49 protein-coding genes are annotated in these 51,043 nt (G+C 68.7%); 39 read left to right on the top strand and 10 right to left on the bottom strand.

Annotated features, from left to right (window positions below; all coding sequences use genetic code 11):
• The 24 genes from M0R80_11510 to M0R80_11395 all read left to right on the top strand — a co-directional run.
• Positions 1-1,442: hypothetical protein (locus M0R80_11510; GenBank protein MCK9460258.1), on the top strand; the 1,442-nt coding region annotated here is incomplete at its 5' end.
• Positions 1,443-1,514: 72 nt separating this feature from the next.
• Positions 1,515-2,693 (top strand): efflux RND transporter periplasmic adaptor subunit, encoded by a 1,179-nt coding sequence (locus tag M0R80_11505; GenBank protein ID MCK9460257.1) that lies wholly within the window; start codon positions 1,515-1,517, stop codon positions 2,691-2,693.
• A complete protein-coding gene (locus tag M0R80_11500; protein ID MCK9460256.1) occupies positions 2,690-5,728 on the top strand; it encodes an efflux RND transporter permease subunit in 3,039 nt (1,012 codons plus the stop codon). Before M0R80_11505 ends, M0R80_11500 begins: the two co-directional genes overlap by 4 nt.
• Before the next feature lie 7 nt (positions 5,729-5,735).
• A complete protein-coding gene (locus M0R80_11495; GenBank protein ID MCK9460255.1) occupies positions 5,736-6,110 on the top strand; it encodes a MotA/TolQ/ExbB proton channel family protein in 375 nt (124 codons plus the stop codon).
• Positions 6,107-6,631, top strand: a complete 525-nt coding sequence (locus tag M0R80_11490; protein MCK9460254.1) for a hypothetical protein — start codon at positions 6,107-6,109, stop codon at positions 6,629-6,631. The genes M0R80_11495 and M0R80_11490 overlap by 4 nt, the downstream gene beginning before the upstream one ends.
• Before the next feature lie 122 nt (positions 6,632-6,753).
• A complete protein-coding gene (locus tag M0R80_11485; protein MCK9460253.1) occupies positions 6,754-6,912 on the top strand; it encodes a hypothetical protein in 159 nt (52 codons plus the stop codon).
• Between the two features lie 179 nt (positions 6,913-7,091).
• The gene (gene nhaA / locus M0R80_11480) at positions 7,092-8,333 is read left to right on the top strand and encodes a Na+/H+ antiporter NhaA (GenBank protein MCK9460252.1); all 1,242 of its coding nucleotides are present in this window, start codon (positions 7,092-7,094) and stop codon (positions 8,331-8,333) included.
• Positions 8,330-9,496, top strand: coding sequence for a cation:proton antiporter (locus M0R80_11475; protein ID MCK9460251.1), 1,167 nt, complete (start codon positions 8,330-8,332; stop codon positions 9,494-9,496). The genes nhaA and M0R80_11475 overlap by 4 nt, the downstream gene beginning before the upstream one ends.
• 73 nt (positions 9,497-9,569) lie before the next feature.
• Entirely contained in the window at positions 9,570-11,828 is a 2,259-nt protein-coding gene (locus tag M0R80_11470; protein MCK9460250.1) for a serine protein kinase PrkA, read from the top strand.
• 18 nt (positions 11,829-11,846) lie between these two features.
• Positions 11,847-12,671: a hypothetical protein gene (locus M0R80_11465; protein ID MCK9460249.1), complete on the top strand. Its 825-nt coding sequence runs from the start codon at positions 11,847-11,849 to the stop codon at positions 12,669-12,671.
• Between the two features lie 128 nt (positions 12,672-12,799).
• Positions 12,800-13,894: a hypothetical protein gene (locus M0R80_11460; protein MCK9460248.1), complete on the top strand. Its 1,095-nt coding sequence runs from the start codon at positions 12,800-12,802 to the stop codon at positions 13,892-13,894.
• 150 nt (positions 13,895-14,044) lie between these two features.
• The gene (locus M0R80_11455) at positions 14,045-14,668 is read left to right on the top strand and encodes a DUF47 family protein (protein MCK9460247.1); all 624 of its coding nucleotides are present in this window, start codon (positions 14,045-14,047) and stop codon (positions 14,666-14,668) included.
• On the top strand, positions 14,661-15,686 hold the full coding sequence (locus M0R80_11450) for an inorganic phosphate transporter (protein MCK9460246.1): 1,026 nt from the start codon (positions 14,661-14,663) through the stop codon (positions 15,684-15,686). Before M0R80_11455 ends, M0R80_11450 begins: the two co-directional genes overlap by 8 nt.
• Positions 15,687-15,793: 107 nt before the next feature.
• Positions 15,794-15,952: a hypothetical protein gene (locus M0R80_11445; protein ID MCK9460245.1), complete on the top strand. Its 159-nt coding sequence runs from the start codon at positions 15,794-15,796 to the stop codon at positions 15,950-15,952.
• A gap of 14 nt (positions 15,953-15,966) precedes the next feature.
• Entirely contained in the window at positions 15,967-16,668 is a 702-nt protein-coding gene (locus M0R80_11440) for a response regulator transcription factor (GenBank protein ID MCK9460244.1), read from the top strand.
• The gene (locus M0R80_11435) at positions 16,669-18,423 is read left to right on the top strand and encodes an ATP-binding protein (protein ID MCK9460243.1); all 1,755 of its coding nucleotides are present in this window, start codon (positions 16,669-16,671) and stop codon (positions 18,421-18,423) included. It begins immediately after the preceding gene.
• Positions 18,424-18,531: 108 nt separating this feature from the next.
• Positions 18,532-19,773, top strand: coding sequence for an OprO/OprP family phosphate-selective porin (locus M0R80_11430; protein ID MCK9460242.1), 1,242 nt, complete (start codon positions 18,532-18,534; stop codon positions 19,771-19,773).
• Positions 19,774-20,021: 248 nt separating this feature from the next.
• Positions 20,022-20,990, top strand: coding sequence for a phosphate ABC transporter substrate-binding protein PstS (gene pstS / locus M0R80_11425; GenBank protein ID MCK9460241.1), 969 nt, complete (start codon positions 20,022-20,024; stop codon positions 20,988-20,990).
• A complete protein-coding gene (pstC, locus tag M0R80_11420; protein MCK9460240.1) occupies positions 20,981-21,913 on the top strand; it encodes a phosphate ABC transporter permease subunit PstC in 933 nt (310 codons plus the stop codon). The genes pstS and pstC overlap by 10 nt, the downstream gene beginning before the upstream one ends.
• The gene (gene pstA / locus M0R80_11415; protein ID MCK9460239.1) at positions 21,910-22,755 is read left to right on the top strand and encodes a phosphate ABC transporter permease PstA; all 846 of its coding nucleotides are present in this window, start codon (positions 21,910-21,912) and stop codon (positions 22,753-22,755) included. Before pstC ends, pstA begins: the two co-directional genes overlap by 4 nt.
• Positions 22,752-23,615 carry a phosphate ABC transporter ATP-binding protein PstB gene (gene pstB / locus M0R80_11410; GenBank protein MCK9460238.1) on the top strand — a complete coding sequence of 288 codons (864 nt, stop codon included), beginning with the start codon at positions 22,752-22,754 and terminating at the stop codon, positions 23,613-23,615. The genes pstA and pstB overlap by 4 nt, the downstream gene beginning before the upstream one ends.
• A 15-nt stretch (positions 23,616-23,630) precedes the next feature.
• Complete coding sequence (gene phoU, locus M0R80_11405; GenBank protein ID MCK9460237.1) at positions 23,631-24,284, top strand: phosphate signaling complex protein PhoU; 654 nt, start codon at positions 23,631-23,633, stop codon at positions 24,282-24,284.
• Between the two features lie 77 nt (positions 24,285-24,361).
• Positions 24,362-24,976: a DUF47 family protein gene (locus tag M0R80_11400; protein ID MCK9460236.1), complete on the top strand. Its 615-nt coding sequence runs from the start codon at positions 24,362-24,364 to the stop codon at positions 24,974-24,976.
• Positions 24,969-26,000: an inorganic phosphate transporter gene (locus tag M0R80_11395; GenBank protein ID MCK9460235.1), complete on the top strand. Its 1,032-nt coding sequence runs from the start codon at positions 24,969-24,971 to the stop codon at positions 25,998-26,000. The genes M0R80_11400 and M0R80_11395 overlap by 8 nt, the downstream gene beginning before the upstream one ends.
• Here M0R80_11395 and M0R80_11390 read toward each other — a convergent pair.
• The 9 genes from M0R80_11390 to M0R80_11350 all read right to left on the bottom strand — a co-directional run bounded on the left by M0R80_11390 (position 25,993) and on the right by M0R80_11350 (position 34,444).
• Complete coding sequence (locus M0R80_11390) at positions 25,993-26,541, bottom strand: DsrE/DsrF/DrsH-like family protein (GenBank protein ID MCK9460234.1); 549 nt, start codon at positions 26,539-26,541, stop codon at positions 25,993-25,995. The two genes, M0R80_11395 and M0R80_11390, sit on opposite strands and share 8 nt — an antisense overlap.
• The gene (locus M0R80_11385) at positions 26,538-27,659 is read right to left on the bottom strand and encodes a 4Fe-4S dicluster domain-containing protein (GenBank protein MCK9460233.1); all 1,122 of its coding nucleotides are present in this window, start codon (positions 27,657-27,659) and stop codon (positions 26,538-26,540) included. Before M0R80_11385 ends, M0R80_11390 begins: the two co-directional genes overlap by 4 nt.
• 8 nt (positions 27,660-27,667) lie before the next feature.
• Complete coding sequence (locus tag M0R80_11380) at positions 27,668-27,943, bottom strand: transcriptional regulator (GenBank protein ID MCK9460232.1); 276 nt, start codon at positions 27,941-27,943, stop codon at positions 27,668-27,670.
• Positions 27,940-29,673 (bottom strand): CoB--CoM heterodisulfide reductase iron-sulfur subunit A family protein, encoded by a 1,734-nt coding sequence (locus M0R80_11375; protein MCK9460231.1) that lies wholly within the window; start codon positions 29,671-29,673, stop codon positions 27,940-27,942. The genes M0R80_11380 and M0R80_11375 overlap by 4 nt, the downstream gene beginning before the upstream one ends.
• On the bottom strand, positions 29,670-30,953 hold the full coding sequence (locus M0R80_11370; GenBank protein MCK9460230.1) for a CoB--CoM heterodisulfide reductase iron-sulfur subunit A family protein: 1,284 nt from the start codon (positions 30,951-30,953) through the stop codon (positions 29,670-29,672). Before M0R80_11370 ends, M0R80_11375 begins: the two co-directional genes overlap by 4 nt.
• Complete coding sequence (locus M0R80_11365) at positions 30,950-31,345, bottom strand: hydrogenase iron-sulfur subunit (GenBank protein MCK9460229.1); 396 nt, start codon at positions 31,343-31,345, stop codon at positions 30,950-30,952. Before M0R80_11365 ends, M0R80_11370 begins: the two co-directional genes overlap by 4 nt.
• A complete protein-coding gene (locus M0R80_11360) occupies positions 31,345-31,593 on the bottom strand; it encodes a sulfurtransferase TusA family protein (GenBank protein ID MCK9460228.1) in 249 nt (82 codons plus the stop codon). The genes M0R80_11365 and M0R80_11360 overlap by 1 nt, the downstream gene beginning before the upstream one ends.
• Positions 31,594-31,974: 381 nt before the next feature.
• Positions 31,975-33,753: an ATP-binding protein gene (locus tag M0R80_11355; GenBank protein ID MCK9460227.1), complete on the bottom strand. Its 1,779-nt coding sequence runs from the start codon at positions 33,751-33,753 to the stop codon at positions 31,975-31,977.
• 4 nt (positions 33,754-33,757) lie between these two features.
• On the bottom strand, positions 33,758-34,444 hold the full coding sequence (locus M0R80_11350) for a response regulator transcription factor (protein ID MCK9460226.1): 687 nt from the start codon (positions 34,442-34,444) through the stop codon (positions 33,758-33,760).
• An 85-nt stretch (positions 34,445-34,529) separates the two neighbouring features.
• Between M0R80_11350 and M0R80_11345 the strand changes: the two genes are divergently transcribed.
• The 14 genes from M0R80_11345 (at position 34,530) to M0R80_11280 (ending at position 49,185) form a co-directional block, all read left to right on the top strand.
• Positions 34,530-35,621, top strand: a complete 1,092-nt coding sequence (locus M0R80_11345; GenBank protein MCK9460225.1) for a hypothetical protein — start codon at positions 34,530-34,532, stop codon at positions 35,619-35,621.
• Between the two features lie 168 nt (positions 35,622-35,789).
• Entirely contained in the window at positions 35,790-35,981 is a 192-nt protein-coding gene (locus M0R80_11340; GenBank protein MCK9460224.1) for a hypothetical protein, read from the top strand.
• Positions 35,982-36,209: 228 nt separating this feature from the next.
• Positions 36,210-36,974: a hypothetical protein gene (locus M0R80_11335; GenBank protein MCK9460223.1), complete on the top strand. Its 765-nt coding sequence runs from the start codon at positions 36,210-36,212 to the stop codon at positions 36,972-36,974.
• 18 nt (positions 36,975-36,992) lie between these two features.
• Entirely contained in the window at positions 36,993-38,756 is a 1,764-nt protein-coding gene (locus M0R80_11330) for a phosphate ABC transporter substrate-binding/OmpA family protein (GenBank protein MCK9460222.1), read from the top strand.
• Positions 38,753-39,592 carry an ABC transporter permease gene (locus M0R80_11325; GenBank protein ID MCK9460221.1) on the top strand — a complete coding sequence of 280 codons (840 nt, stop codon included), beginning with the start codon at positions 38,753-38,755 and terminating at the stop codon, positions 39,590-39,592. The genes M0R80_11330 and M0R80_11325 overlap by 4 nt, the downstream gene beginning before the upstream one ends.
• Before the next feature lie 19 nt (positions 39,593-39,611).
• Positions 39,612-40,424, top strand: coding sequence for an ABC transporter ATP-binding protein (locus M0R80_11320; protein MCK9460220.1), 813 nt, complete (start codon positions 39,612-39,614; stop codon positions 40,422-40,424).
• Positions 40,425-40,427: 3 nt separating this feature from the next.
• Positions 40,428-41,318, top strand: a complete 891-nt coding sequence (locus M0R80_11315) for a hypothetical protein (protein ID MCK9460219.1) — start codon at positions 40,428-40,430, stop codon at positions 41,316-41,318.
• Positions 41,315-43,054, top strand: coding sequence for an AAA family ATPase (locus M0R80_11310; protein MCK9460218.1), 1,740 nt, complete (start codon positions 41,315-41,317; stop codon positions 43,052-43,054). Before M0R80_11315 ends, M0R80_11310 begins: the two co-directional genes overlap by 4 nt.
• 33 nt (positions 43,055-43,087) lie before the next feature.
• The gene (locus M0R80_11305) at positions 43,088-44,089 is read left to right on the top strand and encodes a hypothetical protein (GenBank protein MCK9460217.1); all 1,002 of its coding nucleotides are present in this window, start codon (positions 43,088-43,090) and stop codon (positions 44,087-44,089) included.
• Between the two features lie 165 nt (positions 44,090-44,254).
• Positions 44,255-45,616: a serine/threonine protein kinase gene (locus M0R80_11300; protein ID MCK9460216.1), complete on the top strand. Its 1,362-nt coding sequence runs from the start codon at positions 44,255-44,257 to the stop codon at positions 45,614-45,616.
• Between the two features lie 245 nt (positions 45,617-45,861).
• Positions 45,862-46,704 carry a hypothetical protein gene (locus M0R80_11295; GenBank protein ID MCK9460215.1) on the top strand — a complete coding sequence of 281 codons (843 nt, stop codon included), beginning with the start codon at positions 45,862-45,864 and terminating at the stop codon, positions 46,702-46,704.
• A gap of 123 nt (positions 46,705-46,827) precedes the next feature.
• Positions 46,828-48,267 (top strand): MFS transporter, encoded by a 1,440-nt coding sequence (locus M0R80_11290; protein MCK9460214.1) that lies wholly within the window; start codon positions 46,828-46,830, stop codon positions 48,265-48,267.
• Between the two features lie 58 nt (positions 48,268-48,325).
• Positions 48,326-48,655: a hypothetical protein gene (locus M0R80_11285; GenBank protein ID MCK9460213.1), complete on the top strand. Its 330-nt coding sequence runs from the start codon at positions 48,326-48,328 to the stop codon at positions 48,653-48,655.
• A complete protein-coding gene (locus M0R80_11280) occupies positions 48,652-49,185 on the top strand; it encodes a hypothetical protein (GenBank protein ID MCK9460212.1) in 534 nt (177 codons plus the stop codon). The genes M0R80_11285 and M0R80_11280 overlap by 4 nt, the downstream gene beginning before the upstream one ends.
• A gap of 338 nt (positions 49,186-49,523) precedes the next feature.
• Here M0R80_11280 and M0R80_11275 read toward each other — a convergent pair whose 3' ends face one another.
• Complete coding sequence (locus M0R80_11275) at positions 49,524-50,771, bottom strand: hybrid sensor histidine kinase/response regulator (GenBank protein MCK9460211.1); 1,248 nt, start codon at positions 50,769-50,771, stop codon at positions 49,524-49,526.
• A 77-nt stretch (positions 50,772-50,848) separates the two neighbouring features.
• On the opposite strand from M0R80_11275, the gene M0R80_11270 reads away from it, so the two are divergent.
• Positions 50,849-51,043 (top strand): hypothetical protein (locus M0R80_11270; GenBank protein ID MCK9460210.1); only part of this gene is annotated, 195 nt, incomplete at its 3' end.

Raw genomic sequence — 51,043 nt, 5'->3', positions numbered from 1 at the left:
CGGACCCGGACACGGACGCGGACACGGACACGGACACCGACACCGACACGGACACGGACACCGACACGGACACGGACACCGACACGGATGCCGACGGCGACTTCGTCTGCGCGAACATCCTCGTCCTTGACGAGGCCTGCGGCTCCGGCAACCCGTGGACCGCGCCGTACGCGTCGGCGCTCGACTCCCTCGGCGTCACCACCTACACGACGGTCGCCAGCGAGTACGACATGGTCGCGCAGCTCGCCGCCGACCCGTACGGCTGGGATCTCGTCATCTACAACCGCTACAGCGACTCCGGCGACCCCGAGCACTTCCGGATCATCGAGGAGTACGTCGCCAAGGGCGGGCGCGTCATCTATTCCGACTGGGCGTTCGGTTTCAGCACCAACTTCTACTCGTCGCTCGGCGTCACCCTCGGTGCCAACTACAACACCGGCGTGGCCCTCTACCCCTGGGCGACCGCGCACCCGATCCTGAGCACGCCGAACGACATCACGGCGACATCGATCGCGACCGCCTATGATCCGTGCGACAGCGACGGCGCCTACCTGACCGCGACCAGCGGGACGGCGGTGCTCGGCTACACGGCGTCGGCGACGGTCGGCCAGGCGGCCGTCGTCGTGGGCGACAACGAGCGCACCGTCTTCCAGGGCGAGGTGCCGTTCATGTTCAACGAGGCGGATCTGAAGCCGCTGCTCGCGAACGAGATCGATTACGTCTGCCGCCAGCCGCGCGAGCTCTGCACCGGCGGGCTGGACGAGGACGGCGATCTCTACATCGACTGCAACGACCCCGGGTGCGCGGGCTCGCCGGCCTGTGCGTCCGTGCTGATCTTCACCAATAAATGCGGCTCCGGCAACCCGTGGACCGTTCCCTACCAGACCGCTGCGGAGAACCTCGGGTACACGGTCACCGTGTTCGACGGCGACGTCGACACAGTCGACGAATTCATAGCTGCGCTCGGGACAGGCACCTGGGATCTCGTGATGTACGAGGAGTACTCGAGCGGGACCTCCACCGCGGAGCTCGACGCCCTGAACACCTACGTGAGCGGCGGCGGGAAGCTGATCTTCGCGCCGTATTCTGCGAGCATGTCGCACGCACTGGTCGCGGCGATGGGCGTCACGGCCGGCACCTACTACGACGCCGCACAGTCGATCTACGCCTGGGACACGACGCACCCGATGACGTTCGCGCCGAACGCGATCGCGGCGTCGATCGCCACGGACTACGACGACTGCATCACCGACGGCCACGAGCTGACCGCCGCCTCCGACGCGACCTCGGTCTTCGGGTACGAGGCGTCCTACACCGCCGGGCAGTCCGCGGTCATCGTCAACGGGGCGCAGACCACGATCTTCATGGGCGAGGTCCCGTGGATGTTCAGCGAGGAGGATCTCGTCGACCTCCTCGAGAATCAGATCGCCTACCTGCTCTAGCATCTCGAGCTGCTCTTTCGGTCTGTTCTTGCAGTCTAGCCAAAGGGCGTTGTTGGCCTTAAACTGCGCGCCATGAGTCGGACATCGATTAATACCGGGCTCGTTTCAGTGTTCCTGTTCTCCCTCTGCGGGTGCTCCGGCGCCTCCGGCGACGCCGACGGCGGCCCGGAGATCGCGCCCGTCCGGGTCGCGACCGTCGAGACCGGCGCCCTGGTCCGGCGGCTCGGCTTCATCGGCGACATCGAGGGGCAGACCGAGATCAACGTGTTCTCGTTCGTGCCGGAACGCCTGCTCTCCGTCAGCGCGAAGGAGGGTGATCGCGTCAAGGCCGGACAGACCCTCGCGGTCGTCCGCGCCTCGTCGCTCGGCGAGGGGGTCAAGCAGGCCGCGGCGGGCCTGGACGCGGTCCGCGCCCAGCTCGCGTCGCTTAAGGATCAGCAGGCGCGGCTCAAGAGGCTCGAGGGATCGGGCGCGGTCACGAGCTCGCAGATCCTCGCGGTCGACGCCCAGGTCGCGGCGGCCGAGGCCCAGGGGCGGCAGTTCGAGGCGATGCTCGGGCAGGCGCGGCAGAGGCGCGGGGACGCGGTGATCACGGCACCGGTGGCCGGCGTGATCGGCAGGGTGTTCGTGGAGGTCGGGGACATCGCGGCGCCGCAGATCCCGATCTGCACGATCGTCGATTTGGATCACGTGAAAATCGTCGTCCGCGTGCCGGAGCCGGATCTGCCGCTCCTCGCCCTCGGGCAGGCGGTCGAGGTGGAGATCGCGGCCAGGCCGGGCGAGCCGGTGCACGGCGCCGTGACCCGCGTCGGCCCGGTGCTGGATCGGTTGAGCCGGACCGCGTCGCTGGAAATCGATATCGAGAACCCGGATCACGCGCTCAAGCCCGGGATGCTCGCCCGTGTCCGCGTCGAGGTGGAGCGCCGCGACGGGGTCGTGTGGGTGCCAAAGGACGCGCTGACCGTGACGAACGAGCGCGAGGGCGACAAGAGCCTGTACCGCGCCGTGGTCGTCGAGGGCGGCAAGGCGGTCGAGCGGCTCGCGCTGCTCGGGCTCGAGGAGGAGGGCCGCGTCGAGGTGCTCAAGGGGCTCGAGGTCGGCGAGGCGCTCATCGTCTCCGGGCAGCACCTCGTCGTCGACGGCGACCCGGTCCGCGTGCTCACGGATCAGGGGGCGGGGCCCGGAGCGGTCCCGGCGCCCGCGGTCGCCCCTCGCCCCGCTCCTTCGTCTTCGCGGGACGGCGGCGCATGAGCCTGCAATCGCTGGCCGTCAGGAGGCGCGTCACCTTCCTGATGCTGTTCATCCTGGTGCTCGGCTTCGGGCTGTTCTCCCTGGTCCGGCTCAAGCTCGATCTGTGGCCGGACATCACGTTCCCGTACGTCGTCGTCATCACGCAGTACAACGGCGCTTCCCCGGAGGACATCGAGCAGCTCGTCACGCGGCCGGTCGAGGAGGCGTGCGCCGCGGTCGAGGGTGTCAAGAACGTCTTCTCCGAGTCCAAGCACAGCGCGTCGGTCGTGTTCATCGAGTTCAACTGGGGCACGGACATCGATCAGGCGGAGATCGACATCCGCAAGAACCTCGATCTGTACAAGTCGTTGATCCCGACGGATGTCGAGGAGCCGCTCACGTTCGCGTTCGACCCGTCCATGGAGCCGGTGCTCATGTACCTCGTCACCGGCCCGTACGATCAGGCGAAGCTGCAGGACCTGAGCAAGCACGACATCGAGCCGCTGCTCGAGCGGATCGAGGGCGTGGCGTCCGCCGACACCGAGGGCGGGCTCTCGCGCGAGATCCAGGTGCGGATCATGCCGGACCGGCTCGCGGCGGCCGGCGTCTCCACCATGCAGATCATCGGCGCGCTGCGGCGCGAGAACATGCAGGTGCCGGCAGGATGGCTCACGAGCGGCCGGCGCGAGCTCTCGATCCAGGCGCACGGAGCCTTCACGTCGGTGGACGAGATCCGCGAGGTCGTGGTCGGCGCCGCGGGCGGGGTGCCCTTGCTGCTCAAGGACGTGGCCGAGGTCGTGGACACGGTGCACGAGCAGACGCGCGTCATCAAGGTGGACGGGCGGGACGCCGTGATGCTCATGCTGCGCAAGCAGTCGGACGCCAACACGGTGCAGACCGTGAGCTCCGTGAACCGGGCGATGCCCGAGATCATGAAGACCATGCCCAAGGGCGTGCAGCTCCAGGAGCTGTTCAGCCAGGCCGAGATCGTCAACCAGTCGCTCGGCAACCTGAGCCAGACCGCGATGCTCGCGGTGCTCATAACGATGATCGTGCTGTTCGTGTTCCTGCGCTCGTTCGCGGCATCGCTCATCGTCGGCGTGGCGATCCCGGCGTCGGTCGTGGTCAGCTTCGCTGTGATGGATCAGGCCGGGCTCACGCTGAACATCCTCTCGATGACCGGGCTCGCGCTCGCGGTGGGCATGCTCGTGGACAACTCCATCGTCGTGCTCGAGGCGATCTACCGCCACCTCGGCATGGGCAAGAAGCCGGCGCGTGCCGCGATCGAGGGCACGACCGAGGTCGGCACCGCCGTCACCGCGTCCACGCTCACGTCGATCGTCGTGTTCGCGCCCGTGCTGTTCGTGCCCGGCCTCTCGGGCGCCATGTTCCGCGACATGGCGGCCACGATCTGCATCTCGCTCACCGCGTCGCTGATCGTCGCGCTCACGATCATCCCGCTCGGCGTCTCCATGTTCGTGCGCAAGGTCCCGAGCGTCGAGAAGGGGCTGCTGCTCCGGGTGTACACCGGGATCCAGAGCGTCACGCTGCGCTGGCGCAAGCTCACCGTGCTCGCGGCCGTGGCGCTGTTCGCGCTCGGGATCTACTTCGTCGTGAGCGCCGGCTGGGAGATGTTCCCGAAGAACGATCACGCCATGGTCGTCATGGAGATCAAGGGGCAGGTCGGCGCGTCGCTCGGCGCCATGGACGAGGTGCGCAAGCAGGCCGAGGAGGCAGCGCGCCGCGTGGTGCCGGAGGCGACTTTGACGATGGCGCAGTTCGGCACGGGCGAGGGGTTCATGGCGCTGTTCTCCGAGGGCAGCCACTCCGGCATCCTCCGGGTCAAGCTGCCGCGGCGATCCGCGCGCGAGCGCGGGCAGCAGGAGATCGAGGAGGCGCTGCGCGAGGAGCTGAAGAAGATCCCGGGCATCGAGGCCAAGGCGATGGAGATGGGCTTCTCGGGCGAGTCGGACATCACCATCGAGATCTTCGGGCACGACATGAAGGTCGCCCGCCGCGTCGGCCTGGACGTCAAGAAGCTCGTACAGAAGATCGACGACGCGCGCGACGTGACGTTCAGCATGGAGGAGGCGAAGCCCGAGCTCCACGTGAACTACGACCGGATCCGGCTGGCGCGGCTCGGGCTCACGACCTCGGACGTCTCGGGATCGCTCTCGGCCTTCTACCAGGGCACGATCGCGTCCGTGTACCGGGAGGGCGGGAACGACTACAACATCCTCGTCCGCTCGCCGCGCGCGTTCCGCGACGATCCGGCCAACCTGGAGAGCATGGTCCAGACGTCTCCGCTCGCGGGGAGCTTCCCTTTGCGCAGCGTGGCGCGCGTCACCGAGGAGTCGGGGCCGGTCAAGATCTCGCGCAAGGATCAGCAGCGCTACGTCACGGTGAGCGCGACCTCGATAGGCGGCGATCTCGCCGGGTTCACGAAGAAGATCGAGAAGGCGCTCAAGGGGTACGCCTGGCCCGAGGGGTTCCAGTACCACGTGGGCGGCACGGCCGAGGACATGCAGGAGTCGTTCATGTACCTCGGGATCGCGCTCATCGCCGCGCTCTTCCTCGTCTACATGGTGATGGCCGGGCAGTTCGAGTCGTTCCTCACGCCGTTCATCATCTTCATCACCGTGCCGTTCGCGGTGATCGGCGTCGGCGGCGCCCTCGTCGCCACGGGCATCCCGCTCTCGGTCACCGGGCTGATAGGCGGGGTGATCCTCGTGGGCATCGTGGTGAACAACTCGATCGTGCTCGTGGACTACGCGAACCAGCTCGTCGAGAAGGGCATGGACCGCATCGAGGCGATCCGCGAGGCGGGGAAGGTGCGGCTGCGCCCGATCCTGATGACCGCGCTCACGACGTCCTTCGGCATGACGCCGATGGCGCTCGAGCTCGGCGAGGGCTCGGAGTCGTGGAGCCCGCTCGCCCGCGTGGTGATAGGCGGGCTGATCTCGTGCGTGTTCGTCACGCTGCTCGTGGTGCCGAACTTCTACATCTGGCTCACGAAGTGGCGGAAGTCGATCTCGCAGAAGGTGGATCTGAGCTAGGCGCGACATGTCGCTCGCCACGATCGCGCTCTCCATCGCGCAGCACGTTCGGCTGCGGCGCGACAGGATGCTCGTCGGCCTATGGGTCGCGACGTGCGTCATCCCGCTGCTCGGGCTGGTCGGGACGATCGCCGGCTTCACGACGGCGTTCGACTCGGTTTCGTCGTCGTCGGCCGATCAGCGCGCCGCGATGCTCGCCGAGGGGATCTCCGAGGCGATGAACGCCACGGCGCTCGGCCTCGCGCTGTTCGCGCTGTTCCTCGCGTCGACCATCGTCGCCACGGTGCGGACTCGGCGGGCCTCACCTCCGGGCCCGCTCCTGCAGGCAGGCGGCGAGGGGAGCGGCCGATCCGGGCAAGAAATGAGGAGCGCTTCGTCATGAAGACCCGCACCTCGTTCAAGCTGCTGGCGCCTCTCGGCCGCTGGGTCGCGGGCCAGCTCGCGCTGCCGCACGGCTGGTTCGGGCGGGTCGTGATGACACGGCTCCTGAGCGGGCGATCTCCTGCTCTCGGCCGCCCGATGAAACGGCGCGTTCTCCGTGACAACCCGGCCTGCCGTGGATATGGTGAGGTCATGCGCGTGCGGGTGCTGCTGCCGTTCATCCTCTCTCTGACGTTCGTCGTCCCGGCGCTCTCGTGTCCGGGTACTGGCCGCATTGCTCCCGCCGAGCCTGGATTCCCGGGACAGACGATCACCGCGGATTTTGGCCCGCCTCCTCTGGCGCCGGCACGGAGCGACAGCGGAAGCTCGACGGCGTCGGCGGCGTCGACATGGGCAGCCCCGGGCTCCGCAATCGAGCTGCTCCCGCTGCCGGTCGAGGCGGCCCCCTTCGTCGCGGCGGACGACGTTCCGCGCAAAGGGTTCCCGCGAGGCGTCGATCGCCCTCCGAAGAGCTCCTCCTAGCCGAATGATGGTCGTGCGGCCGGGCGAATGCTCGCCCGGCGCGAATCGGCGGTGAACCCCGCGGCCGGCGCCCGAAAGCGCCGCCGACGGATTCTCGGCGCGCGGCGCCGAAGGAGCGGAAGATGGGAGACGACGACAGGAAAATCGGGCAGAAGAGTGCGGAGACCGAAGAGGCGAAGAAGAAGGAAGCCTGGATCCACAGGAACGGACCGGTCGTTGCCGTGGTGGTCGGGGTCGTCCTGATAGCGCTCATGGGCGCGGCGATGAAGATGTGCGGGTGACCGCGGCCGGACCTCGTCGCGCGCGAGCACCATGAGGATCCCGAGCGCCACGCGAGCATCTGGCACCATTACTGACGAGGGCCGGCAGCCTTCGCGGAGGTCAGCGGGAATTGCGCCGTAGGAAGAAGGACGAGCACGACAGGCGGGGGCCGCCCGAGTCCTGGGAGCCGCTCCTGCGCATGGCGAGGATCGCGACGCTTCCGCTCGAGCGGTTCCTCAGGATCGAGGCGGCGAGCGGCATCGTCCTGATCGCGGCGGCGGCGCTCGCCTTCGCGTGGGCGAACTCGCCCTGGGCGGAGCTCTACGAGACCCTCTGGTCCTACCCGCTCGGCCTTAAGGTCGGCGGCACCGCCTACGAGCGCCCGCTCGTCTGGGTCGTCAACGACGGGCTGATGACCGTGTTCTTCTTCGTCGCCGGGATGGAGATCCGGCGCGAGCTGCACGACGGGGAGCTGTCCTCGAGGCGCAAGGCCATGCTCCCTCTCCTGGCGGCGCTCGGGGGGATGGTCGCGCCGGCGCTCGTGTACCTCTCCATCGCCGGCGGCCCGGAGGTCCGCTCCGGGTGGGGCGTTCCCATGGCCACGGACATCGCGTTCGCGATAGGCGTGCTCGCCCTCCTCGGCAAGCGGGTCCCGCCCGCGCTGCGGGTGCTGCTCCTGACGCTCGCGGTGGTGGACGATCTCGGCGCGATCGTCGTCATCGCGTTCTTCTATTCGTCCGGTGTGGCGGTGTCCGGGGTGCTGATCGCCGCGGCCGGCGTCGGCGGGATCTTCCTGCTGCGCTGGATCGGCGCGCGGCGCAGCGTGGCGTACGTCGCGCCGGCGCTCGTCGTCTGGGGCGGGTTCTACGCGGCCGGGATCCATCCGACGATCGCGGGGGTCGTCGTCGGCCTGCTGACGCCGGTCCGCGCCTGGGGCGACGGGAACGAGGTGATCTCGCCGGCGGAGCGGCTGATCGCGCGGCTCCACCCCTGGGTCGCCTTCGGCGTCATGCCGATCTTCGCGCTCGCGAACGCCGGGGTCGCCCTGGGCGGAGCCTCGTTCGACGCCTCCGCGACGGCGGTCGCGGTCGGGACCGGGGTCGGGCTCGTGATCGGCAAGCCGCTCGGAATCCTCCTCGTCTCCGGGCTGGCGATCCGCCTGGGCGTGGCCGCACTGCCGCGCGGGCTCTGCTTCCGGCACCTCGTCGCCCTGGGCTTCGTGGCGGGCATCGGGTTCACGATGGCGCTGTTCGTCGCGCAGCTCGCCTTTGTGGGCTCGCCCCTGCTCGGGGCGGCCAAGGTCGGCGTGCTCGGGGCCAGCGCGGCGGCGGCGGTCATCGGCCTCGCCCTCGGTCGAATCCTCTTGCCGAAGCAGGAGATCCACGAGGATATCGACACGGCCGACGAGGCCGAGGGCGCGGCCTCGGGAAGGCGCTCATGAAACTCGGCAACGAGCTGCAGTACCTCATCCTCATCGTCGGCCTGTTCCTCGTCCCCCGCATCCTGCAACGCTTCCGGATCCCGAGCGCCATCACCTGCGTCGCGCTCGGGGCCGGGTTGGGGATGGGGTTCCACCTGTTCGCGACCGACGAGACGGTGCCGATCCTCTCGACGCTCGGGATCGTGTCGCTGTTCCTGTTCGCCGGCTTGGAGGTCGATCTCGGGGAGCTCAGGCGCAACGCGCGGGTCGTCGTCGGGAACCTGGCGATCCATGCCGCCGTGCTCGGCGCCGGTGCGGTCGTCTTCTCGTTCGTCTTCGCGCTCGAGTGGCGCGCCGCGCTCCTCTTCTCGCTCGCCGTGTTCACGTCGTCCACGGGCTTCATCCTGGACTCGCTCGGCGGGTTCGGGCTCGACGCCGGCCAGCGGTACTGGGTGAAGACCAAGGCGATCTCGACGGAGATCGTCTCGCTCGTCCTGCTGTTCTTCGCGGTGCAGTCCGGCGAGGTCCTGTCGTTCGGGGTGTCGACCGCCGTGCTCGCGGCGATGGTGCTGCTCCTGCCCCTGATCTTCAAGGTGTTCGTCGCGAAGGTGCTCCCGTTCGCCCCGAAGTCCGAGTTCGCCTTCCTCCTCATCATGGCGATCGTGTGCGCCTACGTGACGCGCGAGCTCGGCGTGTACTACCTCGTCGGCGCCTTCGTGGTGGGCATCACGGCGGTGCGGCTGCGCCAGAAGCTGCCGGCGGTCGCCTCCGAGCGGCTGATAGTCGGCGTCGAGCTGTTCGCCTCGTTCTTCATCCCGTTCTACTTCTTCAAGGCCGGGCTCCACTTCGAGAAGGAGCAGTTCGGTCCCGGGTCGATCGGCATCGGGGTCGCGCTGGCCGCCGTCACCGTGCCCTTGCGAATCGGCATCGTCGCGGTGTTCCGCCGCTTCGCCCTGTCGGAGCCGCTCCGCCAGGGCGCGAAGGTGGGCCTGTCCCTCGTGCCGACCCTCGTGTTCACCATCGTCATCGGGGGGATCCTGAAGGAGGAGCACGGCCTCTCGAACCGGATGTACGGCGCACTGATCGTCTTCGCCCTGCTGAACACGATCCTGCCGGGGCTGCTCCTCGGGAAGGCGGCCCCGGAGTTCGACGCCCCGCACGTCCCGCGGGAGGGCGAGCCTTAAGGCGGAAAGGGCGGGGATCGACTCACCCCCGGACGTGATATGCTTCCCCGGCTGTCGAAAGGGAGGCGGGGCGATGGACTTGAAGAACGGGCAGGCGGGCGGCGTGCTGGATCTCTTCGCGCGGGCCTCCGAGAGCGTCCGGGACGAGTACCTCGCGCGGCGGCGGGCGATGTCCTTCACCGAGTACCTCGGCATCTTCGCGCAGAAGCCGCGGCTCGCGCTTAGGGACGCGGCGCGCTACGTGCTCGACGCGATCGACTACTTCGGCGCGGTCCAGACGACCCACCCGTGGGGTGACGTGACGCGCTACAGGATCTTCGACCAGGAGTTCGAGGGCGGCGGGCCGCGCCTCGTCGGCCAGGAGAAGGTCCAGGTCGCGGTGCGCTCCGCGCTCGAGTCGCAGGTCCGCGACGGCGGCATCAACCGCCTCGTCCTCGTGCACGGTCCGAACGGCTCGGCCAAGTCGACGCTCGTCGCCTGCCTGTTCAACGGCGCCGAGCACTACTCGCGCCTCCCCGAGGGCGAGCTGTACAGGTTCCGCTGGATCTTCCCGTCCCGCCGGTCCGGCGCGAGCTCGATAGGCTTCGGGGGGCGGCTGAAGCGGGACTCGCTCGGCACGTTCGCCCACCTCGAGGACGACGAGATCGACGCCACGCTCGAGTGCGAGGTGCACGATCACCCGCTGCTCCTCCTGCCGCGGGGCGAGCGGGTCGCGCTGATGGAGCGCGCCCTCGAGGACGCGGGGATCCGCGGCTACCAGATCCCGAGCTACTTCTACCAGGCGTCGCTCTGCCACAGGTGCCGGCAGGTCGCGGACGCGCTCATGCGCACCCACCAGGGAGACCTCGCGAAGGTGCTCGCCCATGTGCAGGTCGAGCCGTGGGCCCTTTCCCGACGGTACCGCCGCGGGCTCGTGCAGGTCGGGCCGCAGCTCTCGGTGGACGCCGGGCAGCGCCAGGTGACGGCGGATCGCAACCTCGGGTCGCTGCCCATCGAGCTGCAGAACATGACCCTCTTCGAGACGTTCGGGCCGATCATCGACGCGGCGGGCGGCATCCTGTCGTTCGAGGACATGCTCAAGCGGCCGCTCGACGCGTACAAGTACCTGCTCACGAGCATCGAGACCGGCGAGCTGATGATCGGCCAGATGATCCTGAAGATGAACATGGTGCTCATCGGCACGACGAATGACGTCATGCTCGAGGCGTTCCGCGAGCACCACGAGTACCAGTCGTTCCGCGAGCGGCTTACGCTCGTCCCGGCGCCGTACATGAAGCGCCGCTCCGACGAGGCGGCGATCTACGAGCTGAACCTGAAGCCGCACTTCACGAGGCACGTCGCTCCGCACGCCATCGACGTCGCCGCCCACTTCGCGGCGCTCACGCGGCTGCACAAGCCGGATCCGGCCGCCTACCCGGACAGCCTCAAGATCGTGATGTCCCGCCTCACCGCGGCCGAGAAGTGCGAGCTGTACGATCAGGCCCTCGTGCCGGACGGGCTGGAGGACGACGTCGCGGCCGAGCTCGTGGACTCCATCGGGAGGATCAGCTCGGAGGACGCGTCGTCGTGGCAGTACGAGGGACGGTACGGCGCGTCGCCGCGCGTCATCCGGCACGTGCTCCTCACGGCGTCCATGTCCGAGGAGCCCGAGTGCGTCTCGCCCTTCGCGGTGCTCGAGGAGCTGCGCCAGCTCTGCGGCCGGGCCCGCGAGTACAACTTCCTCGAGCGCGGCAAGGAGGACGGCGGCTACCACGACCACCTGGGCTTCGTCGAGGTGGCCGAGCGGCGGCTCCTCGATCAGCTCGAGCTGGAGATCCAAGGCGCGAGCGGCCTCGTCGAGGAGCGCCGCCACGAGGAGCTGCTCGACAGGTACGTGACCCACGTCCGCCACTTCGTGAACCGGGAGAAGATCCACAACCCGGCGACCAACGCCGACGAGGACGCGGACGAGAACCTGATGCGCACCGTCGAGGAGGCGCTCGGCGTGGCGGCGTCGGAGAGGGACGACTACCGCCGGGGGGTCATGTCGCGCATCGCGGCGTGGGCGATCGAGCACCCCGGCCAGAAGCTGCTCCTCGCGGCCGTGCTGCCGGGCCAGCTCAGGAAGCTCAGGGAGTCGTACTTCGAGAAGCACCGGCAGAAGGTCGTGGCCGCCGCGCGGCACGCCCTCAAGGTCCTCGACGAGGGCAGGGCGGGGAGCGGCTTCGACGCGGAGGACACGGCGGCCGGGGAGCGGCTCGTGGCGGAGATGATCGCGCGGTACGGCTACTGCAAATCGTGCGCCAAGGACGGGATCGCGCGGCTCCTCGCGAGCCGGTTCGGGGGCGCCTGAGCGCGCCATGGAGGGAAGATGACGACCGACACCCAGCACGAGCGCGCAGACGAGCAGCCCGCCATCGAGCGGCTGGTCGCCGTGGCGGACGCGGTCTTCACCCGCGCCACCGCGCTCGACGGGATCAAGCTCGGCAAGAAGGACGACGAGGCGGCGAAGACGATCGCCGAGACGCGCGACGACGCGTTCCTCGGCTGCATCCAGCTTTGGCGCGTGATCCTGCAGATGCTCCCCACGTCGGAGCTCGACTCGGCGCGGCGCAAGGAGCTCGCCTGCGACGCGTACAAGGTGAAGAGCCGCTGCCACCACCGGCGCGGCAACCTCCTGGCCGCGAAGATCAACATCGCCAAGGCGATCGACGCCGGCTACTACGACGGGTTCATCAGCCTCGGCGCGATCTGTCTGGACCTCAAGGAGTGGGAGGCGGCGGAGGCTGCGTTCCGCTCTGCGCTCGCGAAGGGCGTCCAGGAGATGCGCGCGCACGCCGGGCTGGGCGAGATGTACTTCAGCATGGGCACGGAGAAGCTGAAGGCGGATCCCGGGCACACCGCGTTCTTCGTCAAGGCCGAGGAGGAGTTCATCGCGGCGGGCAGGGAGCGGTTCGCCGAGGGGTTCGAGCGCGCCATGGACCTGTTCGAGACGATCGGATGGAAGGACCGGGCGCTCGCGTTCGGCCACAAGGCGCGGTCGTTCTACGAGGAGCACCGCGTCTCCTACGGCGGGAGGCTCCGCGCGCTCGACGCGAAGCTCCGCAGGCTCACAGGGGAGGAGCGCCGCGATCGCATCGTCGTGGGCGTGGGCCGCAAGCTCGGCGAGGTGCTCGGGGGGAAGAAGGGAAAGTAGTCCCTCGCCTCCTCTGATGATTAATCGCCGATGCATAGCGCGGGCGGCGCAGCGCGCAGCGCATTGCCCGTAAAAGGGTTGCGGCGGCTCCGGCTCCGAGGCAGACTCCACCGCATTCGGGGGGGAGCATGAGCTCAGGGAACGGCACCAGCTCCAGCGACGTGAACCTGTACGCGCGGCTGACCAACAAGGGTGAGACGAGTCGCCGGACTCCTCTGCCCGGCTCGGCGCGCGGCGCGCGTTCTTCGTCCCGAAACCTCATGCAGCTGGATGAACCGAGCGTCGACGGCGCCGAGCCCGGCGGTGTTCGGGCCGCGCCGTTCACCGAGGTCCTGTCCGAGATCGAGAACGCCCGCACCGCCGTCGCCGTCGCGTTCAAGAAGGTGATGCTCGGGACCAAGGCCATCCTGCAGCCCGAGCTGGCCGAGCTGGGCATCGGCCCGCCGGAGATCGACAACGTCCTCGCAACAGCAAAGGCGGTCGAGTCGAAGGTGCGCGGCACCTCGGGTAACGCCACTTTCTACATGCGCGACCTGCCGCCGGCCGACGCGCCGGTCCGGTTCGAGGGCGAGGCCCGGCTGGTGTCGTACGATTCCATGGGCGTACGGTACCTGCTGCCGGGGAAGAGCACCGGGGGCGTCGGCCTCGGCGTCGCGATCTCCTGCGAGGACCATCGGGCGATCCGGCTCGGCGAGTCCGGGCGGATGTCGTTCCCGTCGAGGATGTCGCTCGGCGTCACGCCGTTCATCGCGATGCCGCCCGCCGGGATGCTCGCGGCGGCGCGCGCGAACGAGCAGCGGTACCACGACAAGGGCGGCCACGGGTTCAACCTCCCCACCTTCGTGCGGGCCTACGCCGATTTCCTCGCCTTCGCAGTCCAGACCGTTCCGGCCGCGCTCGGAGCGCTGCTGCTCTGCGAGACGCACCCGCGCGCGGCGGAGGAGCTCTTGCTCGAGCACGACAAGCTGACCGGGAGGATCTCGTCGGCGGCCAACTACTTCGTCGGGTACGAGTCGACGGGCACCCGGCCGAACGCCGCGCAGAGGAGGAGCCTCCGGGACTCCGCCATCTCGCAGGCGTGCGGGTTGGGCATGATCGAGGCCGTCTTCGATTGGAGGAAGCAGTGCTGCAAGAGCCCGGTGCTCGCGGAGTTCGCGGAGAGCTACCGCGATCTGCGCGTCGAGAAGATCGCCGACGTGCGTGCGCGACGAGCGCCATGGTGAATCTTCACCCTGGCCGAAAACCCCGATAGTCACACGGCCGGCACGGCCAAGTTTCTGGAAAATAGTCACTCAAAATTCACTCAAAATTCACGTGGTCGTCACACAAAAGACACACTAGGATGGGCTGTCCGTCACCCGAGGAGGCCGACCATGTTCCGCATGACCCAGAGGGAGATGACGTTCTTCGACGTGTTCGAGGCGGCGTCGGAGATCGCCTACCAGTCGGCCGTGATCCTGCAGGACCTCGTGCTCCACTACGAGGATCAGGACGCCAAGATCAAGGCGCTCGAGGGCAAGGAGCACGAGGGCGACCTGCAGGTGCACGTGATGATGGACCGGCTCAACAAGTCCTTCATCACTCCCATCGACCGCGAGGATCTCTTCGCGATCTCCAAGGATCTGGACAACATCACGGACGCCATCGAGTCGACCGCGCACATGTTCACGATGTTCGACGTGCGGACGATTCGCGAGGAGGCGAAGCAGTTCGTGAAGCTGATCGTCGCGGCCACGGCCGAGGTGCACGCCGTGACCAAGGAGATGAAGAACTTCAAGAAGAGCAAGGCGCTCAAGCCCAAGGTGATCGAGGTCAACAGGCTCGAGAACGAGGGCGATCAGCTGCACCGCCGCGCCGTGCACGCCCTGTTCACGCAGGAGAAGGACGCGCTCGAGGTCATGAAGTGGCGGGACGTGTACGAGAACCTGGAGAGCGCCCTCGACGCGTGCGAGCACGTGGCGAACATCATCCTCGGCGTGGTGATGAAGCATGCCTGACGCCTCGACCCTCGCCCTGCTGGGGGCCGTGGTCGTGTTCGCGCTGGCGTTCGACTTCATCAACGGCTTCCACGACACGGCGATCTCGATCGCCACGACGGTGTCGACGCGCGTGATGACGCCGCGCCAGGCGATCGTCATGGCCGCCGTCCTGAACTTCACGGGCGCGCTCATCAGCCACAACGTGGCCAAGACGATCTCGAGCGGGCTCGTCCACACGGCGATGATCCCGGAGTACGTGGTCATCGCGACGCTCGTCGCGGCGATCGCGTGGAACCTCATCACCTGGTACTTCGGCATCCCGTCGAGCTCCTCGCACGCGCTCATCGGCGGCCTGATCGGCGCGTCCATCGCGTTTACCGCGGGGTTTGACGTCGTGCAGTGGGACGGGGTCGTGGAGAAGGTGCTCATCCCGCTCGTCACCTCGCCCGTCGTCGGCTTCCTGCTCGGGTTCCTCGTCATGAAGATCCTGTACCTCGCGCTCAAACGGGCGTCGCCGCAGTTCGTGAATAGGTGGTTCTCCAAGCTGCAGATCGTATCGGCCGCGTTCATGGCGTTCTTCCACGGGACCAACGACGCGCAGAAGTCGATGGGGATCATCACCTTTGCGATGATCGGCGCGGGGCTCCTGCCCTCGAGCGCGCCGGTGCCGGTGTGGGTCATGCTGCTGTGCGCCCTGGCGATGGCGCTCGGGACGGCCTGCGGCGGGTGGCGGATCATCAAGACCATGGGCGTGAGCATGATCAAGCTCCAGCCGATCCACGGCTTCGCGGCGCAGACCACCGCGGCGGCGACCATCGCCGCGGCCTCGTTCATCGGCGCGCCGGTGAGCACGACGCACATCACCTCCACGGCGATCATGGGCGTCGGCGCCGCCAAGCGCTTCAAGGCCGTGCGCTGGATGGTCGCGACGAACATCGTCTGGGCGTGGGTCATCACGATCCCGGTCACGGCGCTCATGGGCGCGCTCGTCGTCCTCGCGATCAAGGGCGTCGCCGCGCTGCTCGGCATCGGCTGAGCACGGGCCGGGACCGCCGACCGCCAGGGAACCTGTCACACAATCGTCACACGGCGGTCACCCGCCGAACACGGCGCGATCGCACCTTCATGACAGGAGGTGCCGACATGATGCCCAATCGCCTGGTCCTCGTCGTTTCGGCGCTGGCGACGGCCGCGTTCGTCGCCGTCGTCGCGCTCGGGCTCGCGACCGGCCCTCGACCGGAGGCTGCGGCGCTTACGAGCGTCATCGAGGGGTTCGCGCGGGAGACGATCCCGCGCGATTGAGATATAAGGAAGTCATGCGCGCCAAGGTGCTCGTGGTGGAAGACGAAGCCGACCTCGTCGGCGTGCTCCAGTACAACCTCAAGAAGGAGGGGTACGCGGTGCTGGCGGCCGGGACCGGGGCCGAGGGAGTCCGCCTGGCGTCCGAGGACTCGCCCCCGGATCTCGTCATCCTCGACATCATGCTCCCCGACATCTCCGGCATCGACGTCTGCCGGCAGCTCCGGGCCGACGAGCGCACGCGGGGCGTGCCGGTGCTCATGCTCACGGCCAAGGGCGAGGAGAGCGATCGGATCCGCGGGTTCGAGGTCGGCGCGGACGACTACGTCACGAAGCCGTTCAGCGTCCGAGAGCTCATGCTGCGCGTCAAGGCGCTCCTGCGCCGCGGCGCGGTTGGGGAGCAGATGCCGAGCGACGGCGTCTTCGGCGCGCTGCGCGTGGACAGGGCCGCGCACCGCGCGTGGGTGGACAAGGCGGAGGTGACCCTGACCGCCCTCGAGTTCCGGCTGCTCACGGCGTTCCTCGATCGCAAGGGCAGGGTGCAGACGCGCGACGCGCTGCTCGCCGACGTCTGGGACATCCACGCCGACGTCACGACCCGAACCGTGGACACGCACGTCAAGCGGCTGCGCGAGAAGCTCGGGGCCGCGGGCGACTACGTGGAGACCGTGCGCGGCGTGGGGTACAGGTTCAAGTCTTCTCCGGGCGAGGAGCCCTAGGTGCGGCTCGGCCTGCGCGGCAAGCTGTTCCTCCTTCTCGTCGGGGCCATCCTCCTCGTCGTCGCAGCCGGGGCGCTCATCCTGCCAGCCGGGCTCTCGCGCAGCCTGAAGGAGCGGATCGCGCAGGAGCTCGACGACGAGGCGTCGATCGCGGCGCTCCACCTCGAGTCGCAGCTGAAGACGGCGGATGTAGGGGGTGCGGATCCGATCGCGGACGCCCTCGGCCGCGCCACCGGGAACCGCGTGACCATCGTCCTCGCGGACGGCCGCGTGATCGGGGACTCCGAGCTCGACGCGAGGGCGATCGAGGCGGTCGAGAGCCACGCCGATCGGCCGGAGATCGCGCGGGCGCTCGCGGACGGAAAGGGATCGGCCGAGCGCTACTCGACGACCCTCGAGCACGACCTCATGTACTTCGCGGCCCGGTTCCGCGGGGCGGAGATCGCAGGAGCCGTGCGCGTCGCCAAGCCGCTCGTCGAGGTGCGGGACGCGACCCGGGCGTTGTACGGGCTGCTCGCCCTCGCGGGGCTCATCGGCCTCGCGATCGCGATCGTCGCGGCCGCCGCCTCGTCACACGCCTTCTCCCGCGCGCTCCGCTCGCTCGTCGACTACGCCGAGCACGTGCAGGACGGCGCGGCCCGCTCCGATGTGGCGGGGCGGCGCGACGAGCTGGGAGGCCTCGCGGCGTCGGTCCAGCGGCTGGCGACGCAGCTCGAGCAGCGCGTCACCGAGCTCGCGAGCGAGCGGCGGCGGTTCGAGGAAATCCTCGAGGGCATGAGCGAGGCGCTCATCGCGCTCGACAAGTACCGGCGCGTGACGTTGATTAACCGCGCGGCAGTGATGCTGATAGGCGGGACCGAGCAGCCGCTCGGCCGGACGATCCTCGAGCTCGTCCGCGTGCCGGAGCTCAACGCGCTCCTGAACGACGTCGCCCCCGGCGGCCAGGCCGCGAGCGAGTTCGACCTGGGGCCGGTCGCGCCGCGCCGGGTGCTCGCCAGCGCCAGGCGCCGGGAGGCCGGCGACTACGTGATCGTGCTGCTCGATGTCACGGAGCTGCGGCGCCTCGAGCGCGTGCGCCGGGACTTCGTCTCCAACGTCTCCCACGAGCTGCGCACGCCGGTGAGCATCATCAAGGCCAACGCCGAGACGCTGCTCGACGGGGCGCTCGACGACGCGGAGGCGTCGCGGCGCTTCCTCGCCTCGATCGCGACCCACGCGGACCGGCTCGCGAGCCTGATCTCCGATCTGCTGGACATCTCGCGCATCGAGGAGGGGAAGTACGAGCTCCGCCCGGAGCCCGTGCCGGTCGACCAGGCGCTACGCCGGGCGATGTCGGCGCTCGAGACCCCGGCCGCGGAGAAGCGGATCGCGATCCGCGTCGACCCGGCGGGTGATCTGCGGGTCCTGTGCGATTCGCGGGCGCTCGACCAAGTATTGTTCAACCTCGTCGACAACGCGGTCAAGTACACCCAGCCCGACGGTCACGTCGCGCTGCGGGGCTCGGCGCGGGACGGGCGCATCGTCCTCGAGGTCGCCGATGACGGGCCCGGCGTCGCGCCGAAGCACCGCGAGCGCCTGTTCGAGCGGTTCTACCGGGTGGACACCGGCCGCTCGCGCGAGATGGGCGGCACCGGGCTCGGGCTCGCGATCGTGAAGCACCTCGCCGGCGCGATGGGCGGGGCGGTCGGCATGCGCCCGGCCGACGGCCGCGGCTCGGTGTTCTGGATCTCGCTGCCCGCGTCGACCGCGGAGTAGCTGTCACCAACTCGTTGCCCTCCGCCCACCCGGGCGACACACCCGCTCGATAGAAATGTGCCTGCAACCACACGGTGACGCGGTGCGTGACCGAGAAGGAGAAGGCACATGAAATCGCATCTGCAGAGAATCATGGGAGCGGCACCAGCCGTCGCGTGCATGCTGGCGCTCGTCGGGGCGGCCGGTGTGGCGAGATCGCAGGAGGCGGCGGAGCCGCTCGTCGGCTACGACAAGGGGTTCTTCCTCCGGGACGAGAAGGGGCTTTTCCGGCTCGTGATAGGCGCCCGCGTCCAGGGGCGCCTCGCGTTCGAGCGCGTCGAGTCGCACCAGACGGACGACGCCGGCGAGGACGTCGCCGCGACCTCGAACGAGGACTCGTACCAGTTCAGCATCCCGCAGGCGCGGCTCAAGCTCTCGGGACACGTCTTCTCGGAGCGCGTCGCCTACAACGTCCAGCCCGACTTCGGAAACAAGGGCTACCCGGCGCTCATCTCGGCGTACGGCGACTTCGGGCTCGTCCCGGACGTCCTGCACTTGAGGGTCGGGCAGTGGGAGCGGCCGTTCTCGCGCCAGCAGATCACCTCGAGCGGCAGCTTCCACCTCGTGGATCGGGCGATCACGGACAAGGCGTTCGGCGCCGGCCGCGATCTGGGTATCGCGTTCCACAACAACTACGAGAAGTCGCCCAAGCTCGAGTGGGCGCTCGGCGTGTTCAACGGCGCCGGGGACAAGCCGTGGTTCGACGGCGGGTTCGAGGGCACGGGCGCGGCCGACGAGGACGGAAACATCACCGTCGAAGGCGACGTCTCGACGAAGGCGAAGCCGACGAACGTGCCGGACCGGCTCCGCCCGGCGCTCGTGGCGCGCATCGGGTTCAACACCGGCAAGATCAAGGGCTACAGCGAGGCGGATCTCGAGGGCGGACCCTTCCGGCTCGGCATGGCCGCCAGCGTGCAGGCCGACTTCGACGCCGCCGACGAGCAGACCGCCGCCACGCGTGGCGAGCTCGACTTCATCATGAAGGTACGCGGCTTCTCGCTCGACGGCGCGCTGTACGTCGCGTCCGCGCAGGACGGCGACGGCTTCGCCGACCAGAGGTACGCGGCGTGGGGCCTCCACGCGCAGGCGGGCTACGTCATCGCCGGGCGCGTCGAGCCGGTGATCCGCTACGCCCTCGTGGACCTCGAGGGCGACGACAACAACACCCAGGAGATCCTCGGCGGCCTCGCGATCTACTTCTTCAAGCACAACCTGAAGTGGCAGACCGAGGCCGGCTCGGTGCTCCGGCAGGATCCGGCGGGCGATCTCGACGACGTCGTCCTGCGCACGCAGCTCGGGCTGGCGTTCTAACCGCCTTGTCGCGATCCCGTCACACGGATGTCACATACCGCCTCTACGCTTGAGGCATGAGAAATGAAGGAGAACACTCAATGAACAGGAAGACTACGTCGACTCTCGCGGCCGCGATGATCGCCTCGCTCGCCCTCGCCGCGTGCAGCGAGCAGACCCCGCCGAAGGCGAAGCTCGAAGGGCCGAAGTCCGACGCCGACAGGGCCGCGGAGACGGCGACCGCCGCGGCGGAGGCCAGGAAGGGCGTCATGCTGAACGGCGCGGGCGCGACGTTCCCGTACCCGATCTACGCGAAGTGGGCGGACGCGTACAACAAGGTCACCGGCCTCAAGCTCAACTACCAGTCGATCGGCTCGGGCGGCGGCATCTCCCAGATCAAGGCCAAGACCGTGGACTTCGGCGCCTCGGACGCGCCGCTCACCGCGGACGAGCTCGACGAGGCGGGTCTCGTGCAGTTCCCGCTCGTGATGGGCGGGGTGGTGCCGGTCGTCAGCATCGACGGCGTTGCCGCGGGCCAGCTCAAGCTCGACCCGGCAGCCCTGGCGGACGTGTTCCTCGGCAAGATCCAGAAGTGGAACGACAAGAAGATCCAGGAGCTCAACCCGGACGTGAAGCTCCCGGACACCGAGATCTCGGTGGTGCACCGGGCGGACGGGTCGGGCACGACGTGGATCTTCACCAACTACCTCGACAAGGTGTCGCCCGAGTGGCACGAGAAGGTCGGCACCGGCAAGGCGGTGGAGTGGCCGATCGGCATCGGCGGCAAGGGCAACGAGGGCGTCGCCGCGTACGTCCAACGCGTGAACGGCTCCATCGGCTACGTCGAGTTCGCCTACGCGCTGCAGAACGCCATGGCCCACGTCCAGCTCAAGAACAAGGACGGGCACTTCGTCGCGCCGACGATCGAGTCGTTCCAGGCCGCGGCCGAGAGCGCGGGCTGGAAGAGCGCACCGGGCTTCTACATGGTGCTCACCGAACAGCCGGGCGCGGGCAGCTGGCCCATCACCGGCGCCTCCTTCATCCTGGTCCACAAGGAGCAGGCGGACCCGGCGCTCGCCAAGCAGATGCTCGAGTTCTTCGACTGGTGCTTCGTCCACGGCGCGCCCATGGCCAAGGAGCTCCAGTACGTCCCGATGCCCGACGCGGTCGCCGAGCTCGTTCGCGGGATGTGGCGCACCCAGATCGCGTCGCCGGCCGGCGCGCCCGTATGGCAGTAGCCTCCTCATCGCGGCGGGGCGACAGGATCTACCGCGGCGTCGCGGCAGCGGCCGGGATCGGGGTCGCCCTCATCGCCTTGGGCGTCGGCGTCTCGCTCGTCGCCAGCTCGTGGCCATCCATCCGCGAGTTCGGGCTCTCGTTCCTGGTCACCGACCGCTGGAGCCCGGTGACCGAGCAGTTCGGCGCCCTGAGCAGCGTCTACGGCACGCTCGTCTCGACCGTCATCGCGCTCGTGCTCGCCGTGCCCCTGAGCCTCGTCATCGCGCTCTTCCTCGTCGAGCTCGCGCCGCCGTGGCTCGCGAGGCCGGTCGGCGCGGCGATCGAGCTGCTCGCGGCGGTGCCGAGCATCATCTACGGCATGTGGGGGCTGTTCGTGTTCGCGCCGTTCATGGCCGAGCACGTGCAGCCGGCGCTCAAGGGCGCGCTCGGCTTCCTGCCGCTCTTCGAGGGGCCGCCCATGGGGATCGGCATGCTCACCGCCGGGATCATCCTCGCGCTCATGGTGCTGCCGTTCGTCACCGCGGTGATGCGCGACGTGTTCACCATGGTGCCGCCGGTCGTCAAGGAAGCGTCGTACGGCATGGGGTCGACGACGTGGGAGACGACGCGCAAGGTGACGGTGCGCTACGGCTTCTCGGGCCTTATCGGCGCCGTTTTCCTCGGCCTCGGCCGCGCGGTGGGCGAGACGATGGCGGTCACGTTCGTCATCGGCAACAGCCACGACATCTCGGTGTCGCTCAACGCCGCGGGCAACAGCATCGCCTCCACGCTCGCCAACGAGTTCACCGAGGCGTCGGAGCCGATGTACCTGTCCGCGCTCGTCGAGCTCGGCCTGGTGCTGTTCCTCATCACCGTGATCATCCAGGTGGGTGCCCAGATCTGGATCGGGCGGACCGTGAAGCGCGCGGGAGGCGGCCTGTGAAGCGGCGCCCCAACACGTTCCGCAAGCTCCAGGACCTCTTCGTCAAGGTGCTGTCCTCGGCCGCCGCGCTGCTCGGCATCTTCTTCCTCGGCTGGATCCTGTTCGAGGTGGGCAAGCGCGGCCTCGGCGCGTTCGACGCCGCCTTCTTCACGTCGCTGCCGGCGCCGCCCGGGGCCGAGGGCGGGGGGCTCGCGAACGCGATCCTCGGGACCCTGATCATCACGGCGATCGCGACCGTGATCGGCGTGCCGCTCGGCATCATGGCCGGCGTCTACCTCGCCGAGGTGGCGCGCGGGACGAAGCGCGCCGCGGCCGTCCGGTTCGTCGTGAACGCGATGATGGGGCTCCCGTCGATCATCGTCGGCCTCTTCGTCTACACGCTGCTCGTGCTCCCGTTCGGTCGGTTCTCCGGCTTCGCGGGCGCCGTGGCGCTCGCGATCATCATGCTGCCGGTGGTGGCGCGCACGGCGGACGACATGCTGTCGCTCGTCCCGAGCTCGCTGCGCGAGGCGGCGCTCGCGCTGGGAGCACCACGGTGGCGCGTGACGTTCGCCATCGTTTTCCGGGCGGCCAAGGCCGGCCTCGTCACCGGCGTGCTGCTCGCGATCGCCCGGGTGAGCGGCGAGACCGCGCCGCTCCTGTTCACCGCGCTCAACAGCGTCTACTGGCCCTCGTCGCTCATGGAGCCGATGGGCAACCTGACGGTGACGATCTTCAATTATGCGATGTCCCCTTACGAGGACTGGCAGCGCGCCGCGTGGGGCGCCTCGCTGCTCATCATGGCCGCGGTGCTCGGCACGACGCTGCTCGCGCGCTTCGTTTTCAAGGAGAAGAAGAGATGACGGTCGCACTCGCCGAGATCATGACCCCCGCTCCGGCGCCGCTCGTCGCCGTGCGCGCCCCGATCGTCACCGCGCGGGACCAGGACACGATCGCCCTCGTCGACGTGAAGGCGAAGATCCGCACGCGGTCCCTGAGCTTCTTCTACGGCGGCCAGCAGGCGCTCTACGAGAACGACCTCGCGATCGCCGAGGGCAAGGTGACCGCGATCATCGGCCCCTCTGGGTGCGGCAAGTCGACGCACATCCGCGTGTACAATCGGATCTTCGAGCTGTACCGCGACCAGCGCGCGAACGGGGCCGTGCTCCTCGACGGGGTCGACGTCCTCGACCCCAAGGTCGACGTCATCGAGCTGCGGCGGCGGGTCGGGATGATCTTCCAGAAGCCCACGCCGTTCCCGATGACCGTCTTCGAGAACGTCGCGTACGGCCTGAGGCTCCACTACAGCCCGGCGAGGTCCGAGCTCGAGGGCCGGGTCGAGGACGCCCTCAAGCGGGCCGCGCTCTGGGAGGAGGTCAAGGACGCCCTCGGCAAGCCCGGGGTCGCGCTGTCCGGCGGGCAGCAGCAGCGCCTGTGCATCGCGCGGGCGATCGCGGTCGAGCCCGAGGTGCTCCTGATGGACGAGCCGACCTCCGCGATCGATCCCGTGGCCACGGCGCGCATCGAGGAGCTGGTGGAGTCGTTCAAGGGCCGCTACACGGTCGTCATCGTGACGCACAACATGCAGCAGGCGGCGCGCATCTCCGACTACACGGCGTTCTTCTACAAGGGGCGGATCGTCGAGACCGACACGACGCGGCGGCTGTTCACGAACCCGAGGAACAAGCAGACCGAGGACTACATCACCGGCCGGTTCGGCTGAGAGGAGGTGCGCGACATGATGCGGGACTCGTTGCTCGCGCGGGAGATCGACAAGCTCAAGGAGAAGCTGCTCGCGCTCGGCGGACAGGTGGAGCGCAGCCTCGCCCGGGCGATCGCGGCCGTGGAGACGCGCGACGTCGAGGCGGCGAGGGAGGTGATCGACGGGGACACCGCCATCGATCACATGGAGGTCGACGTGGAGGAGGAGTGCCTGAAGCTGCTCGCGTTGCACCAGCCGGTGGCGATCGATCTCCGGTTCATCGTCGCGGTGCTCAAGGTGAACAACGACCTCGAGCGGATCGGGGACCACGCGGCGTCGCTCGCAGAGCACGTCCTCCTGATCGAGGATCGGCCGGCGGCCGAGCTCGTGTTCGACTTCCCGGTCATGGCGCGCAAGGCGCAGGCCATGCTCAAGCAGAGCCTCGACGCGCTCGTCTCCCAGGACGCCGAGCTCGCCACGCGCGTGTGCGCCGCGGACGACGAGATCGACGAGATCAACAGGAACATGTACCGCGCCGTGGAGCGCGAGATCATGCGGCGCCCGGAGCTGACCCCGGTCTACACGAACCACATCGGCCTCTCGCGGTGCCTCGAGCGCGTCGCCGATCTCGCGACGAACATCGCCCAGGACGTGATCTACCTGACGACCGGGCGGATCGCCCGCCACTGATCGCGCACGGCTAACAATACCCTAACATTCGGGCCGCAGGATCACCCCAGGAAAAGGAGGTGCCCGCGATGTTCCGCATGACCAAACGCGAAATGGGGTTCTTCGACGTGTTCGAGTCCGCGTCGGAGATCGCCAGCGAGTCGGCCGTGATCCTGCAGGAGCTCGTGCTGCGCTTCGACGACCCCGACGCCTCGATCAAGGCGCTCGAGGAGAAGGAGCACGAGGGCGACCTGCAGGTCCATGCCATGATGGACCGGCTCAACAGGTCGTTCATCACGCCCATCGACCGCGAGGACCTGTTCGTCATCTCCAAGGAGCTCGACGACATCACGGACTGCATCGAGTCGACCGCGCACCTGTTCTCCATGTTCGACGTGCAGACGGTACGAGACGACGCCAAGGCGTTCGTGAAGCTGATCGTCGAGGCCACGGCCGCGCTGCACGCGCTGACGAAGGAGATGAAGAACTTCAAGAAGAGCAAGGAGCTCAAGCCGCTCGTGATCGAGATCAACAGGCTCGAGAACGAGGGCGACCAGCTGCACAGGCGCGCCGTGCACGCCCTGTTCACGCAGGAGAAGGATCCGCTCGAGGTGCTGAAGTGGCGGGACGTGTACGAGAACCTGGAGAGCGCCCTCGACGCGTGCGAGCACGTGGCGAACATCATCCTCGGGGTCGTGGTGAAGCATGCCTGATCCCGGCACGCTCGCGATCCTCGCGACGGTCGTCGTCCTCGCGCTGGCGTTCGACTTCATCAACGGGTTCCACGACACCGCGAACTCGATCGCCACGTCGGTCTCGACCCGCGTGCTCTCGCCGCGGCAGGCGATCCTGATGGCGGCGGGGCTGAACTTCCTGGGCGCGCTCATGAGCCACAGCGTGGCCAAGACGATCTCGAGCGGCCTCATCGACGCGGCGATGGTGCCCGAGTACGTCGTGATCGCCACCCTCGTCGCGGCGATCGCGTGGAACCTGATCACCTGGTACTTCGGCATCCCGTCGAGCTCCTCGCACGCGCTCATCGGGGGGCTGCTCGGCTCGTCGATCGCGTTCACCGCGAGCCTCGGCATCGTGAAGTGGCACGGGGTGCTCGAGAAGGTCGTCGTGCCGCTCGTCACGTCGCCGGTCGTCGGGCTCCTGCTCGGCTTCCTCTTCATGAAGCTCCTCTTCCTCGCGCTCTCGTGGGCCTCGCCGCAGTTCGTGAATCGCTGGTTCTCCAAGCTGCAGATCGTCTCCGCCGCGTTCGTGTCCTACACGCACGGCATGAACGACGCGCAGAAGTCGATGGGCATCATCACCTTCGCGCTCATCGGATCCGGGATCCTCCCGGCCTCCGCCGAGGTCCCGGTCTGGGTGATGATCGCGTGCGCCGTGTCGATGGCGTTCGGCACCGCCGCGGGCGGCTGGCGGATCATCAAGACGATGGGCCTCAACATGATCCGGCTCCAGCCGATCAACGGCTTCGCCGCCGAGACCGGCGCCGCGGTCGTGATCGCCGCGGCCTCCGCGATCGGCGCGCCGGTCAGCACGACCCACGTGATCTCCTCGTCGATCATGGGCGTCGGCGCGGCGAAGCGGCCCTCGGCGGTGCGCTGGATGCTCGCGCGGAGCATCGTCTGGGCGTGGGTGCTCACGATCCCGACCACCGCGGCGATCGGCGCGCTCGTGGTGCTCGCGATCAAGGCGGGGGTGGCGCTCCTGGGCGCGGACGTCAGATGAACAGCGTGCTCTTGCTCGCCCCCGCCTCGCCGAGGAAGGTGGCGACGCCGGCGAGCTTGAGGTTCGGGTAGTCGATCAGCTCCTCCTTCGCGAACCCCATGAGGGCCATGCTCATCTCGCAGACGTAGATCTGCACGCCGGCGTCCGCGGCGCGCGCGATGAGCTCCTCGAGGCTGAGCACGTTCTTCTTCTTCATGAGCCCCTTGAGCATCTTGGTGCCCATGCCCGCCATGTGCATGTTCGAGAGCGCGAGCTTCTTCGACCCCTTGGGTAGCATGAAGCCGAACACGCGGCTCATGAAGTCCTTGGGCGGCGGCTTCTTCGCGGGGTCGCGGAGCGCCGGCGTGGCCCAGAACGTGAAGAACATGGTCACCTTCTCGAACATCGCCGACGCGCCCGTGGCGATGATGAACGCGGCGAGGAGGTGGTCGAGATCGCCGCTCATCACGACCATCGACAGCTTGTCCTCCGGCGCGTTCGCCTTGAGCGTCGCGACCGTCTCCTCGAGCTCCTTGACGCGCGCCTCCAGGTCGTTGCTCATGCGTCTCCTTCCGGTTGTCGCGCGAAGTGCGCGAACAGCGCCAGCGGCCGGTACACGGCGTGCGCCAGCTTGGTCACTCCCACGAACAGGACGAGCTCCATCGCCATCACGGCGTGGACCAGCAAGACGGCGTCGTGGATCTCCCCGCGGACGCCGAGCGTGACGACGATCTCGAGCCAGAAGCCCGTCACCGCGAGCACGAGCAGGTAGAACAGGAGCCAGCCGTCGGCGAAGCGGGTGTGACGCGAGGCCTTCTCCCTGCCGCTGGCGCGCTTGGCGACGGCGAGCGCGACGCCCGCGAGCATCGCGATGCCGCCGATCGTCCCGACGATCCGCGCCGGGAGGAACATCTCCATGCCCAGCCCGTAGACGAACAGGAAGTCGAGCGCCGTCGCGAGCGCGAGCGCCAGGAACCCCCACATGATGAACAGGTGGACGACGCGCGGCTCGAGCAGGAAAGGGGGGCGGGGCGCGCTCTCGGTGCGGCACTCCCGCTGGCGGCGCATCGTCGTGAGCTCGGGCGCGAGGCGGCGCAGCGCGGCGCGAACGTTTCCGCCGCGGAGCGCCCGGCCGAGGCCGATCCGGGAGGCGAACCGGGCGACGGCGACGAGCATGAGCCCCCCCAGGGCGACGCTCACGAAGAGGCCGACGAGGTGCACCGCCTCGTAGGGGACGAGCGCGCCGAACGCCCAGCGCGGGAAGGCGCCCGCGTCCGACGGGCGGGTGACGAGGAGGGCGCCCAGGCCGAGCGCGACGACGATCGACAGGAGGATCCCGATCGCGGGCGAGCGGTACTGGAGCCCCGCGACGCCGGTCGGATCGAGGCTCGCGATCTGGAGCCTGCGGAGCGAGGCCATGTACTCGCCGGGCTCGGCCTCCCGCGGGCAGGTCTCGGAGCACTCGCCGCAGTAGTAGCAGAGCCACGGCTCCGGCGCCCGGAGGACGGCGTCCTTCGCGCCGAGCTGGCCCAGGCGGATCATCCGCCGGGGGAACGACGCCCCTTCCTCCGAGAGCGGGCAGACCGCGGTGCAGTTGCCGCAGTTGAAGCACGCCCGGATGTCGAAGGCGCCGTAGCGCGACGCCTCGTCGATGAGCCCGGTTTTCACCTCGATCGGCATCGCGGACCTCACTTGCGCCGGTAGGTGAGGTAGTCGCCGCGCTTGCCGGCGTCCTCCACCTTGCCGTACTTGCGCAGGGCGTTGACGTGGAACATCAGCTCCGCGGCGTCGATCCCGGTCGCCTCCGCGAGCTCGGGCACGGTCCGCTCCTCTGCGAGCGCCTCGAGGATCCGCCGGTGCAGCCGCGTCGTCTCCTTCTGCCGCTCGAGGAGCGCGGCCGGGGTCGGCCCCCGCTTCGCCTTCGCCGCGTCGAGCGCGGCCTTCGTCGTCGCAGACATGCTCATGGCGCGTCCTCCACGATGGCGTCGACCATCGCCTCGAGCTGGGCGAGCGACCAGCCGGCGACGTCGATCGCCCGGCGCGGGCAGGCGGGCACGCAGGCGCCGCAGCCCTTGCAGAGCGCCGGGTTCACCTCCGCGCGGCGGCGGGCGTTCATGAAGATCGCGCCTGTGTAGGCGCACTCGGCGATGCACTTCTCGCACCCGTCGCAGCGCGGCTCGTCGACCACGGCGACGAACGGGTCGAGCAGGATCTCGTCTTGGCCGAGCAGGATCGACGCCTTCGCGGCGGCCCCTTGTCCGGCGGTGATCGCCTCCACGAGGTCCATGGGCGCCTGGCACGCCCCGGCGAGGAAGATCCCGGCGGTCAGGATCTCGACCGGCCGGAGCTTCGGGTGCGCCTCCTGCAGGAAGCGATCCGCGCCGCGGGGGAGCTTGAGCGACTCGACGAGCGCCGGGATGGGGCGGGCGACGACGCCGGTGACCAGCACCACGAGATCGGCGGCGAAGGAGACCTCCTCGTTCCAGGTGAGGACGTCGCGCAGGGTGACGCGGCCCGCCTCGATCGTCGGATCCCCGTCGTCGGCGAGCCTGAAGAACAGCGCCCCGGCACGGGAGACGCGCTCGTAGATCGCCTCGTGGCCGCGGCCGTACGTCCGGATGTCGCGGTAGACGTCGAGGATCCGGACCCCCGGGAAGCGCCGGGCGATCTCGTCGGCCGCGTGCAGCGCCGCCGTGCAGCAGATCCTGGAGCAGTAGTCGTTCACCTTGCCGTCGGGCTGCGCCGGGTGCCGTCCCTCGACCTGGCGGCTCCCCACGCAGTGGATGAACGCGACGCTGCGCACCTCGCGCCCGGCCACCCGCAGCGCCCGCCCGTCGCCGGCCGTCTCCGCGAGGGCGCGGGTGAGCTCCGGGAGCGTCACGACCCCGGGCTCGCCGTATCCGAGCTCCCCTTTTGCGGGCGCGTAGCTGTCGGCGCCGGTGGCGAGGATCAGGGCCCCGGCCGCCACGCGCTCGCCGTTCGAGAGCGCGGCCTCGAACCGGCCCACGTAGCCGCCGACGCTCTGGACCTCGGTCTCGAGCGCGACGCGGATGTGCGGGTCCGTGGCCACGGCGTCGGCGAGCCGCGCGACGAGATCGCTCGCCTCGCGGCGCTCCGGGTAGACCGCGCCGAGCTCCGCGAGCCGGCCGCCGAGCGCCGGACCGCGCTCCACCAGCGTGACGTCGATCCCCGCTCGGCCCAGCGCGAGAGCGGAGGCCAGCCCGGACGGCCCGCCGCCGACGACCAGCGCCCGGTGCGTCGCGGTCACGCGGATGGGATCGAGCGGCTCCTGGAGCGCGACCTTGGCGACGCCCGCCTTTGCGAGCCGGATCGCCTTCCGCGTCGCCTGGGCGGGCTCCCCCTTGTGGACCCAGCTCGCCTGCTCCCGAATGTTCACGTGCTCGAACAGGAAAGGGTTCTTCGACGATCGCTCGAGCACCTTGCGGAAGGTCAGCTCGTGCAGCGCCGGCGAGCAGGCCGCGACGACGGCCCGATCGATGCGGCCGGCTTCGAGGTCCTCCGTGATCAGCTTCTGGCCGGCGTCGGAGCACATGAAGGCGTACTCGCGGGAGACGCTCACCTCGCCGCGGCTCGACAGCGCCTCCGCGACCTTCTTCACGTCGACGACGTCCGAAATGTTGCCTCCGCAGTGGCACACGTACACGCCGACGCGCGGCCGCTTCTTCTCGCTCATGCCCGCCACCCGCTCTCCAGGAGCCACGCCTCGACCTCCGCCGCGGCGGCGCTCGCCTCCACCACCGTGTCCACGATGTCCTTCGGCCCGGTCGCCGCGCCGGCGGCGAAGACCCCGCGCCGCGTCGTCCGCGTCGGGGCCAGCGGGGCGTCGGGCGCGAGCGCGAAGCCGTCCTCGGCCGCCGCGATCCCGCAGATCGGCAGCGCGGACGGGCTGCTCGGCGCGAGGCCGAGCGAGAGGATCACGAGGTCGTGGCGCGCGGTCGCCGGATCGCTCGCGTCCTCCTGGCGCTCGATGCGCAGCTCGAGGTCGTGATCCTCGATCTCCCGGATCCGGCCGACCTTGGCCTTCACGAAGCTTATCCCCATCGCCTTGGCGTTCTGGAAGAACTGCTCGTAGCCTTTGCCGAACGCGCGGATGTCCATGTAGTAGATCGTGATGTCCGCGAGCGGCAGCGAGCCCGAGAGCAGCATCGCCTGCTTGATGGCGTACATGCAGCAGACCCGCGAGCAGTAGGGCACGCCCAGGCTCGCGTCGCGGGAGCCGGCGCACTGGACGAACGCGATGTTGTCGGGCAGCTTGCCGTCCGAAGGGCGCAGCGCCTTGCCGAACGGCCCGTGCGGCGCCAGCAGGCGCTCCGCCTGGAGCGAGGTGATGACGTTGGGGAAGCGGCCCGCGCCGTACTGCGGCTTCGCGTCCTTGGGCGTCAGATCGTAGCCGCTGGCGACGATCACCGCGCCCACCTCGACCTCGAGCCGCTCGGGCTGCTGATCGTAGTCGATGCAGTCCGTCGGGCACGCGCGGGCGCAGGCGCCGCACAGCGTGCAGTGCTCGAGATCCAGCACCGGCAGCTGCGGGATGGCGTTCGTGAACGGGATCGAGATCGCCTTCTTGGCGCCGAGGCCGTGCTCGAAGTCGTCGCGCAGGAAGATCGGGCAGGCCTCCTCGCACCGCTTGCAGCCGATGCAGTCGGCCTCACGGACGTGCCGGGGCTTCCGCACGATCGTCGCCGCGAACCGCCCGTCGACGTCGCGCAGCGCCTCGATCTCCGAGAACGTGAGCGTCGTGATCCCCTCGTGGTGCGCCGCCTGGGCCATGCGCGGCGTCGTGATGCAGCTCGCGCAGTCGAGCGTCGGGAAGACCTTCGACAGGTTGATCATCCGGCCGCCGATGCTGGGCTCCCGCTCGACGATCACGACCTTCCGACCGCGATCCGCGAGATCGAGCGCGGCCTGGAGGCCGGCGATCCCTGCGCCGACGACGAGGGCGTCCGCCCTCACGGCGCGCCCCCGGCCTCGAGCCCGTCCAACGTCTTGCGCATCTCGTCGATCTCCTTGAGGAACGCCGCCTTGCAGACGGTGCAGATCGTCGTCAGCTTGAGGCGGCCGGCCGCGATGCCGCGCTCGCGCATCTGGACGTAGACCCGGTTGATCCGCTCCGCGAGCCTCGGGTACGCGCCCTCGTACGGGCAGTCCGAGCCCGAGCTCATGACGATGATCCCGCCGAGGCCCTTGGCGAAGCCGTCGAGGTAGAAGCTCTCGGGCAGCATGACCGGGTCCGGCACGCGGATGATGTACGCGTCCGGCGAGTACTGGAGCCGCGCCTGGCCGACGGTGTTCGCGCCGGGGTACGAGCTCGAGTTGGTCGTCACGAGCAGGATCTTCTCGTGCATCACTTCTTGCGCCGCAGGAACAGCGCGTCGTGCCCGTCGCGCTCGAGGACGCCCATGTACTCGTGCCCGGTCTTCTTGCACCACGCGGGGATGTCCTCCCGGCTCCCCTTGTCGCCGGACAGGATCTCGAGGACCTCACCCACCGCGACGCCGCCGATCGCCTTCTTCGCCTCGAGCAGCGGGCCGGGGCAGGCCATGGCGCGCGCGTCGACGGTCTTCTGGGCTTTCACGTCTTTCAGGTCGGGCATCGGTTTTCTCCTTGGCGGTCAGGCCGCCGTCTGGGCAGAAGCTCGCCTCCAGGAACGCTATCAGTCCCCTGACGCGGTCGTCGGCGAGCGTGTAGTAGTTGCGGTTGCCCCGCTCCTCGCGGGACAGCACCCCCGCTGCCATGAGCGCCGCGAGGTGCTGCGAGAGGTTGGCCTTCGTGGTTCCCAGGCGATCGGACAGCTCCGAGGCGTACCGCTCCCCGCGCAGCAGGTGACAGACGGCCATCAGCCGCGCGGGGTGGGCGAGGCACTTCAGGAGCGCCGCCACCTGCTCCGCGTCCCGCACGCGCTCTTTCGAAGCCTCGGTCATGCTGGTTAGTTAAGCATATGCTTAACTAATGTCAACCCCGACCGGGGCCGGCTTCACCCCGGGAGCCGGATCGTGAAGCCGCTCCCCTTGCCGACTTCGCTATCGACGTTGACAAAGCCGTCGTGCACCTGGGCGATGTGCTTGACGATGGCGAGCCCGAGCCCGGTGCCGCCGTGGGTGCGGCTGCGCGCCTTGTCGACCCGGTAGAACCGCTCGAAGATGCGCGGGATGTGCTCCGCCGGGATGCCGCAGCCTTGATCCCGGATCTCGATCGCGATCTCCCGGGACGCCTCGTCCCGGCGCGCGGCCACCCGCGTCGTCGTCTCGGGCCCGCTGAACTTCAGGGCGTTGTCCAGGAGGTTGACCGCGGCCTGCTCCAGGAGGGCCGGGTTGACCCGGGCCTCGAGCGCGCCGTCGCAGTCGAGGTCGACGCGGATCTTCCGCTCCCTCGCGAGCGGCGCGCACAGGGCGATCGCGGCCTCGAGGATCGGCCTGAGCCGCGCGGGCTCACGGACGATCTCGCCGAGCTCCGCCTCGCGCTCCAGCCGGCTCAGCGAGAGGAGGTCCTCGATGATCGCGTTCAGCCTGTCCGCGTGGCGGGCGACGATGTCGAGGAACTTCCGCGCGTTCTCCGGGTCCGCGAGCGCGCCGTCCTTGAGCGTCTCCACGAACCCCTTGATGCTCGTGATCGGCGTGCGCAGCTCGTGGGACACGTTCGCCACGAACTCGCGCCGCATCGTCTCGAGCTTCTTCAGGCGGGTCACGTCGTGCAGCACGACGAGCGCGCCGGCCGGGCGGCCGCGATCGTCCGGCAGGTGGGTCCCGTGGGCCTGGAGGATCCGCTCGCCGGTGACGCGCGGCGCGATCTCCGCCTCGACGACGTCCGCGCCGGCCCGGGTCTTGTTCAGAAGGTTGGTGAGATCCGGATCGCGCAGGACGCGGTAGAGCGCCTTGCCGCGGACCCCCTCCGGGTTGACGCCGAACAGGAGCCCCGCCGCGCGGTTCATGCGCACGAGCCTGTCGTCCGCGTCGACGACGATCACCGCCTCCGCCATCCCCGCGAGCACCGCCTCGAGCTCGTTGCGCTGCTCCGTGATCGTGCGCACCCGCTCCTCGAGCTGGCCGGCCATCCGGTTCATCGCCTCGGCGAGCGCGCCGTATTCCTCTATCCCGGAGACGAACAGGCGGTGGGAGAGCTCGCCGGCGCCGAACCTGTCGATCCCCGTCCGCAAGCGGCGCAGCGGCCGGTTCAGCAAGAGGGCGACGAGCCAGGCGAGGATCGCGGCGAAGGCGAGCACGATGACACCGCCGGCCGCCATGCTCGCGAGCTCGGACTCGTACAGCTCGTGCACCTGCGCCATCGGCACCGCGGCGCGGGCCACGGCGCGCACGCCGTCGTCCGCCCGGATCGGCACGGCGACGTAGAACGTGTCGCGCTTCGTCGTCACGCTCGGGCGGACCGCCGTCCCGACCCTGCCGGCGCGCGCGGTCCCGATCTCGGGCCGGTCGGCGTGGCTCTCGAGCCGGGCGGGGTCCTCCTCGCTGTCGGCGATCACCGTCCCGTCCGGGAGGACCACCGTGAGCCGGATCCCGGTGCGCCGGCCGTACCCCTGGCAGAGACGCTGCAGCTCTCCTTCCCGCGAAGGCGCGAGCAGCTGCTCGGCGGCCGCCGAGAACAGCCACGCCTCCGCCTCGAGCGACACCTCGGTCTGCTCGAGGCTCCAGCGCTCGATCATGCCGGAGACGTTCCAGGCAGCGGCGATCAGCGTCGCGAGCACCACCGCGAGGAACGCCGGGTACAGGAACCAGATCAGCGAGCGTCGCTTCTTCATGCGCTCAGTCCTTCAGCCTGTAGCCGATGCCGCGGACGGTCTCGACCAGCTTGCCCGCCGTTCCCAGCTTCCGGCGCAGGCCGACGATCTGCACGTCCACGGCCCTGTCGGTGACGTCCCGATCCTCGCCGCACACGGCGTCGACGATCTGGCCGCGCGTGAACACCCAACCGCGTCGATGCGCGAGCAGCGCGAGCAGGTCGAACTCGCGGGTCGTGAGCCCGGCGGGACGCCCGCGTACGAGCACCTCCCGCCGCTCCTTCGAGATGGAGATCTCGCCGACGACGAGGATCTCGGGCTGCGGCCCCGACGCGGCCTCGATCCGGCGCAGCACCGCGCGCACGCGGGCCACGAGCACCTTGGGGGAGAACGGCTTGGCGACGTAGTCGTCCGCGCCGAGCGAGAGCCCGGCGACGACGTCCGCGTCCTCGCCCTTGGCGGTCACCATGATGATCGGGAGGCGTCCGGTCCGCGGATCGGCCTTGAGCCTGCGGCAGACCTCGAGCCCGTCGATGCCGGGCAGCATGAGGTCGAGCAGGACGACGTCGAACGGCTCCGCTGTCGCGAGCCGGAGCGCCGCCTCGCCGGTGCCCGCGTCGCGGACCTGGAACCCCTCCTTGGCGAGGTTGTACCGGATGAGCTCGACGAGGTCCGCCTCGTCCTCGACCACCAGGATCTTCTCCATCGGCATCGTGGCAGGATAGCGGAAGTGATGAGGGACGGTCCTTAAAAGTTTACTAATTGACCGGGAGCCGACGCACTGTCACTCTGACGCGATGCCGAGGTATGCGCGTCCCCACGTCGTCGGCGGTTTGTTCCACGTCATCTCGCGATTCCGCGACGGCGAGTACTACATGAATCTGGAAGGCGCCCGCGCCGCGTACCTGCGCTTTCTCGGCGTTGCCGCGAAAAAGTCCTCGGCAAGGGTCATCGCGTACTGCTTGATGTCCTCGCACGTTCACTTGGTACTGCAGCTCGGTGCGGATCCGCTCGGGCGTTTCACCAAATCGGTGCACTCCGGATTCGCGCAGTGGGTAAATGCGAGGCGCAATGGCCTCGGCGCAGTGTTCGCCGATCGCCCGAAGAGCGTGCTGGTGCACGCCGAGACGCACGGTCTCGCCCTCTTGCGATATGTTCACAATAACCCCGTGCGGGCCGGGCTCGTGGAGCGCGCCGCCGACAGCGATTGGTCGAGCCACCGCGCGTATCTCGGGTTGGAGGAAGCCCCGCCGTGGCTCGCGGTGGGCGCGTTGCTCGGTGAGGACGGGGCGGAGCGCGTCCTCGCGCGCCGGGAGCTCGCCGCGTTTGTCGACGAAGATCGTCACGAGCCTCGCCGCGCCGAGTTTTCAGGCGAGGTGACGCGCGAGCTGTCCCGCAGGATCCGCCGCGTGATGGGGGCGGGGGTCGAGCTGTGTTACCCGGTGCTCGGGCCGGACGACTTCGTCCGCGACGCGCTCCTCGAGCAGGTGAGCCGGCACCGAACGCGCCGTTCGGTATCGGCGGAGCTGAGCGCCGCGCAGGTCGTGGGTAGGGTTTTCGAATCGATGGGCATGGAGACATCGCTCGCGGTGGCGAAAACGAGAACGGTGGAGGTCGCACGCGCACGCGCGCTGGCCGCGTGGGTGTGGGTCATGCGCCTCGGGCGTCCGCAAGCGGACGTCTGCGCCGCCATAGGAGCGGGCAGCAGCGCGACGAGCCAGATGTTGTCGAGGCTCCGCGATCGCGGGCTCTCGCGCGAGGAGCAGGAGATCGTCCGCGCGGTGCTCGACGGGTTGTGTATCGTTGAGGAAGCGACGTCGCCGGGTGACGAATTGAACCGAGAGGCGATTCCGAGAGTCGTCGTCGTGAGGCGGGAGCGAGACCGATGAGAGCGCACGTCGATATTGCGATAACCGAAGGATTAGTAAACTATTAAGGACCGTCCCTCTTCGAGGGACCGTCCCTCTTCGAGAGAACCCGTTGCGGCCGGGGCCGCCACCCGATACAATTCGTCCATTGCTAGATGAATCGGCGCCGCGCGCCGTCAGGAGGGGGAAATGCCGCGCATCTTCTTGCTCGTCGCCTGCGGCGACGACGACGGCGGCTCTCCGGACTCGGGGACCGGCACCGACACCGACTCGGATTCGGATACCGACACCGATGAGGAACCGGGGGAACCGGGGAACCGGGGACGGTCCTTAAGGAACCGGGGACGAAGGAACCGGGGACGGTCCTTAAAAGTTTACTAATCATTCGCTGAGCGAAGTGCTGCCGCCGCCGGTTTCGCCGACCGCATCGACACCGACCACACCCGAGACCTCCAGCGCGACCTGACGCGGTGCGCCGAGGCGTCCCCTCACGGCGCGCGAGGGCTCGCCCTGTTTGACTGGCCCCGACCGACGCGATAGATTCCGTGTTCTTCGAGACGTACGAGCGGCGGGCCGCGCAGGCGCCGGCCCCGCGAACCGGAGGTCGACATGGGGAAGCTGTGGAACGCCTTTTCCGCCCAGATCAACAAGATCGCCAACTTCCTCTGGTCGCGCGATCCCATCGCCCAGATGCAGCTCGAGTACGACAGGTCGGTGGTGCAACTCAAGGAGGGCCGCGAGGGGCTCGAGCAGTACCGCGCGCTCGTCGAGCGGGTCACGCGCCAGGTGGCGATCGGCGAGAAGAAGGTCGAGACGCTGACCGCGAAGGTCAAGGCGTACCTCAAGACCGGCGACCGGAAGATCGCGGGGCAGGTCGCGGTGCAGCTCTCCGAGACGCAGAGGGAGCTCGAGGAGAACAGGGCGCAGCTCGCGCTGCACGAGAAGTCGTACAGCAACAACGTCGAAAAGATTAAGCACGCCTCGAAGAGCCTCGCGAACGTGCGCGAGAAGATCAAGACGTACGAGGCGGATCTCAAGATGTCGCAGGCCGAGGCCGAGATCGCGAAGCTGAGCGAGTCGTTCAACTTCAACGTGACGACCGACTTCGGCGAGGTCGAGCAGCTCGTGCAGGAGAAGATCGACCTGAACCGCGCCAAGGTGCGGGTCGCCTCGGACATGTCCGAGCAGGGGATCGAGGAGATCGAGGCCGAGAAGCGCGTCGAGGCGGCGATGGCGGAGGATCTCCTGTCCAAGTTCGAGGTCGAGATGGGCATGAAGACGCCCGAGACCGCGAAGATCGACGTGACGACGAAGGGCCTCGGACCCGAGCAGGACGCCGAGAAGGCGCTCGCCGAGTTCGAGAAGAAGTCCTAACCGAGGAGGAGGAGCTCTATGGATACGACGAAGACGACGGGTGGCGGGCCGAAGCCGGCGTTCTGGATTCTCTTGGTCCTGTGCGTGCTGGGGCTCATCGGGTTCGCGGGTTACAAAGGGGGCTGGTTTGAGTTCCTCGCGCCCGAGGGGAAGAAGGACGACATCGCCAAGATCGACGCGGACGAGCTCGCGAAGCTCCAGGCCGGGGCGGCCAAGGCGGACGCCGAGGCGCCGGACGGCAACGCGCCGACCACGGTCAAGGAGTACAACTTCGTGCCGTCGGCGAAGCTGCCGCCGGTCGAGGGCACCGCGTCGTACAAGCCGCTCCAGAAGGGCGTCGTGCGGTTCGCGATCAACGTGTGGGCCGGCTGGGCGCCCATCGTGTTCGCCAACGACGGGTTCCAGCCTGGGAAGGAGTGGACCGCCGCGGACGGCAAGAAGTTCAAGGTCGAGCTCGTGCTCATCGACGACCCGGTCGCGATGCGCGACTCGTACGCCGCCGGCAACGTGCACATCGGCTGGGCCACGCTCGACATGGTGCCGCTCTTCCTCGAGGAGCTGCGCAAGGACTCCCGCGTCATGCCGCGCGTCTTCCAGCAGATCGACTGGTCGAACGGCGGCGACGGCATCGTCGGCCGCGGCGTCGAGAACATCGGCGACCTGCGGGGCAAGACGGTCGTGCTCGCGCAGAACTCGCCGTCGCACTACTTCCTCCTCAACGCGCTCATCAACGCGGGCGTGCAGCCGGCGGAGGTGAACTTCAAGTTCACGGCGGACGCGTTCCAGGCGGCCGCGGCGTTCAACGCGGACAAGAACATCTCGGCGGTCGTGTCCTGGGCGCCGGACATCTACAACCTCGCCGACGTGAAGGGCAACAAGCTGCTCGTCACGACGCAGACCGCGAACAAGCTGATCGCGGACGTGTGGTTCGCCCGCGCCGACTTCGCCAAGGACAACATGCCGATCCTCGAGGGGATCGTGCGCGGGATCTTCGACGCCATGGTCGCCCTCAAGGACGACGCCAACAAGCAGAAGGTCGCTTCGCTGCTGGGCAAGGGCTACTCGATCCAGCCGTCCGAGGCGCTCGCCATGCTCGGCGACGCGCACTGGACGAACTACGCCGAGAACCGGGAGTTCTTCATGAACCAGAATAACCCGGCGAACTTCGAGCGCACGTGGGAGACGGCGTACTACCTCTACAAGAAGATCGGCCAGGTCGCGCAGAAGACCGCGTTCGACCAGGTGATGGACTTCAGCCTCATCCAGAAGCTCGGCAAGGACGAGAAGTACGCGAGCCAGAAGGACGAGTACACCGTCACCTTCACGCCGCGCGCCGTCTCCGCGATCAAGGCCGAGTCCGGCGAGATCCTGACCAAGACCGTGGTGATCCACTTCTTCCCGAACTCGTCCGAGATCGACAAGGTGATCGAGGTCCAGGAGGGCGAGAAGACGGTGAAGAAGCCGTACGACCCGAACGTGGGCTTCGTGCTCGAGGAGATCGGCAAGCTGGCGGCCCAGTACGGCGCGTCGCGGATCATCATCGAGGGGCACACGGACGCCTCGATGAAGGGGCAGGTGCCCGACTCGGCGGTCAAGGATCTGTCGACGCAGCGCGCGAACGCCGTCAAGGAGGCGCTCGTCAACAAGTACAAGACGCTGCAGCCGAACCAGTTCACCGCGGCGGGGATGGGCTGGGACGTGCCGGCCGACGACAACGACGCCGGCAACCACGCCAAGAACCGGCGCGTCGAGGTGAAGGTCTACCCGCTCGAGGCGCAGTGACACAGGGGAAGAACCCGCTCGCCGGCTTCTTCTCGGGCTTCTTCAAGATCCGGGACGAGCCGACGATCTTCGGCCGCGTCTTCATGGCGGCGCTCTGCCTCGCGGGCATCGCGGCGCTGTGGTGGTACGTCACGCGCGGCGAGACCGCGGCGGACAGGATCGTCTCGCCGTACGCGCTCGGGAGCCCGGCGGAGGTGTTCGGATCGTTCCCGAGCCTCTGGTTCGATCGGGCGCTCACGCGCAACCTCGCGGTGAGCCTGTGGCGCGTGCTCCAGGGGTTCGGCCTGGCGGTGCTCGTCGGGGTGCCGATCGGGATCCTGTGCGGCGCGTTCAAGCGGGTCGACGCGTTCTTCGCGCCGATCTCCATCTTCGGCCGCAACGTGCCGGTCGTCGCGCTCGTCCCGCTCGCGCTCCTGTGGTTCGGGACGGGCGAGGCGCCGAAGATCGGGTTCCTGTTCATCGCGTGCGTCGCGTTCGTCCTGTTCGACGCCTCCCGCGCCGTGGGCGACGTGGCCTCCGACTACCTCGACACCGCGTACACGCTCGGCGCGTCGCGCTGGCAGACGCTCTTGAAGGTCGTGATCCCGCTCGCCATGCCGGACATCTTCAACTCGATCCGGCTCCTGTTCGGGCTCGCGTTCGGCTACATCATCGTCGCCGAGGCGCTCGACATGGACAGCGGCATCGGCGTGCTCATCATGCAGTCCCAGCGCCGCGGCCCGCGGGAGCACGTGTACCTCATCCTCCTGTTCATCACGGTGGTCGCGTTCGTGCTCGATCGCGTGCTCTACTTCGTGCAGCGCCGGCTGTTCCCGTACAGGTACGGGCGGGGTTGACCCAGGGCGAGGAGTGACGATGGATTCAAGGCCGCCGGTCGTCGAGATGCGGGACGTCACCAAGACGTTCAACCAGGGCAGGGCCGACGCCTTCACGGCGATCCGCGGCGTCACGTTCCGGGTCGACGACCTCCCGGGCAAGGGCGAGCTGATCACGATGGTCGGGCCGTCGGGGTGCGGCAAGTCGACGGTGCTGCGCATCATCGCGGGCCTCGAGCCGCACTTCCCGCCGACGAGCGGCGAGGTGCTCGTGCGCGGCGAGCCCGTGCAGGGCCCGGGGCCGGATCGGGGCATGGTGTTCCAGTCGTACACGTCGTTCGACAACCGCACGGTGCTCGACAACGTCGCCTTCGGGCTCGAGTGTCGCGGGGCGGGGCGCAAGGAGCGGTTCGAGGAGGCGCGGCACTGGATCAACCGGGTCGGGCTGAAGGTCGCTGAAGACGAGCGGAAGTACCCGAACGAGCTGTCCGGCGGCATGCGGCAGCGCGTCGCCATCGCGCGGACGCTGATCCTGAAGCCGCGCATCGTCCTCATGGACGAGCCGTTCGGCGCCCTCGATCCCACGACCCGGCTCCACATGCAGGATCTGCTCGTGGACCTGTGGAAGGAGGTCGAGTCGACCGTCTTCTTCGTCACGCACAGCCTGACCGAGGCGGTGTACCTCGGCGATCGCTGCTTCGTGTTCTCCAACTCGCCGGGACGCCTCCTCGAGGAGCTGCCGGTGCCGTTCCCGGCGCGGCCGGCGGCCGAGATGCAGCAGGACCCGGAGTTCCAGAAGGTCGCGAACGAGCTGCGGACGCGCATCGAGCAGCTCGGCGAGGGCAGGGAGTAGGCGATGGCGGGTCGGCAGGGCTTCCTCGGCTACGTGAAGCGGGCGTTCCTCCTGAAGTGGAACCTGCTCGTCCTCGGCGCCGCGGTCGCCGCCGGGATCATCTCCGGGCGCCCGGACATCGCGCTGCCGATCGTCGCGGCGGGCGAGCTGCTCTTCCTCGGGACGCTCTCGGCGAACCGCCGGTTCCAGGACGCGATCGACGCCGAGGAGCACAAGGCGCGGAGCGCGGGCGACGCGGTGGCGGCGGAGTCGCGGCGGCGCGCGATGCTCGACGCGCTCCCGACGCACGACCGCGCGGCCTACGAGCGGCTGCGGCGGCAGTGCGTGGAGCTGCGGACGATCGCGAGCCGGGTGACCGGCGAGGCCGACCCCGGCGCCGCGCCGATCGCCGCCGGCCTGCAGGGCAGCGGCGTGAACCGCCTCCTGTGGATCTACCTGAAGCTCCTCTACTCCAAGAGCGCCGTGGAGCGCTTCTTCCGGACGATCGACGTCGCGGCGATCGAGGGCGACATCGAGCGCGCGGAGGGGCGCCTCGCCGAGCTCGGCCCGGCCGAGCAGGACACGCCCACGAGCGGGCGCCGGCGTGCGTCGCTGCAGGACCAGATCGACACGTCGCGCCTCAGGCTCGAGAACCACGGGAAGGCGCGCGAGAACTACGAGTTCATCAAGGACGAGCTCGTGCGGCTCTCCACGAAGATCGCGGGGCTCAGCGAGCTCTCGATCAACAGGCAGGATCCGAACTTCATCACGAGCGAGGTCGACAGCGTGGCGGCGTCGGTGCAGACGAGCGAGCAGGCGATGAGCGAGCTCGACTTCCTGACCGGCTTCGGCCGGGAGGACGAGCCGACGCCCGACCTCCTCGACGATCCGCTCGAGACGACGGAGGACGAGTGAGCGAGAACGGCGCGGCGGGCGGCCTCCCCGCGTGGGCGAGGCGGCTCGAGGAGATCCACGAGGGCGGCGGGCAGATGTTCCTCGTCCACGGGAACGTGAACGACCTCGTGCGGGTGGAGCGGCGGGACGAGGTCACGTACGCGACGCTGCCGGAGTTCCTCGCGGCGCAGCTGTTCGGGCAGTGGGACTCGGTGCTGTACTACGATCAGGTGCGAGGGCCGCGGGCGCTCGCGAGCTCGAAGGCGCGCCTCGACACCATCAACAAGCACGTCGAGCGGTTCGTGGGGGCGGTCGAGCAGCTCCGGGAGCTGCGCGAGCCGAGCAAGGTGTTCGCGCTCCTCGACAAGTACCTCGAGCTCGCGCTCCTGCGCGAGGGGCAGCGGCCGTCGATCGCGCTCCTGTTCGACTACGCCCACTTCCTGGTGCCGTCCGCGTCGGTCTCCACCACCGCCCGCGATCTCGCCGCGGCGCTCGCGACGCTGCTCAACTGGGCGCGCAGCCCCTACTTCAAGCGGGCGCCGTTCGCGTTCTGCCTGATCTCCGAGCGCCTGTCCGACCTCCACGAGTCGCTGACGCGCAACGCCCACGTCTCGCGGGTCGAGATCCCGTTCCCGGACTCGGGCGAGCGGCTGCGCTTCATCGAGTGGAGCACGGCTGGGCGCGACTTCGGGGCGCTGTGCGACCTCGGAGCGGCCGAGCTCGCCCCGCTCACGGCCGGCATGACGCTCGTGCACCTGCAGGGGCTCCTGCAGCGCGCGATCCGCGGCAAGCAGCGGATCTCGCTCGGCGATCTCAAGGCGTACAAGAAGCAGATGATCGAGGCGGAGTGCCAGGGGCTCGTCGAGTTCGTCGAGCCGCGGCACACCCTCGATCTCGTCGTCGGGCAGGACGCCGCCGTGAAGCGGCTGCGCGAGGACGCCCAGCTCGTCGCCCGCGGGCGGCTCGACGCGGTGCCGATGGGGTACCTGTTCAGCGGGCCCGTCGGCACGGGCAAGACGTTCCTCGCCGAGTGCTACGCCGGCTCGATCGGCATCCCGTGCGTGAAGCTGCTCAACTTCCGCTCGAAGTACGTCGGCGAGACCGAGGGCAACCTCGAGAAGATCCTCAAGGTGCTCCGCGTGATGGGGCCGGTCGCGGTGATCATCGACGAGGCGGACGCCATGCTCGGGGATCGCGAGGCGGGGGGCGACAGCGGCACCTCGAGCCGGGTGTTCGGGCAGTTCGCGGCGCAGATGGGGAACACGGACTACCGCGGCAAGATCCTCTGGTTCCTGCTCACCTGCCGGCCGGACCTTCTGCCCATCGATCTCAAGCGCCAGGGGCGCTGCGAGGTGCACATCCCGCTGTTCTACCCGGAGAGCGAGGACGCGTTTCGCGCGATGTTCGTCGCCATGGGGAAGAAGAACGGCATCGACATCGCCGCGGAGGAGGTGCCGCCGATGCCCGCCGGGATCACCCTCTCCGGCGCCGACATCGAGGCCGTCGCGACGCGGGCCAAGCGGCTCGCGCTCCTCGAGGACAAGGCCGAGGTGAGCGGCGCGCACCTGGCCAAGGCGCTCGCGGAGTTCATGCCGTCCGCCGAGACGGACGAGAAGCGACTCCAGACGATCGCCTCGGTGATCGAGGCGACCGAGGTCGACTTCCTGCCGCCGTCCTGGCGCGCGCAGGCGACCACCCCCGAGGGCCGCCGCGCCCTAATGGACAGGTACCGCGCCGCCCGCGCCGCTCTGACGTGATATAGTCGTCCCAACATCAACGAGGAGGACACCATGCGAGAGGTCGTGCTCGGACTATGTATCGGGGCGTTTGTCGTCGTCACGGCATCGTGCGGGGACGACGGCGGCTCGGCGGGCGGGGATACGGACACGGACGGCGACACCGATGCCGACACGGACACGGACGCCGATACGGATTCGGATACCGACACGGACACGGACTCGGACGCCGATCCCGGCGCCGCGCTCGAGGGGTTCTGGGGCCTGCTCGCGGTCACCGCGATCCTCACGGACACGGGGATCGAGCTCATCGGCGAGCAGTGGTCCTCGTCGCGCGGCTGGGCGCTCGTCGAGATCGCTTCGGACGGCGCGGGCAACCTCACGCTCACCGAGACCCCGTGCCTCGCGAAGGTCAAGACCGGCGGCGGGCCGCTCAGCCCGATCGTCGAGATCCCCCAGAACACCGTCGATCACATGCACCGGTCGGTGCGGCACGCGACGGTCGCGTCGAGCGCGGCCGGGACGCCGTTCGCCACCGACACGGGGTTCACGGTCAACGGCGCCAACCTGTGCGATGCAGAGAACGATCCGCTGCCCGTCGGCCCGGTGGACGCCGCCGATGCGACGCCGTGCCCCGAGGAGTGCGGCGCCGGCCAGTGCGACCAGGACGAGGACGGCCACCCCGGCATCACCTCGCACACGCAGGCGGGGGGCATCATCAACTGCGACGTCTACGTCGCCGTGCGCTCGTGGTCGCGCCTCGACGGGGAGATCGCGGACGCGGCGACGATCGCCGGGACGATCGCCGAGCACGGCTCCGATCAGGAGATCCTCGCCGCCACGCAGGTCTTGTGCGCCAACGCGGACGCGACGATCGCCGACGACGGCTGCCCGGCCCACACCTACTTCAAGATGGTGAAGCTCGACGGCGGGACGACCTGCGCGGGCGTGCTCGCGCTCACCGACTGCGACGAGGACGCCGCGACCTGCGACGCGAACGGCGCGCTCGCCCTCGACCCGAACAACGACACGCAGGACGGCCCCGAGTGCGAGTGAGGGCGTAGGGCGCGCGACTCCGTCGGTTCCTTTCTCCCAATCAAAATGAACGAAGCGGTGCCCCATGATGACAGATTGCGCCTTCGCGCCAGTTGGGCGATTGCGTAACGCTCGGCAATCATACGCATTATCCGATGGCACAATAGGTGCTTCCGATGACCGGAGATGAGCGACCGCATCGGCAGAGTTATAGACAGCAAGTACCGCATCGTCCGAATCATCGGCGCCGGCGGCATGGGTACTGTCTACGAGGCCGAGCACATCGTCATCTCGCGCCACGTCGCGCTCAAGATCCTGTCCGTGGAATTCGTCATGGATCCCGATGTCGTGGAGCGCTTCTTCCGCGAGGCAAAGGCCGCGAGCGAGATCGGACACCCGAACATCGTCGATATTTTTGACGTGGGTCGCGAGGACGAGAAGACGGTCTACATCGTGATGGAGCTGCTCAAGGGGATGAGCCTCGCTGACCACATCGGCTGCGAGACGCGGCTCGCCCCCACCCCAGCCGCGGCGATCGCGGTCCAGGTCCTGTCGGCGCTGCGGGCGGCGCACGAGAAGGGGATCGTGCACCGCGATCTCAAGGCGGGGAACGTGTTCCTCGCCGTGGACTCGCGCGGCCGCCACGAGGTCAAGCTGCTCGACTTCGGCATCGCGAAGATCGGAAAGATCGATACGTCCGGGCCCGGGCTGACGCACAACGGAGAGATCATGGGCACGCCGTGTTACCTCTCGCCGGAGCAGGCCAGGGGCGCGAACGACGTGGACGCGCGTACCGACATCTGGGGTGTCGGCGTGATGCTCTACGAGATGTTGACGGGCACGCTTCCGTACGACGACGATGACAACGCGACGCTGTTCGGCAAGATCCTGCTCGACGAGCCGAGACCGATGCTCGAGATCGTGCCGGATCTGCCTCTCGAGCTCGTCGCGATCGTCGACAAGGCGATGCGCAGGGAGCGCGACGAGCGCTACCAGACCGCCGAGGCGATGCTCCAGGCGTTGACCCCGTTCATCGCGCTCGCCGCGCAGGATCTGCTGAGCAGCGCGGTGTTGAAGACGTTGCAGGGGATCCCGGCGCCGCCCGCGCCCAACGAACAAGAACCCCTCGGATCGACTCCGGGCCCGGACCCGGACCGCTGGAAGAAGCGCAAGAGTGAGCTGATGTCGGGGACGTCCGCGATCGACGAGCTGCCCCGGACGCGGCGGAAGCGCCTGGTCGTGCCGCTGGCCCTCGCGGCCGGCCTCGGCGTGCTGACAGCTGGGAGCGCGTTCGTGTCCTCCTCCGGCGAATCGAACCGAGCGCCGGCGATCGAGGCGCGAGCGCCGCGAGGGGAGATCTCGCCCGCCGCGGAGCCCCCGCCGCTGGCGATGCCGGAGGAGAACGTCGCGGTCGAAGAGGATCGGGAGGTGGAAGTGGTGTCCGAGCCGCTCGTGGAGCGCGCGCCGCCAAAGCTCCAGGAGAAGAAGCGCGCCGGGAAACACGACCGAAGGAGGTCGGGCGGGTGGGAACCGAACCCGTTCGACTGAAAAGGCGCCCTCCCGCGCGACCGCCCCCGCCGAATCGGAGAGCACGTTGCATCACATTGACCGGATCGACCGCGGCGCGCGGCAGGAGCCGCGATGCAACCATCCGAATACAGGCGCCTCGCATCGATGGCCCGACACTTGCACGAGTCGGCTGCGTTTCAAGCGGACGTCAACACTGCGGAGGGCGGGTTCTGCCGTTGGCCCACGTGACTTCGCACACAATGAAATCGAGAGGACCGAGACAGATGAAGACGAACATGAACAGACGGGTCGTGCTGGTGGGCGTGGGCGCCCTGGTGATCACGCTGGGGTTCGCGGGCGAGGCCAGCGCGAACTGGCTGGAGCACTGCAACGGGATCGTCCTCGAGTTGGACGCCGCGGCGTCTTGCGAGGTGCTCACGACCGAGGAGTGCAACGTCGAGTGCGCGCCGGCGACGATGGAGAAGATCTGCGCGTCGCGCCTGACGACCTCGTGCGACGGAGGTTGCACTTTCGAGGCCGAGATCGAGTGCCAGTCGGGCTGCTCGACGACGTGCGTGACGGACTGCACGGCGCAAGAGGAGACGGAGACGCCGCCCAACTGCATGGGGCTGTGCATGTCCGACTGCCAGCAGGACTGCAACACGACCTGCGTGGGAGGCCCGTGCCGGTCGCAGTGCGCGCAGATCTGTTCGGCGGACTGCCGTGAGCAGTGCGACGACGAGACCGAGGTCGTGTGCGAGCCTATGTGCGATACCGCGTGCTCGGGATCGTGCGAGGGCATCGCGAACGTCGAGTGCCAGGTGTCCTGCCAGACGGACGTTTTCACCGAGTGCGAGACGGAGATCACCCAGGAGTGCAAGGACGACTGCGAGACGACGGGGATCGCGATCTTCTGCGACAGCCAGTTCATGGCGAGCGCCAGTGATCTCGAAGCCTGCGCGTCTGACATCGAGGGCGAGTTCGGGTTCAGCCTGGATATCAGCATCGAGGCCGAGGCCGAAGTCGAGGTCGAAGCCGATGGCAACGCCTGGGGCTGCTCGATGGCGCCCGCGACCGACAGCCACGGGTCGCGCGCCGGTCTCCTGTCCCTCTTCCTGAACATCTAGCCAACCGCGTATCGAATCCGGCGAAGCCGGCCCGGCCGGCGCGATCAAGGCGTCCTAAATTCGCTTTTTCGGGATCCCGCCCTCTGCTATCCTCCCGCCGCAACACGGAGGCACACGAGAACCATGAACGAAAAAGTCCAGAAGCTGATGAACGACTCGAAGGCGATGCGCTGGACCGCGCTCGTCCTCGTGTCGCTGACGATGCTCGCAGCGTACTACTTCGTCGACGCGATCGCGCCGCTCGAGCTGCTCCTCGAGACGAAGCTCGCGTGGACGCCGAGCAACTACGGCTTCTTCTCCGGCTCGGAGTACATGCTCAACGTGTGTGGCTTCCTGATCCTGTCCGGGATCATCCTCGACAAGATGGGGATCCGGTTCACGGGGCTCCTCGCCGCCTGCGTCATGCTCGCCGGCGGCGGCATCAAGCTGTACGCGCTCACCGAGTACTACAGGAACGGCGGCTTCGGCTACGCCTTCTTCGACTCCTTCTGGCCCGAGATGCCGGCGACCGCCAAGCTCGCGGCGCTCGGCTACGCGATGTTCGGCGTGGGCGTGGAGATGCAGGGCATCACGACGTCCCGCGCGGTGGTGAAGTGGTTCAAGGGCAAGGAGATGGCGCTCGCCATGGGCATGCAGCTCGCCACGGCGCGCATGGGCGCCTCGATCGCCTTCTTCTTCTCGGCGGCGATAGCCGGCTACCGGGAGCAGCCGATCGTCGACGGCACGCCCATCAACCCCGTGATGCTGGGCGTGGCGCTCCTGTCGGTGGGGCTCCTCACGTTCCTCACGTACACGTTCATGGATCGCAAGCTCGACAAGCAGACCGGCCGCTACTCGGACGCGGATCCGTCCGAGGCGTTCCACCTCTCGGACCTCGTCAAGATCATCAGGAACCCGGGGTTCCTCATCATCTCGCTCCTGTGCGTGCTGTTCTACTCGGGCGTGTTCCCGTTCCTCAAGTACGCGGTGCCGATGATGCAGAACCGGCTCGGCGTCTCCCCGGAGATGGGCGGCATGATCTCGGGCCTCCTGCCGGTCGGCACGATCCTGCTCACGCCGATCTTCGGGTACCTGCTCGACACCAAGGGCAAGGGCGCCACGTTCATGATCCTCGGCTCCGCCCTCCTCATGGGCGCGCACCTGACGTTCGCGCTCGCGCCGCTCAACACGGCGCTCGCGATCGTGGCGATCATGGTGCTCGGCGTCGCGTTCTCGCTCATCCCGGCGTCGATGTGGCCGTCGGTGCCCAAGATTGTGGAGGAGCGGTACCTCGGCTCCGCGTTCGCGCTCGTGTTCTGGATCCAGAACATCGGCCTCATGGCCGTCCCGTACTCCATCGGCGTGATCCTCGAGAAGGTGAACCCGGGCGTCGCCGAGCGGGTCGCAGCGGGCGACACGACGGCCGTGTACAACTACAGAATCCCGATGCTGTGCTTCGCGGGCTTGGGCGCCCTCGCCATCCTGCTCGCCTTCGCCCTGAAGGCGGTCGACAAGAAGTACAAGTACGGCCTCGAGCTGCCGAACAAGAAGAAGGCGGCCCCGGAGCCCGAACCGGCCGCGTAGCCTCTCCGCGTCGCTGCACGGATTGCCGATCAGCGCCGCAGCGTCTAGAATCTACGACATGAACGCGAACAGCGACGAAGCGCTCTGGGACGCGCTCGCGGATTGCGGGGTCCCGCTCTCCAAGACGGGTGACGCCGTGATCCGGCCTTCCGCCGAGCGGTTACCGTACCTTCTCGAAGCAGCGGCGCGCGCTCTCGGCGAGGGCGATGGACGAAAGCGGGAGTGCCTCGCGGCGTTCGTGCTGGCGCTCGCCACGAGCTACCCGAGCCGTTACGAGGAGTGGTTCGAGGGCTCGCCTGCCGTCGGGCTCCTGAAAGCTGAACAGCCGACCGGCAGGATGCTCAAGCTCAAGCGGATCGCCGAGCGGCGTCTCTCGGAGATCCTGTGACCGGAATCGACAGAGAGCTGGTGCAAAGGTTCGTCGTGCTCGCGGCGGATTCACTGCAAGGGGACTGGGTCGTCATGGGCGGAGCGGTGCTCCCGCTCCTGGGCGTCGAGAGCCGTGTCACATGGGACATCGACGTGGCGGGCCCGCCCGAAGCGAAGATGGATCAGGCTCTCGTCCTCATGGAGATCGCTGAGCGCCTCGGGCTGCCGGTGGAGGCGATCAACCAGGCGGGCGCCTACTTTCTCCAGCGGGTCGAGGGCTGGCGAGAGAGCCTGGTGAAGGTTCACACCGGGAAGAGCGCCACCATCCTCCGGCCGGATGCGACGCTGTTCGTGATCCTCAAGATCGACAGGCTGACGGAGTCGGACCTCGCGGACTGCACCGAGATGCTCGACGCCGCTCGGAGGCTTGGGGAGCCGATTCGAAAAGACCGGGTTGTGGACGCGATCGGGATCGCGCTCCGACACGCGGAGCTCACCGACGGACGGCGCGGCCGGCTCGAAGCGCTGCTCAGAGCCCTTCCGCATTAATAAAGAGGTGACCCGCGGGCCGCCCCTTCTGGGTGGCGTTTCTGTCATGAAAACCCGCGGCACCGCCGACATCGACCCCGCCGACGAGAACTCGCGGCTGCACATGCACACACCGGAGACCTGAGCGCGGTTTCCCGAACGAGTAGGACGAGGAAGGGTGGGACGGCGGTGACAATTAGGACAAGTAAGACTCCGGCAATCCCACCCGTCCCCCACGTCTCAGTAGTCCCAACTCTGCCTTCGTCCCACTTGCTCCCTGCAGAATTCGCGTTAGGGAGAGCGAGGTCATGAGAAGAGTGAAGACTCTTGATCGCCCCTGTGACGCTCTGTGGCCGCGCCTACTCCTCGTACGGCGGGACGGACGGCTGGGAGTCCTCGGCCATCCGCTCGGGCACCCAGAGGCCGACCATCGTGTGCGCCCAGGCGAACCGCTCGGCCTCGCAGAGGGGAGGGGACTCGGCCCAGATCTCGCCGCCGAACCGCTCGACGATGCGTCGCGCCAGCGCGAGCCCGATGCCCGCGCCGCCGTGCTCGCGGGTGGGCGAGCCGTCGATCTGGTAGAAGGTCTTGAAGATCGACTGGAGCTCGCCCTCGGGGATGCCCATCCCCGAGTCGTACACGAGGAACGAGAACCGTCCGCGCTCGCTGCGCGCGCAGACGTGCGCCCGCCCGTCGTCGCCGCCGCAGAACTTGACAGCGTTCTCGAGCAGCTGAATCATCGCGCGCTTCAGCTTGTCCGGATCGCCGTAGCCGACGCACGCAGCGTCCGGGAGCTCGACCTCGAGCGCGATGCGGCGCTCCTCGAACCGGTCCCGGGTGGACGCGATCGCCTCGGCGGCGGCGGCGAAGAAGTCGTAGGGCCGCGGGAAGAACGACATCTTGCCGGTGCAGAGCGCCGTCATGTCGAGCAGGTTCTCGACGAGGGCGCGGACGCGGTTGACGCCGCGGTCGATCGACTCGATCGCCCGGAGCTGCACGGGCGGGAGCTGCCCGAGCTCGCCCCGGCGCAGCATGCTCAGGTACCCGACCGCGGGGGTGAGCGGCGTCGACAGCTCGTGCGACACGTTCCTGTAGAACTCGGCGCGCACCTTCTCCGACTCGAGCAGCCTCCTGTTCGCGAGCTCGAGCTCCTCGATCTTGGCCTGGAGCCGGGACGCGAGCTTGTGGCTCTGCGCGACGAGGAGGTTCTTCTCGTCCGGCAGCATCGGGGCGTCCGCCCGCGCCCGGTGGGAGCCGTCGAGGAACGCGCGCACCTGATCGGGGAGGGCTGCGATGTCGATAGGCTTGGTGATCAGCCCGTCGCACCCGACCGCGGCGCTCATCCTCCGGTCGCCCTTCCCGGTGATGGCGACGATCGGCACGTCGCGCCCGGCGAGCTCGCCGCGGAGCTTGAGCGTCACCTCGTAGCCGTCCATGTCCGGCAGCCCGATGTCGAGGAGGATGACGTCCGGCTGCGAGACGAGCGCCTTCTTGATGCCGCTGATGCCGTCGCCGGCCTCGATGACCGTGAACCCCGCCGCGCCGAGCACCTTGCGCACCAGCGCGCGGTTCGCGGTGTCGTCCTCGATGTGCAGGACCTTGACCATGGCCGATCCGTAGCACGGGAGCGGGTGGGGCGCGACGAGGAAGAGTATGATAACCTTTTCGGGAGGAGGAAATCGAGATGAGCGGATTCCGGCTGGGGGTGGCGTGCGCACTGGGTCTCGCGCTCGCGGCGTGCGGCAGCGGCGGTGACCAGGCCGGCTCGGCGAACGACGGGGGGTTCGACGGGGGGACCGACACGGACACGGATTCGGACACGGATTCGGACGCGGATTCGGACGCGGATTCGGACACGGATTCGGACACGGATTCGGAC

The sequence above is a fragment of the Pseudomonadota bacterium genome (genome assembly GCA_023229365.1).
Classification (GTDB): Bacteria; Myxococcota_A; Polyangia; order JAAYKL01; family JAAYKL01; genus JALNZK01.
The sequence above is the reverse complement of the archived record's forward strand: the minus strand, read 5'-3'. Positions and strand labels throughout refer to the sequence as shown.

Coding starts and splice junctions, on each gene's coding strand:
- M0R80_11285 (MCK9460213.1), top strand. CDS start 48,326: ATGAACGCGAACAGCGACGAAGCGCTCTGGGACGCGCTCGCGGATTGC.
- M0R80_11320 (MCK9460220.1), top strand. CDS start 39,612: ATGGATTCAAGGCCGCCGGTCGTCGAGATGCGGGACGTCACCAAGACG.
- M0R80_11340 (MCK9460224.1), top strand. CDS start 35,790: ATGCCGCGCATCTTCTTGCTCGTCGCCTGCGGCGACGACGACGGCGGC.
- M0R80_11365 (MCK9460229.1), bottom strand. CDS start 31,345: ATGCACGAGAAGATCCTGCTCGTGACGACCAACTCGAGCTCGTACCCC.
- M0R80_11295 (MCK9460215.1), top strand. CDS start 45,862: ATGAAGACGAACATGAACAGACGGGTCGTGCTGGTGGGCGTGGGCGCC.
- M0R80_11355 (MCK9460227.1), bottom strand. CDS start 33,753: ATGAAGAAGCGACGCTCGCTGATCTGGTTCCTGTACCCGGCGTTCCTC.
- M0R80_11475 (MCK9460251.1), top strand. CDS start 8,330: ATGAAACTCGGCAACGAGCTGCAGTACCTCATCCTCATCGTCGGCCTG.
- M0R80_11385 (MCK9460233.1), bottom strand. CDS start 27,659: ATGCCGATCGAGGTGAAAACCGGGCTCATCGACGAGGCGTCGCGCTAC.
- M0R80_11505 (MCK9460257.1), top strand. CDS start 1,515: ATGAGTCGGACATCGATTAATACCGGGCTCGTTTCAGTGTTCCTGTTC.
- M0R80_11495 (MCK9460255.1), top strand. CDS start 5,736: ATGTCGCTCGCCACGATCGCGCTCTCCATCGCGCAGCACGTTCGGCTG.
- M0R80_11490 (MCK9460254.1), top strand. CDS start 6,107: ATGAAGACCCGCACCTCGTTCAAGCTGCTGGCGCCTCTCGGCCGCTGG.
- M0R80_11375 (MCK9460231.1), bottom strand. CDS start 29,673: ATGAGCGAGAAGAAGCGGCCGCGCGTCGGCGTGTACGTGTGCCACTGC.
- M0R80_11455 (MCK9460247.1), top strand. CDS start 14,045: ATGTTCCGCATGACCCAGAGGGAGATGACGTTCTTCGACGTGTTCGAG.
- M0R80_11360 (MCK9460228.1), bottom strand. CDS start 31,593: ATGCCCGACCTGAAAGACGTGAAAGCCCAGAAGACCGTCGACGCGCGC.
- M0R80_11305 (MCK9460217.1), top strand. CDS start 43,088: ATGCGAGAGGTCGTGCTCGGACTATGTATCGGGGCGTTTGTCGTCGTC.
- M0R80_11290 (MCK9460214.1), top strand. CDS start 46,828: ATGAACGAAAAAGTCCAGAAGCTGATGAACGACTCGAAGGCGATGCGC.
- M0R80_11470 (MCK9460250.1), top strand. CDS start 9,570: ATGGACTTGAAGAACGGGCAGGCGGGCGGCGTGCTGGATCTCTTCGCG.
- M0R80_11440 (MCK9460244.1), top strand. CDS start 15,967: ATGCGCGCCAAGGTGCTCGTGGTGGAAGACGAAGCCGACCTCGTCGGC.
- M0R80_11335 (MCK9460223.1), top strand. CDS start 36,210: ATGGGGAAGCTGTGGAACGCCTTTTCCGCCCAGATCAACAAGATCGCC.
- M0R80_11315 (MCK9460219.1), top strand. CDS start 40,428: ATGGCGGGTCGGCAGGGCTTCCTCGGCTACGTGAAGCGGGCGTTCCTC.
- pstB (MCK9460238.1), top strand. CDS start 22,752: ATGACGGTCGCACTCGCCGAGATCATGACCCCCGCTCCGGCGCCGCTC.
- M0R80_11395 (MCK9460235.1), top strand. CDS start 24,969: ATGCCTGATCCCGGCACGCTCGCGATCCTCGCGACGGTCGTCGTCCTC.
- M0R80_11300 (MCK9460216.1), top strand. CDS start 44,255: ATGAGCGACCGCATCGGCAGAGTTATAGACAGCAAGTACCGCATCGTC.
- M0R80_11430 (MCK9460242.1), top strand. CDS start 18,532: ATGAAATCGCATCTGCAGAGAATCATGGGAGCGGCACCAGCCGTCGCG.
- pstS (MCK9460241.1), top strand. CDS start 20,022: ATGCTGAACGGCGCGGGCGCGACGTTCCCGTACCCGATCTACGCGAAG.
- M0R80_11400 (MCK9460236.1), top strand. CDS start 24,362: ATGACCAAACGCGAAATGGGGTTCTTCGACGTGTTCGAGTCCGCGTCG.
- M0R80_11350 (MCK9460226.1), bottom strand. CDS start 34,444: ATGCCGATGGAGAAGATCCTGGTGGTCGAGGACGAGGCGGACCTCGTC.
- M0R80_11445 (MCK9460245.1), top strand. CDS start 15,794: ATGATGCCCAATCGCCTGGTCCTCGTCGTTTCGGCGCTGGCGACGGCC.
- phoU (MCK9460237.1), top strand. CDS start 23,631: ATGATGCGGGACTCGTTGCTCGCGCGGGAGATCGACAAGCTCAAGGAG.
- M0R80_11390 (MCK9460234.1), bottom strand. CDS start 26,541: ATGAGCAACGACCTGGAGGCGCGCGTCAAGGAGCTCGAGGAGACGGTC.
- M0R80_11485 (MCK9460253.1), top strand. CDS start 6,754: ATGGGAGACGACGACAGGAAAATCGGGCAGAAGAGTGCGGAGACCGAA.
- pstC (MCK9460240.1), top strand. CDS start 20,981: ATGGCAGTAGCCTCCTCATCGCGGCGGGGCGACAGGATCTACCGCGGC.
- nhaA (MCK9460252.1), top strand. CDS start 7,092: ATGGCGAGGATCGCGACGCTTCCGCTCGAGCGGTTCCTCAGGATCGAG.
- M0R80_11500 (MCK9460256.1), top strand. CDS start 2,690: ATGAGCCTGCAATCGCTGGCCGTCAGGAGGCGCGTCACCTTCCTGATG.
- M0R80_11380 (MCK9460232.1), bottom strand. CDS start 27,943: ATGAGCATGTCTGCGACGACGAAGGCCGCGCTCGACGCGGCGAAGGCG.
- M0R80_11345 (MCK9460225.1), top strand. CDS start 34,530: ATGCCGAGGTATGCGCGTCCCCACGTCGTCGGCGGTTTGTTCCACGTC.
- M0R80_11460 (MCK9460248.1), top strand. CDS start 12,800: ATGAGCTCAGGGAACGGCACCAGCTCCAGCGACGTGAACCTGTACGCG.
- M0R80_11450 (MCK9460246.1), top strand. CDS start 14,661: ATGCCTGACGCCTCGACCCTCGCCCTGCTGGGGGCCGTGGTCGTGTTC.
- M0R80_11330 (MCK9460222.1), top strand. CDS start 36,993: ATGGATACGACGAAGACGACGGGTGGCGGGCCGAAGCCGGCGTTCTGG.
- M0R80_11465 (MCK9460249.1), top strand. CDS start 11,847: ATGACGACCGACACCCAGCACGAGCGCGCAGACGAGCAGCCCGCCATC.
- M0R80_11275 (MCK9460211.1), bottom strand. CDS start 50,771: ATGGTCAAGGTCCTGCACATCGAGGACGACACCGCGAACCGCGCGCTG.